At 72.9% G+C, this 43,238-nt stretch carries 31 protein-coding genes, 1 tRNA gene, 1 other RNA gene and 1 pseudogene; 25 read left to right on the top strand and 9 right to left on the bottom strand.

Features of this window, described 5'->3' with window-relative positions; genetic code table 11:
• Positions 1–172: 172 nt before the first annotated feature.
• Positions 173–2,524, bottom strand: coding sequence for a glycosyl hydrolase family 18 protein (locus ABZ714_RS29440; protein WP_358828393.1), 2,352 nt, complete (start codon positions 2,522–2,524; stop codon positions 173–175).
• A gap of 212 nt (positions 2,525–2,736) precedes the next feature.
• Here ABZ714_RS29440 and ABZ714_RS29435 point away from each other — a divergent pair, with 212 nt between their 5' ends.
• The gene (locus tag ABZ714_RS29435) at positions 2,737–3,843 is read left to right on the top strand and encodes a winged helix-turn-helix transcriptional regulator (protein ID WP_358828392.1); all 1,107 of its coding nucleotides are present in this window, start codon (positions 2,737–2,739) and stop codon (positions 3,841–3,843) included.
• A gap of 45 nt (positions 3,844–3,888) precedes the next feature.
• Here ABZ714_RS29435 and ABZ714_RS29430 read toward each other — a convergent pair whose 3' ends face one another.
• Positions 3,889–4,536: a TetR/AcrR family transcriptional regulator gene (locus ABZ714_RS29430; protein WP_358828391.1), complete on the bottom strand. Its 648-nt coding sequence runs from the start codon at positions 4,534–4,536 to the stop codon at positions 3,889–3,891.
• 111 nt (positions 4,537–4,647) lie between these two features.
• On the opposite strand from ABZ714_RS29430, the gene ABZ714_RS29425 reads away from it, so the two are divergent.
• The 6 genes from ABZ714_RS29425 to ABZ714_RS29400 all read left to right on the top strand — a co-directional run bounded on the left by ABZ714_RS29425 (position 4,648) and on the right by ABZ714_RS29400 (position 18,338).
• A complete protein-coding gene (locus ABZ714_RS29425; RefSeq protein WP_358828390.1) occupies positions 4,648–6,159 on the top strand; it encodes an MFS transporter in 1,512 nt (503 codons plus the stop codon).
• 279 nt (positions 6,160–6,438) lie between these two features.
• Positions 6,439–8,697, top strand: coding sequence for a VCBS repeat-containing protein (locus ABZ714_RS29420; RefSeq protein WP_358828389.1), 2,259 nt, complete (start codon positions 6,439–6,441; stop codon positions 8,695–8,697).
• A 120-nt stretch (positions 8,698–8,817) separates the two neighbouring features.
• Positions 8,818–11,169, top strand: coding sequence for a hypothetical protein (locus tag ABZ714_RS29415; RefSeq protein ID WP_358828388.1), 2,352 nt, complete (start codon positions 8,818–8,820; stop codon positions 11,167–11,169).
• Between the two features lie 11 nt (positions 11,170–11,180).
• Positions 11,181–13,481: an FG-GAP-like repeat-containing protein gene (locus tag ABZ714_RS29410; RefSeq protein WP_358828387.1), complete on the top strand. Its 2,301-nt coding sequence runs from the start codon at positions 11,181–11,183 to the stop codon at positions 13,479–13,481.
• Between the two features lie 295 nt (positions 13,482–13,776).
• The gene (locus ABZ714_RS29405) at positions 13,777–16,059 is read left to right on the top strand and encodes a VCBS repeat-containing protein (RefSeq protein WP_358828386.1); all 2,283 of its coding nucleotides are present in this window, start codon (positions 13,777–13,779) and stop codon (positions 16,057–16,059) included.
• Complete coding sequence (locus ABZ714_RS29400; RefSeq protein WP_358828385.1) at positions 16,059–18,338, top strand: VCBS repeat-containing protein; 2,280 nt, start codon at positions 16,059–16,061, stop codon at positions 18,336–18,338. The genes ABZ714_RS29405 and ABZ714_RS29400 overlap by 1 nt, the downstream gene beginning before the upstream one ends.
• Positions 18,339–18,843: 505 nt before the next feature.
• Here the strand turns inward: ABZ714_RS29400 and ABZ714_RS29395 are convergent.
• On the bottom strand, positions 18,844–19,086 hold the full coding sequence (locus ABZ714_RS29395; RefSeq protein ID WP_358828384.1) for a hypothetical protein: 243 nt from the start codon (positions 19,084–19,086) through the stop codon (positions 18,844–18,846).
• Positions 19,087–19,312: 226 nt separating this feature from the next.
• Here ABZ714_RS29395 and ABZ714_RS29390 point away from each other — a divergent pair, with 226 nt between their 5' ends.
• Positions 19,313–20,041: a hypothetical protein gene (locus tag ABZ714_RS29390; RefSeq protein ID WP_358828383.1), complete on the top strand. Its 729-nt coding sequence runs from the start codon at positions 19,313–19,315 to the stop codon at positions 20,039–20,041.
• Positions 20,042–20,106: 65 nt separating this feature from the next.
• Here ABZ714_RS29390 and ABZ714_RS29385 read toward each other — a convergent pair whose 3' ends face one another.
• Positions 20,107–21,279, bottom strand: a complete 1,173-nt coding sequence (locus ABZ714_RS29385) for a DUF418 domain-containing protein (RefSeq protein WP_358828394.1) — start codon at positions 21,277–21,279, stop codon at positions 20,107–20,109.
• A gap of 317 nt (positions 21,280–21,596) precedes the next feature.
• Between ABZ714_RS29385 and ABZ714_RS29380 the strand changes: the two genes are divergently transcribed.
• The 3 genes from ABZ714_RS29380 (at position 21,597) to ABZ714_RS29370 (ending at position 25,059) form a co-directional block, all read left to right on the top strand.
• The gene (locus ABZ714_RS29380; protein WP_358828382.1) at positions 21,597–22,547 is read left to right on the top strand and encodes a class I SAM-dependent methyltransferase; all 951 of its coding nucleotides are present in this window, start codon (positions 21,597–21,599) and stop codon (positions 22,545–22,547) included.
• A gap of 173 nt (positions 22,548–22,720) precedes the next feature.
• Positions 22,721–24,256: an MBL fold metallo-hydrolase gene (locus ABZ714_RS29375; protein WP_358828381.1), complete on the top strand. Its 1,536-nt coding sequence runs from the start codon at positions 22,721–22,723 to the stop codon at positions 24,254–24,256.
• Positions 24,253–25,059, top strand: coding sequence for a sulfite exporter TauE/SafE family protein (locus tag ABZ714_RS29370; RefSeq protein ID WP_358828380.1), 807 nt, complete (start codon positions 24,253–24,255; stop codon positions 25,057–25,059). The genes ABZ714_RS29375 and ABZ714_RS29370 overlap by 4 nt, the downstream gene beginning before the upstream one ends.
• Before the next feature lie 71 nt (positions 25,060–25,130).
• On the opposite strand, the gene ABZ714_RS29365 is transcribed toward ABZ714_RS29370, so the two are convergent.
• On the bottom strand, positions 25,131–25,475 hold the full coding sequence (locus tag ABZ714_RS29365) for a metal-sensitive transcriptional regulator (RefSeq protein ID WP_358828379.1): 345 nt from the start codon (positions 25,473–25,475) through the stop codon (positions 25,131–25,133).
• A gap of 72 nt (positions 25,476–25,547) precedes the next feature.
• Between ABZ714_RS29365 and ABZ714_RS29360 the strand changes: the two genes are divergently transcribed.
• Positions 25,548–26,210, top strand: a complete 663-nt coding sequence (locus ABZ714_RS29360; RefSeq protein WP_358828378.1) for a rhodanese-like domain-containing protein — start codon at positions 25,548–25,550, stop codon at positions 26,208–26,210.
• 105 nt (positions 26,211–26,315) lie between these two features.
• On the opposite strand, the gene ABZ714_RS29355 is transcribed toward ABZ714_RS29360, so the two are convergent.
• Positions 26,316–27,128 (bottom strand): TetR/AcrR family transcriptional regulator C-terminal domain-containing protein, encoded by an 813-nt coding sequence (locus tag ABZ714_RS29355; RefSeq protein ID WP_358828377.1) that lies wholly within the window; start codon positions 27,126–27,128, stop codon positions 26,316–26,318.
• Between the two features lie 198 nt (positions 27,129–27,326).
• On the opposite strand from ABZ714_RS29355, the gene ABZ714_RS29350 reads away from it, so the two are divergent.
• On the top strand, positions 27,327–27,533 hold the full coding sequence (locus ABZ714_RS29350; RefSeq protein WP_358828376.1) for a hypothetical protein: 207 nt from the start codon (positions 27,327–27,329) through the stop codon (positions 27,531–27,533).
• Positions 27,508–28,275 carry an MFS transporter gene (locus ABZ714_RS29345; protein ID WP_358828375.1) on the top strand — a complete coding sequence of 256 codons (768 nt, stop codon included), beginning with the start codon at positions 27,508–27,510 and terminating at the stop codon, positions 28,273–28,275. Before ABZ714_RS29350 ends, ABZ714_RS29345 begins: the two co-directional genes overlap by 26 nt.
• Before the next feature lie 99 nt (positions 28,276–28,374).
• Here ABZ714_RS29345 and ABZ714_RS29340 read toward each other — a convergent pair whose 3' ends face one another.
• Positions 28,375–29,193, bottom strand: coding sequence for a lipase family protein (locus tag ABZ714_RS29340; RefSeq protein ID WP_358828374.1), 819 nt, complete (start codon positions 29,191–29,193; stop codon positions 28,375–28,377).
• A 188-nt stretch (positions 29,194–29,381) separates the two neighbouring features.
• On the opposite strand from ABZ714_RS29340, the gene ABZ714_RS29335 reads away from it, so the two are divergent.
• Positions 29,382–30,884 (top strand): DUF1266 domain-containing protein, encoded by a 1,503-nt coding sequence (locus ABZ714_RS29335; protein ID WP_358828373.1) that lies wholly within the window; start codon positions 29,382–29,384, stop codon positions 30,882–30,884.
• Positions 30,885–30,950: 66 nt separating this feature from the next.
• Here the strand turns inward: ABZ714_RS29335 and ABZ714_RS29330 are convergent, their stop codons facing one another.
• Entirely contained in the window at positions 30,951–32,387 is a 1,437-nt protein-coding gene (locus ABZ714_RS29330; RefSeq protein WP_358828372.1) for a DUF2252 domain-containing protein, read from the bottom strand.
• A 153-nt stretch (positions 32,388–32,540) separates the two neighbouring features.
• Here ABZ714_RS29330 and ABZ714_RS29325 point away from each other — a divergent pair.
• The 7 genes and pseudogenes from ABZ714_RS29325 to ABZ714_RS29295 form a co-directional block, all read left to right on the top strand.
• Positions 32,541–33,317, top strand: a pseudogene (locus ABZ714_RS29325) (DUF817 domain-containing protein); the annotation flags it as partial.
• Between the two features lie 295 nt (positions 33,318–33,612).
• Positions 33,613–33,969: a hypothetical protein gene (locus tag ABZ714_RS29320; protein ID WP_358828371.1), complete on the top strand. Its 357-nt coding sequence runs from the start codon at positions 33,613–33,615 to the stop codon at positions 33,967–33,969.
• Between the two features lie 12 nt (positions 33,970–33,981).
• A complete protein-coding gene (locus ABZ714_RS29315; RefSeq protein ID WP_358828370.1) occupies positions 33,982–35,520 on the top strand; it encodes a hypothetical protein in 1,539 nt (512 codons plus the stop codon).
• The gene (locus ABZ714_RS29310) at positions 35,517–36,179 is read left to right on the top strand and encodes a hypothetical protein (RefSeq protein WP_358828369.1); all 663 of its coding nucleotides are present in this window, start codon (positions 35,517–35,519) and stop codon (positions 36,177–36,179) included. The genes ABZ714_RS29315 and ABZ714_RS29310 overlap by 4 nt, the downstream gene beginning before the upstream one ends.
• Before the next feature lie 305 nt (positions 36,180–36,484).
• Positions 36,485–38,164, top strand: coding sequence for a carboxylesterase family protein (locus ABZ714_RS29305; RefSeq protein WP_358828368.1), 1,680 nt, complete (start codon positions 36,485–36,487; stop codon positions 38,162–38,164).
• Positions 38,165–38,217: 53 nt separating this feature from the next.
• Entirely contained in the window at positions 38,218–38,544 is a 327-nt protein-coding gene (locus tag ABZ714_RS29300; protein WP_358828367.1) for a hypothetical protein, read from the top strand.
• Positions 38,541–39,026: a hypothetical protein gene (locus ABZ714_RS29295; protein ID WP_358828366.1), complete on the top strand. Its 486-nt coding sequence runs from the start codon at positions 38,541–38,543 to the stop codon at positions 39,024–39,026. Before ABZ714_RS29300 ends, ABZ714_RS29295 begins: the two co-directional genes overlap by 4 nt.
• A 95-nt stretch (positions 39,027–39,121) precedes the next feature.
• Here ABZ714_RS29295 and ABZ714_RS29290 read toward each other — a convergent pair.
• Positions 39,122–39,209 (bottom strand) — tRNA-Ser (locus tag ABZ714_RS29290).
• A gap of 72 nt (positions 39,210–39,281) precedes the next feature.
• On the opposite strand from ABZ714_RS29290, the gene ffs reads away from it, so the two are divergent.
• From ffs to purD, 3 genes are all read left to right on the top strand, one after another.
• Positions 39,282–39,380: signal recognition particle sRNA small type (ffs, locus tag ABZ714_RS29285), an RNA gene on the top strand.
• Positions 39,381–39,434: 54 nt separating this feature from the next.
• Entirely contained in the window at positions 39,435–41,654 is a 2,220-nt protein-coding gene (locus ABZ714_RS29280) for a DNA polymerase III subunit gamma and tau (protein ID WP_358828365.1), read from the top strand.
• A gap of 59 nt (positions 41,655–41,713) precedes the next feature.
• Complete coding sequence (gene purD / locus ABZ714_RS29275; protein WP_358828364.1) at positions 41,714–42,967, top strand: phosphoribosylamine--glycine ligase; 1,254 nt, start codon at positions 41,714–41,716, stop codon at positions 42,965–42,967.
• Positions 42,968–43,238 lie beyond the last annotated feature (271 nt).

Raw genomic sequence — 43,238 nt, 5'->3', positions numbered from 1 at the left:
CCGCGTGCCAGCGTGATACTCCGCCCTGGCCGAGCGAGGGCATGAGGAAGCCCACGCCGGTGAGTACGGCCGAGAGGCCGGGCGTGGGCGTCCGGCCGCCGCGGCTCCACCGGTCACCGCCGCCGGGTGCGGATCACGGTGGTCCGGTTCCCGGCCGCTGCCGGGGTTCCGGTCACGGCAGTCCGGTGTGCAGGGCGTTCATCAAGGTGCCGTTCGGGGTGTCGCCGGACATCTCCCAGACCATGCCGCCGAGCAGCCCCTTGGCCTTGATCCAGTCGGTCTTCTTCCCGATGGACCAGGCGTCGTCGAAGCTCCACCAGGTGCCGCCGGGTCCGGTGTAGCCGTAGGTGGAGATCGACTGGGCGTCGTGGTGGACGGTCATATTCGGATAGGCGGCGAGCATATTGGCGTACCCCCGGATCCCGGCCTCCTCCGGGAACTGGCCGGGTGCCGCGCCGTTCGCGGTCTGCCATTCGCCGTTGGTGCCCGCGGGCCCGGCGGCCACGTCCTTCCAGCCGCGGCCGTAGAACGGGAAGCCGACGGTCAGCTTCCGCGGGTTGACCCCGGCGTCGAGATAGGTCTGGACGGCCTTCTCGACACTGAAGTCGAACGGGTACGGGTCCTGGGCGTCCCGGTGCAGATTGGCCTGGTGGCCGGTGCGGAGGGGCTCCCACGAGTTGTCGCTGCCGGAGCCGTGGAAGTCGTACCCCTGGACGTTGGCGAAGTCCAGATAGTCGAAGATCTTCGTCAGGTCCCAGCCCGCCGCGATCTTCGCCGGGTCGGCCGGGGTGAAGGCCGTGAGCAGCCGGTGTTCGCCGCCGAGGGCGTCGAGCTGACGGCGGAACTCGGCCAGCAGGGCGGTCAGATTGTCCTTGTCCTGCGGGCGGAAGATATTACCGGGATGGCCTTCTGAGCCCGGCCACTCCCAGTCGATGTCGATGCCGTCGAAGACCCCGGCGCCGGTGCCGGGGCCGCCGGCGCCGTTGTAGACGGGCAGATTGCCCTTGATCCAGACGTCGACGCAGGAGCGGACGAACTTCTCCCGGGAGGCCGGGGTGGCGGCGGCGTCCGAGAAGAACTTGGAGAAGGTCCAGCCGCCGAGGGAGACCACGAACTTGAGGTGCGGGTGCTTGGCCTTCAGCTTCTTGATCTGGTTGAAGTTGCCGCGCAGTTTGCCCCAGCCGTCGTCGGCGACGCCGTCCACGGACTGGGCGGCGGAGAAGGGCCTGGCGTAGTCGGCGTCCGCGTCCCCGGCGCCGGTCCCTTCGTCGGGGTCCTGGGGGTTGCCGGAGACGCCCTTGGTGACGCCCGCCTGGCAGGTCAGATTGACCGGGTCGATGTTCTCGAAGGCGTAGTTGACGACATCGAGCTTGGCGGCGGCGCCGGAGGTGTCGAGGTTCTTGACGAAGTACTGGCGGCCGTAGAGGCCCCACTGGATGAAGTAGCCGACCTTGAGGTAGTTGCCGGGTCCCGCGACGTCGTCGGTGAGGACGCGCAGGGCGTTGGAGGCGGCGGAGGAGTTGTCGGCGGTGTCGCGGGCCTTCACGGTGAAGGTGTACGCGGTCGCGGGCGAGAGCCCGGTGACGGTGGCCGTGGTGGTGGCCGCGGCGACCGTCTTGACCAGGGCCGTGCCCCGGTAGATGTCGTAGGCGGCGACGGCGACGTTGTCGGTGGAGGCGTTCCAGGCGAGGGCCGCCGTGGTGGCGGTCTTCGCGGTGGAGCGCAGATCACCGGGCGCGCTGGGTGGCACCGGGTCGCTCGCCGGGTCGACGGTCCGGACGTTCGCCGGTGGGCTCAGCGGGCCGGTGTTGCCCCGGGTGTCCTTGGCGCGGACGGTGAAGGTGTACGCGGTCGCCGGGGTCAGCCCGGTGACGGTGGCGTCGGTGGTGGTGGTGTTGGCGACGACGACGCCGTTGCTGAAGACGTCGTACGAGGCGACCTGGTAGTCGCCGGGGGAGGAGGCGGGCCAGGAGAGCGCTGCGGTCCTGGCCGTGACGGAGACGATCCGCGGGGCGCCGGGCGCGGTGGGCGGTACGTCGGGTGTGCCGTCGCACTTGTCGCCGTTGACGGTACATCCGGTGGGGGTGCCGACCGGGCCGTTGCCGATGAACCAGTAGCTCCACGGGTCGCTGGTGCCGCCCGCCGGGATCGTCCCGTTGTAGTGGGCGTTCTTCACCGAGACCCGGTTGCCGGTGACGGTGGCGTCGCCGTGGTAGTGGCCGGTGACGGTGGCCCCGGGCGGCAGGGTGAAGTCCAGGGTCCAGCCGTTGACGGCGGCGGTGCCGCTGTTGCGGATGGTGTAGATGCCGCGCCACCAGGAGCCGTTGTTCTCGGTGGTGAAGGTGGCGGTGAGGGTTCCGGCGGCCTGGGCGGGCGACGCGGTGAGCCCGGTCAGCCCGGCGAGGGGGAGGACGAGGGCGGCGACCAGCGCCGCGATCCGGTTGCGGATCCGGTGGGGGCGCCGGCGGCCCCGGTGGGGGGATGGGCGGGGGGTTCTTGTGTGGGGGGTTCTTTTCTTGAACATGGCTCTCCCTGGGGTAAGGGGTGCGTGGCCGTGCTCAGGACGTTCGGGCGATCAACTGGTCAAGCTACTTGGTCTGGACCAGTCCGGAAGCGGGTCGGACGGGACGGCTTTCCGCCACTGTCGGCTTTCCGTCGCCGCTCTCTAGTGGCGGCGACGAGTGGTCTGTACCTTTCCCTGCACGGTCGGCGGAAGCGGGGCGGGGGCGCTGCGGGATGACGGGGACGGGCGGGGACGACCCGGCGGCCGGGGAGCCGTACGGGCCCGGCGCGCGGTCGCGGGGGCCCGGTGGCGGACCGTACGGCCCCGGTGGTGAGCCGTACGAGCCCGGTGGCGGACCGTACGGCCCCGGTGGTGAGCCGCGCGGGCTCGGCGCGCTCGGGGTCCCGGCCGGTGAGGAGGCCCTTTACCGCGCGGTGCTGGCCCGCCCCGGTACGACCGTCGCCGAACTCGCCGCCGCGACCGGCTGGGACCCCGCCCGGGTCCGGCGCCGGATCCGGGCCCTCGAACTGCGCGGCCTGGTCGCCCGGTGGCCCGGCGGCCGCCCGGCCCGGTTCGGCCCGGCCCCGCCCGATCTGGCGCTGGAGGCCCTGGCCCTGCGGCGGCGGGCCGAGATCGAGCGCGCCCGGCTGGTCGCCGCCGGGCTGGCCGACGGCTTCCGGTCCGGCGCCGGGGCGGCGGGCGCCCGGCGGGCCGTGGAGCCGCTGGTCTGCGGCCGGGAGGCGGCGGACCGGTTCGCGTTACGGCTCCAGGAGACGGCCCGGGTGGAGGTGCTGACCCTCGGCGAACCGCCCGTAACGCCCCGGGAACCGGCCCGCGGCGTCCGCCGCCGGGCGATCTACGACCACGGCTGGCTCGACTCGCCCGAACGGCTGGCCGCGGCCGGGGAGTCGGCGGCCCGGCTGGGCGAGCGGAGCCGGGTCCTGGCGGAGGCGCCGCTGACACTGCTGGCGGTGGACCGGGCGGCGGCGCTGGTACGGGACGGGGAGACGGCGCTCGTACTGCGTTCGTCGGCGCTGCTGGACGGTCTGCTGAGCCTCTGGGAACTCCTCTGGCAGCGGGCCCTGCCGCTCTATCCGGACGGCCCGGCCGAAGGGCGCGGCGGCGGGCTCTCGGCCGACGACGAGCGGCTGCTCGCGCTCTCCGCCTCGGGGCTCACGGACCGGGCGATCGCCCGGCGGCTGGGGGTGGCGCAGCGGACCGTGGAGCGCCGGATGCGGCGGATCATGAACACGCTCGGGGCGCGGACCAGGTTCCAGGCGGGGCTGCGGGTGGCGGAGCTGACCCGGGAGCCGGGGCGGCGGCAGCGGGGCGGGGATTAGGGCCGGGGCGCGCGGGCCCGCCGGGCCGGGGCGCGGGTTCGGGGCTCAGCGGGGCGCGTAATGCCCCAGGAACATGTCGACGCCGCTGACCAGCAGCCGGTCGGTCAGTCCTTCGTCGAGGGTCGCGCCGTAGTGGCCGAAGGCCAGATGCGGATGGACCAGCAGGGCGTGCAGCTGGATGGTGGCGACCTCCAGATCGGGGATCTCCAGCCGCCCCCGTTCCACCAGCGCCGTGAGTACCGCGGCGACCTCGGGGTGGTGGTGGGTCGGGCCGCCCCGCTGCCAGGCGGCGGCCAGTTCGGGGAAGCGGTGCAGTTCGGCCGCGACCAGGGCGCGCAGCGCCGCGACCTCGCCGTCGTCGCGTACCGCCCGTACCCAGTGCCGGGCCGTCTCCAGGAACGCGGCCCGCAGATCGGGCGCGTCGGCCAGCCGGTCGAGCCGGGCGGCGGCGGCGCCGTCGGTGACGGGTTCGTCGAGCGCGCCCGCGACCACGGCGGTGAAGAGGGCTTCCTTGCTGCCGAAGTGGTTGTAGACGGTCACCTTCGAGACGCCCGCCTCGGCGGCGATGGCGTCCATGCCGACCCCGAAGCCGTCGCGGAGGAAGAGCTTCCGGGCGGCCGTGACGATGGCCTGCCGCTTGCGTTCGGCGCGGGGGCCCGTGGGGCGGTGGTGGGGGTCGGGGGTGCGGTCCACGGGGTCGATCGTACCCCCGCATCTGAACTGTACGGTTGAGTTCACATGAACTGAACCGTACAGTTCAATAAGAGGTCCGTCCCGACCGTCCCCAACCCGCAGGAGCCCCCGATGACCGCCACGGAACACCCCCACGACCAGCACCACCCGCCCGGGCCCGCGCACCCGGCCGCCGACCCCCACGGAGACCCGCACCACGAGCCCGGCCACCACGACTCCTCCCACCACGCGCCCGGCCCCGCGCATTCCCGCCGCTGGGCGGCCCTCGCGGTGATCTGTCTGGCCCAGTTCATGCTGGTCCTCGATGTCACCGTGGTGAATGTGGCGCTCCCCGACATGGCCGCCGACCTCGGTCTCGGCCGGGCCACCCTGACCTGGGTCGTCGCCGTCTACACCCTCTGCTTCGGCGGTCTGATGCTGCTCGGCGGCCGGCTCGCCGACGCGTTCGGCGCCCGGCCGGTGATGCTGACCGGGCTCGCCGTCTTCACCGCCGCGTCCCTCGCCACCGGACTCGCCGGGACCGCCGCCTGGCTGATCGCGGGCCGCGCGGCCCAGGGCGTCGGCGCCGCCCTGCTGTCGCCCGCCGCCCTCGCCTTCGTCACCACTTCCTTCCACGGCCCCGAACGCCACAAGGCGCTCGGCGTCTGGGCCGCGATCGGCGGTACGGGCTCCGCCATCGGCGTCCTGGTCGGCGGCGCGCTCACCGACGGACCGGGCTGGGAGTGGGTCTTCTACGTCAACGTCCCCGTCGGGATCGCCGTACTGGCCGCCGTCCCCCTCCTCGTACCGCGCCGCGCCCCCGCGCCCGGCGTCCGGCTCGACGCCCCTGGCGCGCTGCTGGTCACCGCCGCCACCGGCGCCCTGATCTACGGTCTGGTCCGCGCGGGCGACGACGGCTGGGGCGACGAGTTCACCCTGCTCGCGCTGTTCGGCTCCGTCGCGCTCTACGCCGCCTTCGCCCTGGTCGAACGGGCCACCCGGGCACCGCTGATGGACCTGCGGATGTTCACCCGCCGCCCGGTGCTGGCCGGTTCGTTTCTGATGCTGGTCGCGACGGCCCTGCTGATCTCGTTCTTCTTCCTCGGCTCGGTCTATCTCCAGCACGCCCGGGGCTTCGGCGCGCTGGAGACCGGTCTGGTCTTCCTGCCGGTCGCGGTCGGTGTCGCCGCCGGGGCGCATCTCGGCTCCCGGCTCGTCGGCACCCTCGGCAGCCGGGCCTGCGCGGCCGGCGGGATGGCGGTCACCACGATCGGCGCCGTACCGCTCGCCCTGCTCTCCGACGACACATCGGTGTACGGGGTGTTCCTGCCGGGGCTCGTCGTGGCGTCCCTCGGGGTGGGCGCGGTCTTCGTCACCGCCACCACGACGGCGCTGGCGATGGTCGCCCACGAGGAGGCCGGACTCGCCTCCGGGGTGGTCAACACCTTCCACGAGGTGGGCGGTTCGGTCGGGGTCGCCGTGGTCTCCACGGTCGCGGCGGCGGGCATCACCGGAACGGCGTCGGGCGCGTTCACGGACGCGTATCTGCTGCTGGCGATCGTGGCGGGGGTGAGTGCGCTGCTCTCGGTGCTGCTGGTGCCGCGTGGCCGTCCGGACACCACGGGGATGCCGCACGCGCACTGACCGGCCGGCCCGCCCCCCTCCGCCACCCCCGTCCCGTCCGCACCGACGGGCTATCACCGCGCGACGGGTACGGGCCCGTACAACCATCGCCGGCGGTCCGGGGTCGTACCCCGCGTCGTCGTACCGGTCCGACCACCGGTACGCGGCGAACGCGTAGGCCCGCTCCCATCACCCGGTGATCCGGGGCGGACCACCCGAAGGGGAGGGAACCGGCCGGTCCGCGCGACCGGCCGGACGAACCCGCCGGGCCGTCCAGCCCGGCGGAAGAAGGGGGAGGACATGACGACGAACCGACGGAACCACGGGCCCGGCTCGCGGACCGGGATCGGTACCGCGATCATCGTGGCGCTCGCGGTCACCGCGGGACCGCTGGCCCTGGCGGCGCCCGCCGCCGCGGCGGACGCCAAGCCGGCGTCGGCCACGACGGCCGAGGAGCGGCAGCGAAACCAGAACCTGCCGCGGCTCACCAAGGGCTCCGAGGTGGTGGCCGCCGGTCAGAGCGGCTATCTCTCGGAGTCCCCGGTCGCCGCGAACGGCAAGCGGACCCTCAGCTGGGTCCGGACCGCCGACGGTTCGGCGACGCCGCTCAAGGAGTACGAGGGCCGGGGCGTCCAGCATCTGGGCGCGGTCTCCGACATCGTCGTACTGCCGGGCGACGCGGCCGGGCAGACGGTGACACTGACCGATCTGAGCGCCGGGGCGCCGGGCACGAAGACCGTGCTCGAACTCCCGGCCGGGTACCGGTATCTGGGCGCGGTGGGCGCCACCGTCGTCGCCGCCAAGGACCATGAGATCCGGCTGCTCGCCAAGTCCGGCGACACCCTCACCGACCGCGGGGTCATCGGGTCGGTCCCGGGGACCCAGCCGCAGTATGTCGCCGCCGCCGGGCCGGGACATGTCGTCGTCGGTCTGCCGGAGAACCGGCTCCTGCCGGTCGACCTGGCCGCCGCGACCGCCTCCCCGGTCCTCGCGGGCGGCCGGGACCGCCAGGTGAGCGCCGTCGCCGTCTCGGCCACCCACACCGCCGTCGTCTGGGAGGTCCGGACGGCACCCCGCGCGGGGGCCGAACTGGAGGTGGTGAACCGGGCCACCGGAGTGTCCTGGAAGAACCCGATCCCGCACGGGCAGCGGATGTTCGTCGGCCTCACCGGCGACAAGGTCGTCCACGGCCCGGCGTACGACCCGTACGAGCGGCCCACCGTCGGGCGCGCGGCGACCGTCGTCACCCCGGTCAACGGCAACGAGGGCACCCAGGTCCTCGACCGGGGCTTCGCCCTCGCCCCGGCGGCCGACGGCACGCTCCTGGTCTCCGGCGGTTCGGTCCACGCGGGCGACGGGGTCTACCGGATCGCGCCCGACACCCCCTTGTTCCAGGCCGAGAAGATCGCCGACACCGGGGACACCACCCGGATCTCCTTCCTGAAGTCCGACGTCCCGGCCGAGGCCGACCTCGACACCGGCACGCTGAAGGCCCGCTGGGAACTCTCCCGGCACCAGGCCGACTTCACCCTCACCCTGGAGCAGCCCGCCCGGGGCATCAAGCACACCGTCGACCTCGACTTCCGCGCGGGCGGCGGCGATATGTTCACCGCCCCGTTCTTCGACTGGGACGGCACGATCGGCGCGCCCGGCGCCGAACGGTACGCCCCGCCCGGCCAGTACACCTGGACCCTGAAGGCCACCCCCTGGGACGGCATCGGCCCCGCGGCCACCGAGACGGGCACCTTCACCGTCAAGCGGGCCAAGTCCCCGCACGACTGGACCGAGAACGGCTCCCCGGACCTCCTGGTCACCGACGGGGCCGGTCGGCTCTGGCGCGAGGACACCCACAACACCTGGGTCAACGGCGCCGAGGTGTTCGGCGGCGTCCAGCGGGAGCAGGTCGGCACCGGCTGGGACAAGTACGACCGGATCGAGTCCGTCGGCGTCCAGCAGGGACGGACGGCGGTCGTCGCCCGGGACACCACCGGCGGGCTCTGGCTGCACCACGAGAACGGCTTCGGTTCGCCCGACCGCCAGGAGACCCGGATCGGCGGCGGCTGGCAGGTCTACGACCGGATCGCGAGCGGCAGCGACATCGACGCCGACGGGATCACCGACATGGTCGCCGTCCAGCCCAACGGCGACCTCTACTACTACAAGGGGACGGGCCGTCAGAACGTCCCCTTCGCGCCCAAGTTCAAGAACGGCTGGGGCTGGCACATCTACAACGAGATCACCGCCGTCGGGAACATCGCGGGCGGCCCCGCCGGTGATCTGGTGGCCCGGGACAAGGCCGGGGTGCTCTGGCTCTACCAGGGCAAGGGCGACGGCACGTTCGCGGCCCGGGTCCGGATCGGCGGCGGCTGGAACGAGTACACCCAGCTCGTCGGGATCGGCGACGGCAACCGGGACGGCCGGGCGGATCTCTACGCGTACGGCCCGAACGGCCGGACCTTCTTCTACGCCGGTACGGGCCAGGCCGCGACGCCGTTCAAGCCCCGTACGGCCAGCACCGTACTGTCCGTCAACTCAACGGACTACAAGGTCGTGTTCTGACCCGGCCCATTTACCACGTGTCATCTATCACCGTGAAATAGCTCTACAACCTTCCTCTCGCACCACTTGTCACAGAAGTTACGGAAATCGTGATGTTTTCCCGATGTGAGAGGACAGACCTTGTCGCAACCCCCCGTTGCCCAGAACCCGCCGCGACCGGGCGGCGGTCGCGGTCGGCTGACCACGGCCGCCGCCGTGGCGCTCGCCGTCACGGCGGGCCCGCTGGCCCTGATGTCCCCCGCCGTCGCCGCCCCCGTGACGGCGGCGGAGTCCCCACAGACCGCGGTGGTCGCGGCAACCGCGAATGCCGCGGCCACCGCCTCGGGGCAGTCGCGGCGGAACGAGAACCTGCCGAAGATCCCCAAACACTCCCGGGTGCTCAGCGCCGGGAAGACCGGCTATCTCGTCCACTCCGAATACGACAGAACGACCCAGAAGTACACCGCGAGCTGGGTCCGTACCGCCGACGGCTCGGTCACCCAGGTCGCCGCCTACCCGCATACGTCCCAGGGCCTGAGGTACGCCGGCGCCGTCGGCGACGTGCTGGTGCTGCCGGGCGACGCGACCGAGCGGAAGGTGACCCTGACCGACCTGAGCGCCGGAGCCCCCGGGACGAAGACCGTGATCGACCTTCCGGCCGGCTACAAGTACCTCGGCGCCGTGGGCGGCACCGTCGTCGTCAACGCGGGCAACTCGATCAGACTCCTCACCAAGTCCGGGGAGACCGTCACCGACCGCGAGGTCACCGGACTGCCGCCGATGGCCCGGTCGATAGTCGGGGTCGTCGGGTCGGGGCCGGGGACGGTCGTCGTCCGGCTCGAAACCGACCACCTCGCGGTCATCGACACGAACACCGCGAACTCGACCGGTCTGCACGCCATCGGCACCGGCCGCTTCCCCTCGGTGGCCGTCACCGCCACGCCGGAGCACCTGGCCTGGATCGAGTCCCCCGAGAAGGGCCACGGAAGCACCTCGAACCTGATCGTGGTCGACCGGGCGACCGGCGCCGAGATCCGGCGCTCGGTGATCCCGTTCGCCTGGCGGCCGCTCATCGGGGTGACCGGCGGGCAGGTGGTCTACGGCACGGAGTACCTGGACTACGACCTGACCGGCCGCCCCGCCGAACTGGCGATCAACACCACGCCCCTCACCGGCGGTACCCCGGTGAAGCTCCTCGACCGGGCCTTCGCGATGCACCCGGCCGCCGACGGTTCGGTGCTGGTGACCGGTGGCACGCTCGACCGGGACGAGGGCGTCTACCGGGTCACCGCGCCGTCCGGCACCGCGACCGCCGAGAAGATCGCCACCACCGGCGACACCACCCGGATCACGTTCCTGAAGTCGAACGTCCCGGCCGAGGCGAACCTCGACACGAAGAACCTGGTGGCGTCCTGGGAGCTGTCCCGGCACGATGCCGCGTACACCCTCACCCTGGAGCAGCCGGCCACCGGTACGACGTATACGACCCCCGTCCGACGAGGGGACGGGGACGGCTACCCGCCGCGCTTCGACTGGGACGGCCGGATCGGCGACGGGAACACCAAGCGGTACGCCCCCTCGGGGCCGTACACCTGGACCCTGAAGGCCGTACCGAGGGACGGTATCGGCCCGGCCGCCACCGCGACCGGCACGATCGACGTCAAGCGGACCAGGGCCCCGCACGACTGGACCAACAACGGCTCCCCCGACCTGCTGGTCACCGACGGAGCCGGACGGCTGTGGCGCGAGGACAGCTACTACCAGCCGTTCGTCCCCGCCGAGGACGAGCACAGCCGGCCGATCCCGGAGGAACTCGCGGGCTCCGGCCGCAAGCAGGTGGGTTCGGGCTTCGGGAAGTACGACCGGATCGAGTCCGTCGGCGTCCAGCAGGGCCGGACCGCGTTCCTCGCCCGGGACGCGGCCGGTGACGTCTGGCTGCACCACGACAACGGCTCCGGTACACCCCTGGCGCAGGGGGTGAAGGTCGGCTGGGGCTGGCAGACGTACACCCGTATCGCGGGCGGCGGTCAGCACGGCGACGGCAGTTCCCCGGATGTGCTGGCCGTGGACACCAAGGGCGATCTGTACTTCCACGCCGGGACCAACACCCAGCCCACCGCCTTCACACCGCGCAAGAAGGTCGGCTGGGGCTGGGGCATCTACAACGAGGTCACGTCCGTCGGTGATATCGCGGGCAGCGAATACGGCGATCTGGTGGCCCGGGACAAGGACGGCGTCCTCTGGCTCTACCAGGGCCGCTGGGACGGCTCGTTCGAGCTCCGGGTCCGGATCGGCGGCGGCTGGAACGAGTACAACCAGCTCGTCGGCATCGGCGACGCCAACCGCGACGGCAAGGCCGATCTGTACGCGTACGGCCCGGGCGGCCGGGCGTACTTCTACGCCGGTACGGGCCAGGCCGCGACGCCGTTCAAGCCGAGGGTCGCCAGTACGGTCCTCGCCGCCAACTCGTCCGAGTACGAAATCATCTTCTAGGAGTGCCGACAGTGAACCGAATTCCCCTGCCGGGTCCGAACCGTTCCCGCCGGGCCCTGACATCCGTCGCGGTCGCCGTGGCGCTCACCGTCACCGTCGGCCCGCTGGCCCTGGCCTCACCCGCCGGCGCGCAGCCGGCCGGGCCGGCGCCGACAGCGGCGACGCAGGCGGCGGAGGCGAGGGCCGCGGCGCTGAAGGCCGCGAGGGCCACCACCGCCGTCGCGGAGCGGCCGGGTCGGAACGAGAACCTGCCGAAGATCCCCAAACACTCCCGGGTGCTCAGCGCCGGGCAGACCGGCTATCTCGTCCAGTCCGGCTACGACCCGGCGACCCAGAAGTACACGGCGAGCTGGGTCCGTACCGCCGACGGCTCGGTCACCCCGGTCAAGCAGTACTCCGCCCAGCAACTGGACGACGTCGGCTCGGCGTCGGACGTCCTGGTCCTGCCCGGCGACGCCACTCGGCAGCAGGTGACGCTGACGGACTTGAGCGGCGGCGCGCCCGGCGCGAAGACGGTGATCGACCTCCCCACCGGATTCACCTACCGGGGCCTCGCCGACTCCGCCGTCGTCGCCTCCGACGGCACCAGAATCCTGCTGATCGGCAAAGTCGGCGGGGTCCAGACCGAACGCGAGGTCACCGGCCTTCCCGCCGGGCGGAACGTGGTCCGGGTCGACGCGGCCGGCTTCGGCGGCCTCGTGGTCCGGATCACCGGCGAACAGATCGCGTTCGTCGATCTCGAACTCGGCTCCGTGACGGGCCTGCACACCGTCTCCTCGTCGAAGTACTACGCGCCCCTGAGCGTCGCCCTCTCCGCCTCCCATCTGGCCTGGCTGGAAACCCCAGAGGCGCCCGGAGCCCAGTCGGCGCTGGTGGTCGTCGAGCGGGCCTCCGGTAACGAGATCCGGCGGACGGCGGTGCCCCCGGCCGGCGCACCGCTGGTGGCCCTCGCGGGCGACCAGGTGCTCTACGGCACGGCGTACGACCGCTACGACTCGCCGAACCCGGCGAAGGTGGCGATCAACGCGGTCCCGGTCGGCGGTGGCACCCCGGTGAAGGTCTTCGACCGGGCCCACGCGATCCACCCGGCCGCCGACGGTTCGGCGCTGGTCACCGGTGGCACGCTCGACCGTGACGAGGGCGTCTACCGGGTCACCGACACGGCCGCCGCGCCGGCCGTCGAGAAGATCGCCACGACCGGGGAGACCACCCGGATCTCCTTCGAGAAGTCGAAGGTCCCGGCCGAAGTGAACCTCGACACCGGTGAGACGGCGCTGAGCTGGGAACTGTCCCGCCACGCGGCCGACTACCTCCTGACCCTGGAACAGCCCTCCACCGGTACGAAGTACCTGGTGGCCGTCGGCCAGGGCGGCGGCGACCTCGATTCGCCGCCGCACTTCCTGTGGGACGGCCTCATCGGCGACGGCGACGACCGGCGGTACGCCCCTTCGGGTGCGTACAAGTGGACCCTGACCGCCAAGCCCTGGGACGGCATCGGCCCGGCCGCGACCGCGACCGGCACCATCGACGTCAAGCGGACCAGGGCCCCGCACGACTGGACCAACAACGGCTCCCCCGACCTGCTCGCCACCGACGGAGCCGGACGGCTCTGGCGCGAGGACACCTACCCCTGGTGGGTCGGCGAGGCCCAGACCCTGAAGGGGACCGCCCGTCAGCAGGTGGGCACGGGCTGGGAGAAGTACGACCGGATCGAGTCCATCGGCGTCCAGCAGGGCCGGACCGCCCTCCTCGCCCGGGACGCGGCCGGTGACGTCTGGCTGCACCACGACAACGGCTTCGGCACACCCCTGGCGCAGGGGGTGAAGGTCGGCTGGGGCTGGCAGACGTACACCCGGTTCACCGGCGGCCCGAGCGTCTACGGCGTGGACACCAAGGGCGATCTCTACTTCCACCCGGCGACCAACACCCAGCCCACCGCCTTCGGTCCCCGCAAGAAGGCCGGCTGGGGCTGGGGCATCTACAACGAGGTCACGTCCGTCGGTGATATCGCGGGCAATGGCTATGCCGACCTGGTGGCCAGGGACACGGCCGGGGTCCTCTGGCTCTACCAGGGCCGGTGGGACGGCTCGTTCGATGCCCGGGTGCGGATCGGCGGCGGCTGGAACGAGTACACCCGGCTCGTCGGCATCGGCGACGCCAACCGGGACGGCCGCGCGGATCTGTACGCGTACGGTCCCAACGGCCGGACGTACTTCTACGCCGGTACGGGCCAGGCGGCGGCGCCCTTCAAACCGCGTACGGCCGCGACGGTCCTGAACACCAACTCGTCCGACTACAAGATCGTGTTCTAGCGGCGGGTATCGGGACCGTCTCCCGGGGACCGCCTCCCCGCCGTCGTCCGTCGGCGGGGAGGCACTCCACCCACAACACCCGGATGCCATAAGCCAGTTGTCGCGTCAGGCGATGTTTTCCGTACAACCATCCCCCCGGTTCGGCTGTCGTGGAATGCAAGGAAATCATCGGGATTTCCCCCTGCCGCCCGTCGGCAGGAAACCGCTCCGGGCGGTGCTGGTACGACGCCCGGGCGCCATACGCCGCAGCCCCGCCCGTGCCGGGGCCGGGGCGGGCAGTTGGGGGAGGACCGCCGTGTCTCTACCGCTCCGTCCGTACCACCGGCACCACTTCTCGAACCGGCGGGCGCGGCTGACCACCGCGATTGCCGCCGCACTCGCCGTCACGGCGGGCCCGCTGGCCCTGGCGGCACCGGCCGGCGCGGAGGCGATCACTTCCCCCGCCTCCGCCCCGGTCGTCGCCGAAGATTCCGCGCGGCAGCAGAACCCCCTGAATCCGCAGGACGAGAATCTGCCGAGACTCGTCAAACACGCCGAGACCCTCGGCGGCGGAAGATCCGGCTATCTGGTCAGGAACGGCTACGACGCCGCCACCAAGAAGCACACCGCGAGCTGGGTCCGGACGAGCGACGGCTCGGTCACCCCCGTCGCGACCTACCACGACCGCGACGCCGGGCACCGGATCAGCTCGGTCTCCGACGTCAAGGTCCTGCCGGGCGGGGTCGCCGGGCGGAAGGTGACCTTCACCGATCTGAGCGCCGGGGCGCCCGGCACCACATCCGTACGCGAACTCCCCGAAGGGCTGCGGTACGTGGGCGCCGTCGGGCCCACGGTGATCGCGGACGGTGCCGGGGGCGTACGGCTCGTCACCGCCACCGGCGACCGCGCGGTGACCGGGCTCCCCGCGGGCGCGGTCGCCGTCGAGGTGGTCGGTGAGTCGCCGGACGCGGCCGTCGTCCGGCTGGCGGATCACCGGCTGGCGGTCGTGGAGTTGGCCACCGCCGCCGTCACCGGACTCCACCAGGTCCATCCCGACAACCGGGTGAAGGTGGTCGCCGCCGTCTCGGCCACCCATCTGGCCTGGGTGGAGACCTCGTGGAGCTACTTCGGGAAGGCGACGCTCGTCGTCGCCGACCGGTCGACGTCCGCCGAGATCCGGCGGACCACCATGCCGTACGGGACGAGTGTGCCGCTGGTCGGGCTCACCGGCGACCGGCTGATCCACGGCATCCGCTACGACGTGAACGACGACCCCAAGCCGCATACGGCGGCGATCGTCTCGGCCCCGGTCACCGCGTCCGGCGGCGGCCCGGCCGCCGGTGAGGTGAAGATCCTCGACCGGGGCTTCGCCCTCGTACCCGCCGACGACGGCTCGGTCCTGGTGACCGGTGGCACGCTCGACCGCGACGAGGGCGTCTACCGGGTCACCGCGCCGTCCGGGGCCGCGACCGCCGAGAAGATCGCGACCACCGGCGACACCACCCGGCTGACCCTCCTGGAGTCGAACTTCCCCGAGCGGGCCGACCTCACGGTGGCCGCACTGATAGCCAGTTGGAAGGCGTCGCGTACCTACGCCCGGTACCGGCTGACCATCGAGCATCCGCTGACCGGGCATACCGAGACCTTCGACTCCGGGCCCAACTTCACCTGGGACGGCACCGTCGACCACACCGGGCCGGACCCGCGGTACGCGCCCTCGGGGGCGTACCGCTGGTCGATGACGGCCACCCCGAAGGACGAGATCGGCCCGCCCGTCACCGTCTCCGGCGCCTTCGTCCTCGACCGGACCCCGGCCCCGCACGACTGGACGTTCAACGGCTCGCCCGATCTGCTCGCCGTCGACGGCGCCGGGCGGCTCTGGCGCGAGGACACCCACCACCGGTGGAGCGGCGGCGGACGGCTCTTCGCCGGGAACGAACGCGTCTATCTGGGCTACCGATGGGACAAGTACGACCTGATCGAGTCCATCGGCAACCACAGTGTGCACACCTACTTCGTCGCCCGCGACAAGCAGGGGGTGCTCTGGCGCCACGACGCCCGGGACGCCGGAACCATCACCACCCGGCCCGAACGGCTCGGCGGCGGCTGGGGGAGCTACGACCGGATCACGGGCGGCGACTTCGACGGCGACGGCCGGCCCGACCTGGTGGCCGTCGACCGCAAGGGCGACCAGTGGCTCCACCCGACCCCGGCGAACGGTGTGGGCCTGCTGCCCCGGAAGAAGACCGGCTGGGGCTGGGGGATCTACAACCGGATCACCGCCGTCGGCGATGTCGCGGGCACCCCGGCGGCCGATCTGGTCGCCCGGGACAAGGCCGGGGTCCTCTGGCTCCACCAGGGCGACGGCAAGGGGTCGTTCACCAAGCGGGTCCGGATCGGCGGGGGCTGGAACCAGTACACGGAGCTGGTCGGCATCGGCGACGGCGACCGGGACGGCCGGGCGGATCTGTACGCGTACGCCCCGAACGGCCGGACGTACTTCTACCCCGGTACGGGGAACACCGCCCGGCCCTTCGAGCAGCGGTCCCCCAGCTCGGTCCTGATGAAGAACTCCGCCGACTACAAGATCGTCTTCTAGTGAGAATCGAGAACGCCATGCACCGGTTCCACCGCAGCACCCATCGCTCCCGTCCCGCCCGCAGGACCACGGTCGCGATCGCCGTGGCCGTCGCCGTCACGGCGGGACCGCTGGCCCTGACGGCCCCGGTCTCGGCCTCCTCCACGCCCGACCGCCCCGCCGCCACCACGCCTGCCGCGACCCCGCCGAAGGCCAGAAACGAGAACCTGCCGCCGCTGACGCACACCCGGGTCGTCTCCGCCGGGGAGACCGGCTATCTCGCCAGGACCGGCGGCGACGCCCTCGGCTGGGTGCGGTACGCCGACGGTTCCGTCACCCCCGTCGGCACCGCCCACGACTACGCCACGCAGTTCGGCGCGGCCTCCGACGTCGTCGCGCTGCCCGAGACCCCGGGCGCGGGCAAGGTGACCCTGGTCGACCTGTCGGGCGGCGGCAGCGGCACCCGTACGGAGATCGACCTCGCCGCGGCCGTCCCGGGATACACCTACCTCGGCGCCGTGGGCTCGACCGTGATCGCCCGCGACGGGCAGCGGATCAAGCTCGTCACCAGCACCGGAGGCGTCGTCACCAGCCGGGACGTGACCGGGCTGCCGGACGGGCTCCTCATCGAGCCGTCCGTGGCCGCGGCGACGAAGGACACCGTGCTGCTCCGCTATATGGACCGGCGGATCGTCGCCGTCGACCTGGCCACCGCGAGCGCCGCCGCCCACGGCGACCACACCACGGAAGAGGGGACCGACGGGCTCTCCACGGCCGTATCGGCGGACCACATCGCCTGGGTGGAGCGGGTCCCGTCCGCGAAGAAGTCGACCCTTGTCGTCGCCGACCGGGCCACCGGCGCGGTCCGCCGTACCGCCGTCCCGTACGCGAACTACCACCACATCGGCCTGACCGGCGGCTGGGTGGTGTACGGCATCGACGCCGACGGATACGTGAGCCCGGCGAACCTCCAGCTCTCCGCCGTACCCGCGACCGGCGGCACTCCGGTGAGACTCCTCGACCGCACCGACGGCCTGGGGCAGGCACCCGACGGCTCCCTCGTGGTCCCCGGCGGAATCGTCGGCCGGGGCGACGGCCTCTACCGGATCACCGGCGCGGCGGGCGGCCCCACGGTGGTGAAGACCGCCACGACGGGGCGCCCCACGGAGATCACCTTCGTCAAGTCCGACGTCCCGGAGTCGGCCGATCTCACCCGGGGCACGGTACCGCTCCGCTGGCAGCTCAGCCGCTACCGGGCGGACTACAAGCTGACCCTGCGTCATATCTACACCGGCGTCCGGACCGAGATCGACCTGATGCCCTGGATCGCGGGCGGCGACCAGGACGATCCGCCGTACCTCCACTGGGACGGCACCATGACCGCGAACGGCGAGCGCTTCTACGGCCCGAACGGCCCCTACGAATGGTCGTTGACCGCCACTCCGTGGAACCGCGTCGGCCCGCCCGCCACGGCGTCCGGTCGCATCAACGTCTACCGGGCCTATGCCCCGCACGACTGGACGAACAACGGCTCCCCGGACCTCCTGGTCACCGACGGCGGAGGCCGGCTCTGGCGCGAGGACACCCACCTCACCTGGACCAACGGCGTCCGGCTGCTCGCCGGAACGGGACGGCAGTTCCTGGGCGACGGCTGGGGCGGCTACGACCTCATCGAGGCGTCGGGCCTCCGGACCTCCAGCGCGACCTTCGTCGCCCGGGACAAGAAGGGCGACTTCTGGGAGTACCCGCACGGCCCCGACGGCTCCCCCGCCGACGGGCGCCTGAAGATCGGCCACGGCTGGGGGATCTACGACCGCGTCGCGGCGGGCAGCGACCTGAACGGCGACGGCCAGCCCGACCTGGTCGCCGTCGACCGCAAGGGCGACCTGTGGTTCTACCCGCGAACCGGCCCGGAGGAGGGCCCCGGCTACGGGCTGCGGAAGAAGGCCGGCCACGGCTGGGGCGGCTATACCGAGATCACCGCCGTCGGCGACATCGCGGGCGCCCGGGCCGGTGACCTGGTGGCCCGCGACAAGGCCGGAGTCCTCTGGCTCCACCTCGGCGACGGCAAGGGCGGCTTCGCCCCCCGCACCCGGATCGGCGGCGGCTGGAACGAGTACAACCAGTTCGTCGGCGTCGGCGACGCGAACCGCGACGGCCGTCCGGACCTGTACGCGTACGGCCCGGGCGGCCGGACGTTCTACTACCGGGCCACGGGCGACTGGAAGCGGCCGTTCGAGACCCGCATCAGCAGTACGGCCCTGATGAAGAACTCCGCCGACTACAAGATCGTCTTCTAGCCGGTGCCGGGGGCACCCCCGGGCCCGTCCCGCCTCGTGCGGCGCGGGCCCGGGTGCCCGTTCGTACACGTCCTCCGGACAGGCGTAGAGGGGTATGCCCGGCGGGACGTGCCCTGTCTCGACGGGTGCGGCGGTGTCCCGGCCGCAGACGCGACAGGGCGCGCGCAGGGCGGTCGGCGGGTCGTCGGCGAGCAGGCTCTCGTGGGTCATGGGGCGATCCGGCGGTGAAGGCCGGGGCGGTCGAGGCAGAGGCCGTGGGCGATCACGTACAACCGTCTACGGCTCCTCCGCCGCTCCATCGCCTCCAGCCGGAACCGGGCCAGGGCCTCTTCCTTGGTGGGACTGGCCCAAGGCCGCTTCCAGGGGTCGGCGGGTGGTGGCGCCGCCGGGGACGGTGGCGGTGCGGGGCGGAGGAGTCGGATGAGGCGCATGGGGGCTCCTGGGTGGCCCCGGCCCGTGTGCGGGGGTGGGGATGTCTACGGGCCGGGGCCGGTCGAGGCGGGTGTCAGCGCCGGGGCCGGTCGCCGATCCCGCAGTCGGGGTGCGCGTAGAGGGCGGGGCGGGCACCGGAGGCGGAGAAGCCGTCGAAGACCTCGTTCTCCTCGGTCGCCGCGACGGGCTTCTCGCAGAAGACACAGGGTTCGGTGCGGGGCCGGTCCGGGCAGACCGCCGCCCCACAGGAGCAGGGCGGCCAGCGGAGGGGTGAGCGGACGGCAGCCTCTTCTCGGGCGACCCCTTCGCCCTTCACGGATACCAATGGCGAGGTAGACCGGCTCTCATGAGCCGGGCGTCGGTAGTTCGGCATGGTTCAAGGAAACCCTCGTACTCCTTTTGTGCCGGGAGCCTGCGCGGGGGCCGGAGAGGGGGCCAACATGGGGGCCAGAACCCGAGGCCGGGAGTCAACGTGATGGATTCCGGTATCGGAGTCCTGCTGGCGCAGATGCGTCAGGAACTGGGGGAAGTCCCAGCAGGGCGTGGCGGACCGTTACAACGACGTCGAGGGTCGCGGAGCCATGACGGGAAAGGAGATCGGCCGCTACGAACGCGAAGCCCGCATTCCCTCCAGTCACACCCGTGCTTACCTCGCGATGGTCTTCGGGGTGGATCAGTCGCTCCTGGACCGGGCTGCGGCCATCAGCCGGGGGCGTCGACGTGAGCCCAGTGCCCCAATAATGAACGGAGTCGGCCCCGATCCCTGTCTCACGACACGAGCCCGTCTCGCGAGCCTCGAAGCCAGGGCGCTGGCCGCTCTGGGGGACAGGCACGGCGCCGTCGCCGAACTCGACCGGGTCGTCGTGGACGGCGGTCCGGTGATCGTGTCGACCAACGGCGAGCGGGACAAGCACGAACTCGACGCCCTCTGGGCACGCGCGGCAGGCGATGTTCCCGGGGTCGCGGAGGGGCCGTCGCGGATATCGCTCAGTGCGCGTTTCTCCCTGGAGCGCGCCCCCGGCTTCCTCCGGCCCGTGTTCCCGGAAAGCGAGACCATCGGCTTGCCGGGCACCACCGGCGTCACCGATCCCGCCCCCGTCGTCGCACATCTGCGGTCCTATCGGGCCTGGGCCGATCGGCACGACGTACCCTTCGATGCCGCAGTCAACCGGGCGCGGGAGTTGGCCGCCGAACGGATCGGCCGTGACGGCGCGTTCACCGTCACCACCCACAGCGGGATCCTGGTCTGCCGACGTCGGCAGGGGAGCTGAAGAGGCCAAAGAGGAGGGGGCCCGGTCCTGGGGTCAGGACCGGGCCCCCGGGGCATACCCGCCCGTCAGCGGCGCAGTGCCCACCGCTGGACCGACTCCAGCGGGCCCGTGTTGAAGCGGCGGAGCCAGAGCGTGGCGCCGGTCATCAGGAAGGCGCAGACCACCGCCCACAGGCCGATCACCCACCACGGGGACCAGTCGGGTCCGAGGGATTCGGCGAGGCCGAGGCCGATGCCGTACGCGGCCAGCATGCAGATCACGTTCTGGAGGACGTAGCCGGTCAATGCCGTACGGCCGACGGAGATCAGTCCGGTCATCAGGATGCCGGGGCGGCGGACGCGGTCCACGATCAGGCCGATCAGGCCGATGTAGCCGAGGGCCGTGAGGGGGCCGCCGATGTAGCGGTCGACCAGGACGAGTTCGGGGCCGACGGCGGTCGAGACGATGCTGATCGGCAGGCCGAGGCCGAGGCCCCAGCCGAACAGCCGGGTCCGGATGCGGCGGGCCGTGTCGTCGGTGCCGAAGGCTCCCGCGCGGAACAGGCGGACGCCGAGGAGGAAGAGGAAGACCAGCAGGGGGAAGGTGACGATCGGTTCCATCCGCATGGCGAGCGCGTTCTCCAGGCGGAAGAGGATCTGCTCCCCGTAGCTTCCGGAGGCGTACAGCTCGCGGACGTCTTCGTCGAGTTCGGTCTCCCCGGCTCCCTCGCCCGCGAGTACGGCCGTGGCGAGCAGTATCAGGATCACATGGGCGCCGCCGAGCCACCACATCACCCGGTTCTGCGCCTTGAGGGAGCGGGTCAGCAGCCAGGCGACGAGCAGGGCCGTGACCGCGTACCCCATCAGGACGTCCCAGGCGAAGATCAGGACGAAGTGGACGGTGCCCTCGAAGAAGAGGAAGTAGGCGCGGGGCCGGTAGGAGCCGGGCCAGGGTTTGCCGCGCCGTTCGGCGGAGGCGTACTGGATGGCCAGGCCCACACCGAACAGGATCGTCAGCAGGGACAGGAACTTTCCGTTCGCCAGCAGCCGGAAGACGGCCTCCACCGCGTGCGGTACGGAGTCGAAGGCGGGTGTGCCGGTCGCCCCGGTGAGGACGCCCCACTCCGCGCCCGGCGCCGTGAACACCCAGACGTTGGTCATCAGGGTGCCGAGGATCGCCGCGCCGCGCAGGACGTCGAGGAGGGGGAGCCGGGCCGGGGATCCGGGGCCGGAGCCGACCGCCGTACCCGAGGACGGGATCTGGGACTTGGTCTGGATGGTCACGTCTTCATCGTCCCGGCGGTACGGCGCCGGATCCTCGTGACCGGTGACGAAAGACGGCTACATCGAAGGATGTACGGGGGGCACCCCGGCGGGTCCTCCGCCGGGTAGAGAGCCCGGCCGGGGCGGGGCTCCCGGGGCTCCGGAGGCGGTTGCGCCTTCAACCGATCCCGGCGCGGGGGTTCCGGCGCGGGGGCGGTGGGCCCGGAACCTCGGCGGCGGCGACGGGCTCGGGGCGTAGCCGTGGCTTCGTACGTCGAGATGCGACGCCCGCCCGCCGTATCTATCGTCGGAGTATGGGCCAGACGGGCGGTGGGCGCGCGGACGCGGGCCGTGACGGCGGGTGGAGCGACGCGCGGTACGCCCCCGGCCGGGCGGCCCCGGCCCCGGTGGGCGCCGGGGACGCCGGCGCCGGTTTCCGGCTCACCGACCGCGCCCCCGAGCAGTACGAACGGTACGCCGCCCCGATCATGACCCCCTTCGTCGGGGCGCTGCTCGGTACCGCCCCGCTGTCGCCCGGTACCGCCCTCCTCGACCTCGCCTGCGGTACGGGCTTCGTCGCCCGCTCCGCCGCGGCCCGGCTGGCCGGGACCGGGAGCCGGGTCGTCGGTGTCGACCCGGCGCCGGGGATGCTGCTGGTCGCCGCCGAGCACGCCGTCGCCGACGGCATCGTGGTGGAGTGGCAGGAGGCGTCGGCGGGCGATCTGCCGTACGCCAACGGCTCGTTCGACTCCGTCCTCTGCCAACAGGGCGTGCAGTTCTTCCCCGACCGGGACGCCGGTGTCGCCGAGGCCGCCCGGGTCACCCGCCCCGGCGGTCTGCTGGGGTTCACCGCCTGGGCCCCGATGGGCCGTTCGCCGTTCTTCGCCGCCACGGGGCAGGCGATGGAGGAGAACGGCGCGGGCCCGATCATGGACTGGTACGCGACCGCCTTCGAGTGCGGCGCCGACCAGCTCTCCGGGCTGCTGACGGGGGCGGGCCTGACCGGGGTGACCGTACGCGAGGTGGTGGCGGAGGTCGCGCTGCCGCCGCTCGCCGACTACGTCCCGGGCTTCATGTCGGCGACCCCGTGGGGCCGGGCCTTCACGGACGCCCGGCCGGACGGCGTCCCCCGGAGTTTCGCCCGGATCCGCGAACTGCTCGCGCCGTGGGAGACGGGCGACGGTTCGGCGCAGGTGGAGTTTGTCTCGTACCTGGTCACGGGGGTACGGCCGCCGGAATCCGGCGCCGAGCCGACGGCTGTCTGACCCGTCTCGTACCCTTCCCGCACGGTCCCTTTCCATACGAATCCCGTACGAACCCTTACCGAGCGTGCACCCCGCCATGAGGTCCTTCACACCCGCTTGAATACCCCCGGGGGTAATTTGGTACGGTCCCCGTATACCCCGGGGGGTACACAGAGCGCGAAAGGATCACCGCAGTGTTCTTCATCGACACCTTGGAGATACCCGGGCTCGGCAATCGCGGCTATCTCGCGGGCGGAGCCCGTACGGCCGTCGTGGTCGATCCGCCCCGGGACATCGACCGCGTCCTGGAGGCCGCCGCCCGGCGCGGGGTCCGGATCGCGGTGGTCGCCGAGACCCATGTCCACAACGACTACGTCACCGGCGGCCTGGAGCTGGCCCGGCTGACGGGTGCCGCGTATCTCGTCCCGGCCGGGGCCCGGGTGTCGTACACCCGCGTCCCCGTCGCCGACGGCGACCGTACGGAGATCGACACCGATCTCGTACTGCGCGCCGTCGCCACCCCCGGGCACACCCCGCACCACACCGCCTACGTACTGGAGGAGGCGGGCGACCCCGCCGCCGCGTTCACCGGCGGATCGCTGCTGATCGGTACGGTCGGCCGCCCCGACCTGGTCGAACCCCGGCTCACCGAGGGGCTGGCCCGGGCCCAGCACGCGTCCGCGCACCGGCTCGTGGACGGGCTTCCCGACACCACGGCCGTACTGCCCACCCACGGCTTCGGCAGCCTCTGCTCGGCGGGCGCCCCCGGTGCGGGCGTGCCGGGCGCGGTCGGCGGCGGCAGTACCGTCGGCGCGGAGCGGCGCGGCAACGAGGCGCTGCTCAAGGATGTCGACACCTTCGTCGCCGAACTCCTCGCCTCCCTCGACGACATTCCCGCGTACTACGCCCATATGGGACCCCTGAACTCCCGCGGCCCCGCGCCCGTCGATCTGACCACCCCGGCCGCCGTCGCGGACGCCGACGAGATCGCGGCCCGGCTGGCGGAAGGGGAGTGGGTGATCGATCTGCGCGGCCGGGTCGCCTTCGCGGCGGGCCATGTGGCGGGCACCGTCAATATCGAGTCGGGCGGCCAGCTCGCCGTACAGCTCGCCTGGCTCGTGCCCTGGGGCAGGCCGGTGACCCTGCTCGCGGCCTCGCCCGAGCAGCTCGCGGAGGCCCGGCGCGAGCTGGCGCGGGTCGGGATCGACCGCCCGGCGGCGGGCGTGCCCGGCGGGGTGGGGAACTGGCTCCGCGACGGCGAGTCCGCCCGGTCCTTCCGGCGCGGCACCTTCGCCGATCTGGCGGCGGCCGTCGGCGCCGATCGGGCCGGTACGGGTGGGCCCGTGGTGATCGTGGACGTCCGGCGCGCCTCGGAGCGGGCGGGCTCCGGCCGGATCGAGGGCGCCCTCACGATCCCCCTGCACCAACTGCGGTCCCGGCTGGGAGAGATACCGGCGGGCACCGTCTGGGCGCACTGCGCGGGCGGCTTCCGGGCCGCGATCGCCGCGTCCCTGCTGGACGCGGCGGGCCGCGAGGTCGTGGCCGTGGACGACGCCTTCACGGCGGCGGAGGCGGCGGGGCTCCGGGTCGTGACGACCGAAGCGCCCGGCGGTCCCGGCGGTCCCGGTGGCGACGCGGGCGAGGGCGAGCGTACGGGGGCGGACGCGTCCGCCCCCGCCGATGGCGGCGGCTCCCCCGGCGGGCTTTCCCGGGCGCGTACCGCGTCGTGATACTCGCCCTGCTCGCGGGCGCCGTGGTCGGGATCGCCCTGGGGGCGCTCGGCGGTGGCGGCAGTGTCCTCGCCGTCCCCGCCCTGATCTACCTCCTCGGCCTCAGCCCGGTCACGGCGACCACCGCGAGCCTGGTCGTCGTGGCGCTCACCTCGGTCACCGCCCTCTACGCGCACGCCCGCGACGGCCGGGTCCGCTGGCGTACCGGAGCCCTCTTCGCGGCGGCCGGGCTGGTCCCCGCCGCGCTCGGGGGCGTACTGGCGGCCCGGCTGCCGGACGCCGTACTGACCGGCGCCTTCGCGGTGATCGCGGTCGTGGTCGCGATCGGCATGCTGCGCTCCGGTGACGGCCGTGAGGAACGCGACGACAAGGCGCCCGATTCCGGTTCCGATTCCGGATCCGGGCCGGTCGGCGAGGGCGTCGAGCGTGCCGGTGGGACCGGTCCCGCCGTACGGGCCGGGGCCGGAGTCGGGGCGCTGACCGGGGTACTGGGAGTGGGTGGCGGGTTCCTCGTCGTACCGGCCCTGATGAGGACCCTCGGCCTCGGGATGCGTACCGCCGTCGGGACCGGGCTGCTGGTGATCACGGTCAACGCGATCGCCGCCCTGGCGACCCGCTCCGGTACCGCGCAGGGACTCGAATGGGGAGTGATCGCGCCGTTCGCCGCCGCGGCCGTCCTCGGCGCGTGGGACGGGAAGCGGCTCGCGGACCGGCTCCCGGCCGCGACCCTGCGGCGGATCCTCGCCTGGGTACTGATCGCGGTGGCCGTGGCCATGGCGACGGACGCGACGGGGGTGGTGTGACATGGCCCCCGCGCCCGCCGTCCCCGCCCCTGCTCCCGCCCCCGCTCCCGGGACGGGTCCGCCGTCCCGGCTCAGGCCAGTGACAGGAAGAGCTTCTCCAGCCGGGCCCGCATCTTCTCCGGGTCCTCGATCCGCCTGCGGCGGGTCCCGCCGGAGCCCTCCGGCGCGGCCTCGCCTTCGGCGCCCTCCGCCCCGTCCTCCGGGCCGATATCGGTCAGGCACTGCTGGAGGCCGGTCGCGATGATGGCGAATCCGGCCCGGTCGAGGGCGCGGGACGCGGCGGCGAGCTGGGTCACGACCTCCTCGCAGTCCCGGCCCTCCTCGATCATCCGGATCACTCCGGAGATCTGACCCTGCGCCCGGCGCAGCCGGTTCAGCACGGCCTTCAGCTCGGCGGCGGCGAGATCGAGTTCCACGTCGTCCACTCCTTCCCGTACATACCCCTGGGGGTAATTTACCCCCTTCCTTCCCCCGAGGAGGCATCACCGATGTCACAGTCCCCCCGAACCCACCAGGACCCGGACCGGACCCGGGACCGGAGCCCCGAGTACGACGCCGACCGCGCCCGTGCCCGGCTGGCCGTACTGACCGTGATCGACGTCCGTACGCCCGGCGAGTACGCCTCCGGCCATCTCCCGGGCGCCGTCAACGTCCCCCTCGACCAGGTGCGCCGCGCGGTCCCGGAGATCGGGGCCGCCGCCGGGCGCGGTGATGTGCTGATCGTCTGCGCCTCCGGGGCGCGGTCGGCGAAGGCACGCGATCTGCTGGCCGGGCGGGGGGTGCGGACGGCGAGCCTGAGCGGCGGTACGTCGGGCTGGGCGGCCCGCGGCTATCCGCTGGAGCGCCCCGCCGCCACCGACCCGGACCCGGGCACCGGCGCCGGTGCCGTCTGCGCGGTCCCGCGAGCGGGCTGGGCGATGGAGCGCCAGGTCAGGCTGGCGGCGGGCGCGCTGATACTGACCGGGGCCGGCCTCGGGTTCTTTCTCCACCCGGCCTGGCTGCTACTGGCCGCGGGGGTCTCGGGCGGGCTGGTCTTCTCGGCCCTCACCGACACCTGCGGCATGGCGGCCGTGCTGGCGAAGCTGCCGTACAACCGCCCCGCCCGGCCGGATCTCGAAGCGGCGCTGGAGCGGCTGCGCGGGACGGCCTGACACCCGCCGGCCCCTGCCGGGCCGCCGGTTCGGAGGGGGTGGCGCCGCCCGCGCGGTGCCACTCCCTCCGGTAACCCGGACACGTATCCGTACGTCTTCTTGCCGTCAGGCCGCCCGCAGCCGTACCCCGACCCCGTCGAGCACACACGCCAGCCCCTGGTCGAAGGACGACCCCCGGGTCTCCGTCGGGTCCATCTCGTCCAGCGCCGCGTACCGCTTCCGCAGCCGGGGGTACGGCTGCGCCGCCGCCACCGCCGTCGGCCAGACGCTCTCCAGCCACTCCTGCTCGGTCCGGCCGCTCCGGGCCAGCGACGTCAGATACGCGGCCTCGGTGAGCGCCGTACCGATCACAAAGGCGATCACCGTACTCATCAGGACGTCCGCGGTCTCGGCGTCGTCGCATCCGGCGGTCTCGAAGATGCCGAGCCCCCGGTCGGAGAGGCGCATCATGTTCGGCCCCAGATAGGCCATGCCGACCTCGCCCAGGACCGACGCCATCCACGGGTGGCGCAGGATCGTCGCCCGCAGGCTGCGCGCGAACTCCTCCAGGGCCCGCCGCCAGTCGTCCGGGCCGGTGGGCTCCGGGACGTCGATCTCGCCGTAGACCTCGTCCACGACCAGCTCGATCAGCTCCTCCTTGTTCGCGACGTGCGAGTACATGGAGGTCGCCCCGGCCTTCAGCCGGGCGCCGAGCTTGCGCATGCTCAGCGCCTCGACACCGTCGCTGTCCAGCAGGGCGAGGGCCTCGGCGACGATCTGCTCCCGGCTCAGCGCCGGCTGTTCCCGCTTACGGCGCCGGGGCCGGGCCCAGACTGAGGGGAACCCCTCGTCCGCCTTCGAACCGGCCGCTCCCGTCGCTCCCGTCGCCCCTGCCGTCCCCGCGTCCGCCGTGCCCGGCGCCTGCTCCTCGACCGCCATGTCCAGGGCTCCTCTCGCGTCCCGCGCGCCGTCCCGAACCGGGCCGGTGCCTCTTCGTCGCGTCCAACCCTAACGCAGTTACGAACGCCGTACGTTCTTGCGCACACTGTTCGGTGTCCGTACAGTGTGCGGCAGAGCGCACGTCGTGCGGCGGTCGCTCCGGATATCGCCGTACGACTACTCGGAGGGGAAGCGGCCATGAAGCGGGAGCGGGCACACCGGGACGAGAAGGGCCACCGGAACGACCCGGCGGCGGGCGCGCGGAAGGCGGAAGGGGGGACCGCGGACCGTCACCCGCGCCGTTGGCTGATCCTCGTGGTGCTCTGCCTGAGCACCCTCGTCCTGGTCGTCGACAACATGGGCCCGTACCGAGTCGCCGATGGTCCCCGTCTCCCTCTTCCGTGACAAGGTCTTCACCGGTGCCGGCTTCTCGCTCGTCCTGCTGACCTTCGCCAACGGCGGTCTGATGCTGGTCCTGACCCAGTACCTCCAGTTCGTGCTCGGCTACAGCGCCACCGAGACCGGTCTCGCCTTCGCCCCGATGGCGGTCGCCGTGATCGCCTTCAACGGCATCGGCGCCGCCCTGCTCCCGAAGACCGGCAACCGGATCGTGGCCGTACTCGGCCTGCTGGTGATCGCCGCCGGGTTCGGCACCCTCGCCACCCTCTCCGAGGGCGACGGCTGGGGCCTGATCACCACGGCCATGCTGCTGATGGGCGCCGGTGGCGGACTGGCGATGCCCGCCGCGATCGCCGCCCTGACGGGCGCGGTGCCGGAGGAGCACGCGGGGGTCGGCTCGGCGCTCAACGACACCATCCAGCAGGCGGGCGCCGCCCTCGGCGTGGCGATCCTCGGCGCGGTGCTCTCCACCACCTACCGGAACGAACTGCCGGACAGCGCACCCGAGGCGGCCGAGGAGTCGTTGGCGGCGGCCCTGAGGATCCCGGCGCTGGCGGACGCCGCGCGGGACGCCTTCACCCAGGCGATGGCGAACAGCTTCGTCGCGGGCGGTATCGGGGTCGTGGTCGCCGCGGCGCTGGCGGCGGTCCTCCTCCGGGGCCGGGACAAGAACGCCGCGAACGGTACGAGTACGGAGACGGGGCCGGGGCGGGCCGGGGACGACAAGACGCTGACGCCGACCGCCTGACCGGGCCCTCCGGACCACCGGACACGGGTGCGGGGCCGCTCACCACGAGCGGCCCCGCACCCGTACCTGTATCCGTATCCCCGTAATCCCGTACCTCTGTTAAAGGCTCCGCTCCAGTACCGCCACATAGGCGTCGATGAAGTGGTCCCGCACCCCGTCCGAGGGCAGGACGACCGGACCGGCCACCGCACCCCGCAGCCGGTCGGCCGCCCCCGCGATCCGGGGCATCGAGGTGTGCAACGTGCCCTTCGCGTCGAACCAGCGCAGCGCGTCCGTATGCGCGTACGCGGGCTCCGGCGGCAGCAGCGGTACGACGTCGTCGTTGTTGACGAACCGGAACAGCCGGCCCTTGAACCCCTTGTTCACGGCGGCGGCCAGCACCCGGTCGCAGGCGCGCGGCTGGCCGTACGTGTAGACGCCGTCGGCCCGCAGCCGGGGCTCCTCCAGATACATCCGGCACCCGGCCAGCATCGCCAGCGCGCCGCCCAGGCTGTGCCCGGTGAACCACACGGTCTGACCGCCGTCGCGGAACCCGGCGACCGTCTCCCGTACCCCCGGATAGACCGAGTCCAGCGCCTCCGCGAAGCCGTAGTGCATGTATCCGGTCCTGGCCGGGCCCGGCCACGGCGGGGTGGCGGCGTCCGAGAGCCAGTCCCGGATCAGCGCCGGTTCGGTCCCCCGGAACGCGGTCACGATCATCCGGTCGCTCGCCATCGTGTACGCCTGCGTGTCCTCCAGGGCGAACGGCGGCTCGAACAGGGACTCGTGATGCCGTACCCGGTCGAACCCCCAGGCCCGGGCCTGCCGCTCGACCTCGGCCGGATTCTCGTACGCGAGCCGGGCGGCGCGCGCCATCCAGTACGCGTGCGCCAGGCTGTAGCCGGTGACCTGGTGGTCGAGTGCCGACGGTACGGACACGGCCGTCCTCCTCCGGTGCGTCGTCGGGGCCACCCGTGACCCGTGCCCCCGGCCACTCAACCCGCCCCGGCCCCGGCCGCCCCTCCCGCCACGCGACGCCCCGCGCCTTCCGCCCGGACCGTCCCCCGCGCGGAGTACCCGGACCGGTGATGACGCCGTTCCGACACCGGTCTCGATAGAGTTTTCGTATGGGGATGGGGAACGGGCAGGGCACCCCGGGCGGAGGCGCACCGGACGGGAACAGCGACGTCCCGGGCTTCGGCCCGCCGCTGTACGGCGGCGGCACGCCCCCCGGCGGCCCGGGGAATCCCGGCACCCCCGGCCCGTACTCGTACCAACCGCCCCCCGGCCCCGCCTACGGCCCCGGACACGGCTCCGGCCCCGGACACGGCTCCGGCCCCGGGTACGCCTACGGCCCCGCGCCCACCGTCCACGACCCGTTCGCCGCCGCGCCCCCGCCCCCCGGCCCGGCCGCCCCCGCCTGGCAGGCTCCCAGCCGGATCGAGCGACTGCTGTACGAGGCGAAGACGCGCGGCGACTGGCCCGCCTACTTCGAGGTCCTGGGCCGCAACTGGCTCTACACCGCCCAGCACCGGTCGTTCCTCGACTCCCACCCCGCCGAGGTCCAGATCCTGCCGTTCTTCGCGCCCCAGGTCGGCGGCGCCTGCGTGGCCCTCTACACCGAGGGCGTACTGCCCGCGCCCGTCGAGGACCCGGTCTTCCACTCGGCGTCCCTCGCCTGGTTCGCCGGCTCCTGGGACCACACCGACCCGGCCTGGATGGTGATCAACCCCGGCACACCCTGCGAGGCGTTCTTCCCCACCTCACCCGCCCACCGCGCCCAGTGGCAGCGGCACGCCGCGCCCTCCGACGCCATCCGCCCCGGCCGGCGGCTGCGCGCCCTGCACGTCGGCGGCCCCCTGCGCGGCTCGGTCGCGCACGGACTGGCCTGCGGGGCGCTGCTCTCCGTCAACAACGGCGAACTGTGGAACGCCATCGGCTACCACGGCCGCGGCTACCGCCGGGAACGCGAACGGCTCCGCGAATGGTGGGACATCAACAGCCGGGACGAATGGCGCGACACCCTGGAGCGGCTGATCCGGGCCGATATGGTCAGCCCCGTCTGGGAATTCGCCCTCCGGATCCGCCAGAACCTGGCCCGCGACTACGGCGGCGCCGTCGAACTCGACCACTGGCGGTCCGTCGCCGAACGCGTCATCCGGGCCAATGTGGCCCGCGCCGCCGAACCGACGATCACCGCCGACGGCGTCACGCCCGGCGCCGAGGCCGACGAGTCCGAGGTCGCGGCCCAGGTCTCCGGCGTCGGCCGGCTGATCGGCCGGATCGCCCGCTACGAGGCGCGGTTCCGGGCCGACGGACTGCTCGGCGACACCCAGTACACCCGCACCCTGGAAGCCTGGGACTACGGCCGCGCGTCCGGGATGGCCCGCTGGGGCCTCGGCGCCCGGTTCGGCACGCTCGCCGAGACGGAGGACGCGATCCTGCGCGCGGGCGGCGCGGCCCGGGCGAACTACCGCTCGTGGGAGGAGTTCTCGGCCGCGTACGTCCTGGGCCGCTGCCTCCACTTCGACGACGAGGAGTTCGGCGACTGGTACGAGGGCGCGCTGGCCTGCCACCGGATCCTGACCACGGACGAGGCCAGCCCGTGGCGGAACATCCCCTGGAAATAGCGGCTCCCCGCCCCGGAACACCGGCTCCCCGCCCGGAGACGGCAGCCCGCCACCCCCGGCGGCGCGCTACGCCACCTCCTCCGCGGTGACGCGCCCCTCCCGCACGGCGGCCACCAGGGCGGCGTGATCGCGCTCGTTCTGATCGGCGTACGACTCCGCGAACCGGGCGATCGCCCCGTCGAGGACGTCCCCGCCTCCTACATAGGCGGCGATCGCGATCCGGTCCCCCGACCTGGCGTGCGCCCGGGCCAGGGTCGCCCCGCACAACTCGGCGAAGAGCCGCATCCCCTTCGGCACCATCGCCTGCGGCACCACGATCCCCTTCCAGTCGTGCAACTGCCGTACATAGAAGTCGCGGTACGGCACATCGACGTCGGTGACCCGGTCCCACCCCAGGAACACATCGCCGACCGCCTGCATCAGCCGCTGCCCGGCCACCACCCGCTGCCCCTGGTTCTCGTACGCGCTGCGCTCCGTGAACGCCTCCAGTACGGACCGGTCCGCCTCCTTCGCCTGGAGGATCAGCGGATCCGTGTCGTCCCGGCCCAGCAACAGCAGCACCCAGCAGCGGGTACCGACACTGCCGACCCCCACCACCTTGCGGGCGATGTCGACCACCCGGTACTGCGAGAGCAGATGCCGCCGCTCCATGGAGAGGCTGCTGCCGTAGTGGTCGACCAGGCTGTGCAGCTCCCGGACGAGCCGGTCGAGTTCGGGCCCGGCGAGCAGGTCCGCCACCGGCACGATCAACGGAGGGTCGGCCGCGAACCGCCGCCCGCCGTCCCGGATCTCCGTCAGCTTCTCGAACGCCTTCAGACTGTCCCGGGTCCTGGCCTTCGCCATCATCTCCGCCAGCCGCTCCCGGCCGCGCCGGTCGAGCCGCTCGTCGGCCAGCGCCTGGACCTGCTCCATGTCGCCGCGGTCGTACCAGACATCGAGATTGCCCATCCCCGCGTAGGCCCGGATCCGCCGCCGGTAGGTCCGTACCGCCGCTTGGACGATCGCCGTCCGCTCCGCCTCCGGCCAGCCGTTCTCCCGGCCCGCGACGACCAGACTGGTGGCGAGCCGTTTGACGTCCCACTCCCAGGGCCCGGGATGGGTCTCGTCGAAGTCGTTGATATCGAAGACCAGCCGCCGCTCGGGCGAGCCCAGCAGCCGGAAGTTCAGCATGTGCGCGTCGCCGCAGAGCTGCGCGGTCAGCCCGCTGGCGGGCGTCGCCGCCGCCAGATCGGATGCCATCACGGCGGCGGCCCCCCGGAAGAACCGGAACGGTGACTCGATCATCCGGCCGTACCGGACCGGCACCAGCTCGGGCACCCGGGTCGCGGACTGCGCCTCGACGATCTCGACGGGATCGAGCCGGTCGGCGGGCGGCTCGTACCCGGCCTGCGCCGACCTCGGCGTCGTCCGCCGCGCGGCCCGCCCGGTCCCGGCCCGCTCCCGCGGCGTCGGCGGGGGAGCGGCACCGTACGGTACGCCTCCGATGCCGTGCTGCTGGCCCATGACGGCCTCCCGGGGTTCGGTCCCCCTTCATTCTTCTCCGCGCCGGGATCATCCGCATGTCATGTGATCTGTCCGACAAACCCCGCTTCAGTGCAACGCCCGGGCGCCCGGGTGCGTGTCCGGGAGTTCACCCGATCCCTTCAGAAGGCGCCCATGACCTCTTCCGCGACCGCCGTCCATTCCGCCGCCTCCGCCCTGCGGACCTTCGCCCACCGACTCCTGGTGTTCGGTTGGATCCAGATCCGGGCGTGCGTCTTCGCCGCCGCGCTCTTCCTCGGCATGGCGGCGTCGGAGGCCCTCCCCGACGACCTCCCCGTGGCCCGCTACGACCTGCTCCTGATCTACGGGGTCGCCCTCACGGCCGTCGGGTGGGCGATGCGCTGGGAGACCGGCCGGGAGGTCGCGGTGATCGCGGTCTGCCATCTGCTCGGCTTCCTCTTCGAGGCGGTGAAGGTGCAGGTCGGCTCGTGGTCGTACCCCGAGGACGCCCTGACGAAGGTCGCCGGGGTGCCGCTGTACGGCGGCTTCATGTACGCGGCTGTCGGCAGTTACGTCTGCCGCTCCTGGCGCCTCTTCGAACTGGGCTTCACCGGCTACCGCCCCCGTACGACGGCCGTCCTCGCCGCCCTCGTCTACCTCAACTTCCTCACCCATCACTGGCTCCCCGACGCCCGCTGGCCGCTCGCCGCCGCCCTCCTCCTGGCGACCCTGGGCACCCGTGTCTCGTACACGGTCGGCCCCGCCCGCCCCCGGATGCCGCTCGCGCTCGCCTTCGTCCTGATCGGCTTCTTCCTCTGGGTGGCCGAGAACCTGGCGACGTACCTCGGGGCCTGGTCGTACCCCCACCAGCTGGAGACGTGGTCCCCGGTCCCGGTCACGAAATGGGCGTCCTGGGCCCTGCTGATCAGCTTCACCTTCGTGATCGTGAAAGCGGCCCGAGGCACCGGCGCCGGGACCGGCACCGGTATTGCCGACGGCACCGGCGTGTCCGGCCCGGTATCCACAAGCCATTACAGGATCAAGGAAGTTGGTGGATATTGGTGGACGAGGAGCAGGATCCTCCGGACCGCCCGCTACGGGACGGCGGAGGGCGAAGCGGCGGGGGGCGAGCACACCGATGTCATGGAGCGAGTGGGAACGGGCCAAGGCCGGGGCGGCGGAACGGCGGGAGGCCGGGACGCGGCTGAACCAGGCCGCGCCGGGCGGCCCGTCCGGCGGCGACCTGGTGGTCCGGCAGGACGATCTGGGCGCCGTCGGCCATGAGGCTTTCGTCCTCCACGGCGAGCTGAAGAAGAAGGCCGATATCGCGGGCACGGGCCTGGACGCCGGGGGCTCCGGCTCCACGATGCGGGCGGCGGCCGGCCTCAAGAGCCGCAATCTCGGACTCGGCGCCGAGCTGGAGGCGACCGTCGGGATCTGGACCTCGCAGGTCAAACATGTCCTCCAGGCATGTGCGCATATCTCCAACCACCTCGACTTCAGCAAGAAGCTGCACGCCCGGGACGATACGAAGATCGCCACCGAGATCGGCGGCCGTACGGGCCCGGTCTCCGTATCGGCGCTGAACGAGTACTTCCGGTAGGGCGGCGGAGCGATGTCGTTCTCGTACTCGGATCTGATGGCCCTGGACCTCACCGGGCTCGGCACGGCCGCGGCGGACTGGCGGACGATGGCGGGGGAGCTGGCCAAACTGGCCGGGGGTACCCGCGATGGCCTGGTGAAACACTCCGACGGAGCCCGGTGGGAAGGCGCCAACGCCACCGTGACCAGGGACTTCGTCCACAAAACGGCCAAGGAGATCGCGGACCTCCAACGGGAGGCCGACAGCGTCGCCGCCGTCCTCACCGACGCCCATGCCGAACTGGTCGCCATCCAGAAGAAGGCCCGGGCCCTCACGGAGGCCGCGGGCACGGGCGACCAGAGCCGGAATCCGCCGGACCCGGCGCTGATCGTCTCCGACGGCCCGTGCGGCACGGTCAAGGTCATCGAGGCGGTCTGTACGCCCCAGGGCCCCGACCAGCGGGTCAAGGACCGGATGCGGTGGTACGCGGACGCCCTCACCCGGACCGTCCAGCACGCCGCCGAAATCGACGCGACGGCCGTCCGCGCGCTCCGCGCCTCCCACGGCAACGACCCGTACAACGCGGGCCACGCGAAATACACCTCCCTCGACGAGGACCAGCTGCCGCGCGCGACGGAGCTGGCGAAACGCGGCGGCGGCCTGAGCGAGATCGAGCGGGACAGACTGCGGATGCTCTGGGAGTCCCTCAGCCCCGGGGCGCGCGCCCAGCTCTGGTCGGCACACCGGAACGACCTGCTGGCGGCGGGCGTCCTCAGCCCGACGATGCCGCAGATCTCCCCGGACCCGGGGGCGGGGGAGCACGACTCCCGGGGAGTCGGCGTCGGGGACCGGTGGACCGAGGCGAAGATGTACCTCCTGACGGAGGGCGCGGACGCCAAGGGCATGACGGACGCCGCCCGCCATATGGACCACTACCTGGGCAACAGCGGCAAACCCATGAATCTGCCCGTCGACCGGATGATGGCCGACGTCCCCGCCTTCAAGACGTATGTCGACGACATCGTCCGGCTCAACCAGGACAGCTGGCGCGAGCAGGCGGCCGAGGAGTTCCGGAAGAACGGCGGCAAGCCGGTCGTCATCCCGGTCGAGGCCAGACACCCCGACGACTTCTACTTCACCGACAAGCTGGACGCGAACTGGTACTACGCGGTCGGAGGGGCCAACACCAACGTCACGGGAGTCGTGACGGCCGTCCCCGACGCGAACGGGAACCCGAAGATCAGCATCGACTACCAGGCCAACGTCTGGGACCGCTACAACTGGGACGAGGGAAAGGGAGTGAAGGTCGGCCCGCTGGACATCCCCGACGGGGACATGGCCAAACTGCACCGGGTGGGCCTCGCCCAGGAGTTCGACATGGCGGGCAGCAGCGACGTCCGCAGCTACGACCTCGGCACCGCGCAGCCGAACAACGAGCCGATGCCGGGCCCCGAGGAGAGCCGCGACGGGCGGCTGAACCCCGGCCGGGAACAGCAGCAGGACCGTACGACCGGCGGACCCGGAGGAAGGCCGGAGACCGATGCGGCCCGCCCGGGAGGAGGAGTCCGTTGAACGGCCTCGACACCCGACGGGCGGAAGCGGCGGGCGGGGGCGGCGGTCCGGGGCGCGGCCCTCGGCTCGTCGTCTTCGCGGTCCTGGGAGCCCTGGCCCTGCTGGGCGTCGTGGCGGCGGCTGTCTGGCTCCTCGCCGACGCGGACGGCGACGGCGGCGGGGACCGCGGACCGGGACCGGCGGCGGACGCGCGCTGGGCCGAGGGCGTCACACCGCAGTGGCTCAGCGGCCGGATGGACATCGGCATCCCCGTCGGGGCGGAATCCCCCCGGGCCGCGTACGAGACCACTTCCCGCGTCGACACCGGCTTCCTCACCTTCACCCTGCCGAAGGCAGCCGCCGAGACCTATCTGAAGGAAAACCCCCCGGAAGGCACCTGGCTCGAACCGACCGCCGCCCAGCCCGACACCCCCGCCCACGGCTTCGCCCGCCTCGGCCTCCCCGAACCGGAGACGCTGAAGGACGGCACGCGCTACGGCTACGTCTGCCCCGGGAACGCCTCCCCCAACCCGTACGACATATCGGACCGGCGGTGCGTCCGGCTCCACGCCCACGCGTACGCGCCGGACCGGACCCGGATCTATCTGCACGCCTACTTCCCCTCCGGCACCGGCCCCGGATCCCTCCCCGGGCCGCCGTCGCTCCAGGGACCCACCTAGAGGGCGGGTCTTGTGGATCTTGCTGGGCTCGCGTGCCCTGGCATCGCGCCTCGCCGCGTTGTCGTCAATCACCCATGGCCCCCTGCGCCTGGCGGCGCGGGAGGTGCCCCCACCGCAGTGGCTCATTCCTCCGCCTTGCGATCCACGGCACCAGATCCCGCTCGCTGATCCAGCCTGATCCACAAGACACGCCCTCGCCGGAGTGAGCCACCCGTGATGCGGGACACGTCCGTCGTACCGAGACTGACCGGGAGTGCCGCCGCGCCGCGACGGCCGAGCCCACCGGCGGACGAAAGGCGCCTCCCATGGCGATACCGAGAGGCGTACGCGCCGCGGCGACCGGAGCCGTACTGACAGCCGTCCTGGCGGCCTGCGCCACGACCCCCGGCGGCCCCCGCGCCGGGCACCCGGCCGAGCGCGCGGCCGGAGCCGGGGGCGGCACCGGACCGGCGGCCCGCCCGGTGATCCGTACCGACGCCGGGACGGTACGCGGCCTCGCCGACGGCGCGGTCCTCCGCTACCGGGGCATCCCCTACGCCAGGCCCCCGGTCGGGGACCGGCGCTGGGCACCACCGGAGCGGCCCGTGCCCTGGACGGGCGTACGGGAGGCGGCGAAGTCCGGCGCGGCCTGCGCCCAGGACCCGGCGGGCTTCTTCGCGGTCGCCGACAGCTCCGAGGACTGCCTCTACCTCGACATCACCGCACCCCGTGCCGCCGCCCCGGCCGGGCGGAAGCCGGTGATGGTCTGGATCCACGGGGGCGGACTGCAATCCGGATCGGGCTCCCAATACGATCTCGCCCCCCTGGTGACCAGGGGCGATGTCATCGGCATCACGATCAACTACCGGCTCGGCGCCCTCGGCTTCCTCAACGACCCGGCCCTCGGCCCCGGCGCGGACAATCTGGGCCTGCGGGACCAGACGGCCGCCCTGAGCTGGGTCCGGCGCAACGCGGCGGCCTTCGGCGGCGACCCGGAGAACGTCACCGTCTTCGGCGAGTCCGCCGGTGCCTACAGCACCTGCGCACTGGTCGCCTCCCCCGCCACCGAGGGCCTGATCGACCGGGCGATCGTCCAGAGCGGCCCCTGCTCCGGCTACTTCCCCGCCGGAACGTCCGCGCCCGGCGTCGAACGCCACGGCCTCTACGTGTCCCAGGAGGAGGCCCGCCCCGCCGACCGGGCCGCGATCGAGGCGGCGGGCTGCGGCACGGCCGGCGACGTACTGAGCTGTCTGCGCGCCACGGACGTGAAGACCTGGCTCACCGGCCCCCACGCCACCGCCCTCGCCCGCCCCGTCTACGGCGGCACCGCCGCGTTCCTCCCCGAGGACCCGGCGAAGGCCGCCCGGGAGGGCCGGACCGCCGACATCCCCATGATCCTCGGCACCACCCGCGACGAATGGACCATGTTCTCCGCCATGCGGGCGGCCGAGGCCCCCTTCGACCGGACGTACTTCCACGCCCTCCTCGACACCGCCTACGGCCGGGACCGCAACAGGATCACCGCCGTCTACCCGGTCGGTACGGGCCCCTACGCCCGGGCCGTCCTCTGGGGCCGGATCACCGCCGACCAGGGCTTCACCTGCCCCTCCCTCGCCGACGCCCGGGCCATGGACACCCACGGCCGGTCCCGCGCCTACGCCTATCTCTTCGACGACCCGAACCAGCCCGGCGCCGACGGCACGGCCTTCGGCGCCCCCGAGGGCTTCCCGTCCACCGCGACCCACGGCTCCGACCTGATCGCCCTCTTCGGCGACCCGGCCCACACCCCCGCCCAGCGCCGCCTCTCGGAACGGATGATCACCTACTGGACCACCTTCGCCCGCACCGGCGACCCCAACACCCCCACCCTCCCCACCTGGCCCCCCGCCACCACCAACGGCACCACCCTCCTCACCCTGGCCCCCGACGGCATCGCCCCCGTAGGCCCCGCGGATGTGGAGAACACCCACCACTGCGCCCTCTTCGCCTCCCTCGACGGGGGGTGACCGGGCCGGGGGTTTCCGGCCCGGGATCGTAATACGCGTCATACACTCGGGGTGTGGCCAAGACAAGAATCAGCATCAGCCTGGACAGTGCCCATGCCGAACGCATTCGCGCCCATGCGGAACGGGCGGGTATGGATGTCTCCGCCTATCTCGTCAACGCGGCGACCCGGCAGATGGCCGAGGTGGAAGCGGCCGAGGCGCAGTTCGCCCGGGTCGACGCCATGATCGCGGCAGCCGAGTCGGAGGCCGCCGCGCTGTCGCCGTCGACGGAGGTGGCCGACGCGGACCTCACGGAACAGGAGCGAAGGGAAGTACGGGAGGCTCTGGAACTCGTCTACGGCCCCACCACTCCTGCCACCCGCACCGGTGACGCCGCGTGACCATCCGGGTGCCGGTCTACGACACCGGCATGCTGATCGCCCTCGCCGACCGCAAGGCCAAGGCCGTACGTCTGCACGACGGCCTCCGGGGCACCCCGCATCGCGCGCTCGTCCTGGGACCGGTCCTGGCCCAGGTCTGGCGTCCCAGCCCCGCCGTGATCCACGCCTTGGCCCGGGTCATGAAGGACTGCACGGTTCCCCAGGCCCGCGCCTCGGCCCCGGCCATGCGCCCCACGGCGGCGGGCCAGACGGCATGCGTCATCTGCGCGGCTGCCCCCGACCTCCACGAATGGCGGCGCGTCGGCAGCGCCCTCGGCACCGCCGAACTCCCCCTGAGGAAGCGCCCCGACGCGGTGGACGCCCTGGTCGCCCTGACCGCGGCCCGCCACGGCAGCGCAGTGGTCTTCACCAGCGACCCGACCGACCTCACCGCCTATCTGACGGCGCTGGACGCCCAGGACGTGCACGTGGTGCAGATCTGAGAGAGCCCGCCCGTCACTCGGTCCGGGGCGGGACACAACGTCGAAGGCCCCACCGCGAACGGTGGGGCCTTCGACGTTAGTGCCCGGTGAGGCACTGGCGGAGGATACGAGATTCGAACTCGTGAGGGGTTGCCCCCAACACGCTTTCCAAGCGTGCGCCCTAGGCCACTAGGCGAATCCTCCGGGGCAAACAATACAAGACGCCGGGGAGTGCTCGCGAACTCGTTCCCGCCCCCGCCGATCGGGTACTGTGTGCGGAGCCCCTCACGTGGCGCTATCTGACTGAACTCCCCCAGGGCCGGAAGGCAGCAAGGGTAGGTCGGCTCTGGCGGGTGCGTGGGGGGCGCTTGCGTTGGTGGGGGAGTGCGTGGGGGACGGTTGTCGGTGGGGACCGATAGCCTCGTAGGTGTGTCGTCGCTTGCGTTGTACCGCCGCTATCGCCCGGAGTCCTTCGCCGAGGTCATCGGGCAGGAGCATGTCACCGACCCGTTGCAGCAGGCTCTGCGGAACAACCGGGTCAATCACGCATACCTGTTCAGCGGGCCGCGCGGATGCGGGAAGACGACCAGTGCGCGGATTCTGGCGCGCTGTCTGAACTGCGAGCAGGGGCCGACGCCGACGCCGTGCGGGGAGTGCCGGTCCTGCCGGGACCTGGCGCGGAACGGGCCGGGGTCGATCGATGTGATCGAGATCGACGCGGCGTCGCACGGCGGTGTGGACGACGCCCGTGACCTGCGGGAGAAGGCGTTCTTCGGGCCGGCCGGCAGCCGGTACAAGATCTACATCATCGACGAGGCCCATATGGTCACCCCGCAGGGCTTCAATGCCCTGCTGAAGGTGGTCGAGGAGCCTCCGGAGCATCTGAAGTTCATCTTCGCGACCACGGAGCCCGAGAAGGTCATCGGGACCATCCGGTCGCGGACGCATCACTACCCGTTCCGGCTGGTGCCGCCGGGGACGCTCCGGGACTATCTGGGCGAGGTCTGCGGGCAGGAGAAGATCCCGGTCGCGGACGGGGTGCTGCCGCTGGTGGTGCGGGCCGGGGCCGGGTCCGTGCGGGATTCGATGTCCGTGATGGACCAGCTGCTGGCGGGTGCCACCGAGGAGGGTGTGACCTATGCCATGGCCACCGGTCTCCTCGGGTACACCGACGGGTCGCTGCTGGACGCCGTGGTGGACGCCTTCGCCGCCGGGGACGGGGCCGCGGCCTTCGAGGTGGTGGACCGGGTCATCGAGGGGGGGAACGACCCCCGGCGGTTCGTCGCCGATCTGCTGGAGCGGCTCCGTGATCTGGTGATCCTGGCCGCCGTGCCGGACGCCGCCGAGAAGGGGCTGATCGACGCCCCCGCCGATGTCGTGGAGCGGATGGCCGCCCAGGCGTCCGTCTTCGGCGCCGCCGAGCTGAGCCGGGCCGCCGACCTGGTCAACACCGGGCTGACCGAGATGCGCGGGGCCACCTCGCCCCGGCTGCAGCTGGAGCTGATCTGCGCCCGGGTGCTGCTGCCCGCCGCCTTCGACGACGAGCGGTCGACGCAGGCCCGGCTCGACCGGCTGGAGCGCGGCGCCGCCGCGGGTGCTGTGTTCTCGGCGGGCTCGGCGGGCTCGGTGGGGCCGGTGGCGGGTGGCGCCGGTGGACCGGCGATGGGGTACGTCCCCGGGCCCGAGGCCGCCGCGCATACGCCTCCGCAGGCCGTCCCGGCGCCGGTCGCCCCCGAACCCGTAGCCGCGCCCGTAGCCGCGCCCGTGGCCCCGCCCGCCCCCGAGCCGCAGCAGCCCCGGCAACAGCAGCCCGAGCAGGCCCAGCCGCGGCCCGGTGCCTGGCCCGGTGCCGCCGCGCCCGGGGACGGCGGGGGCGCGCGGCGGCCCGGTGGCTGGCCGACCGCCGCCGCGCCCGGAGAGGGTGCCAGGCCCCCGGCCGCGCCCGCCGCGGCTCCCGCCGCCCAGGCGCCCGCCCCGCAGGGGCAGCCCGCCGCGCAGGCGCCCTCGGCCGGAATGGCGCAGGGCGCGGCCCAGGTGCGGAACATGTGGCCGTCGATCCTGGAGGCCGTGAAGAACCGGCGGCGCTTCACCTGGATCCTGCTCAGCCAGAACGCCCAGGTCGCCGGGTTCGACGGGACGACCCTCCAGATCGGCTTCCTCAACCCCGGGGCCCGGGACAACTTCGCGGGCAGCGGCAGTGAGGACGTGCTCCGCCAGGCGCTCTCCGAGCAGTTCAACGTCCACTGGAAGATCGAGGCCATCGTCGATCCCACCGGCGGCGCCGGTGGCCCCGGCAGTGCCGGATACGGCGGCGGAGGCGGCGGTACCGGTGGTGGTGGCTACGGCGGCGGCCGCCCGCCCCAGGCACCCCCGGCCGCGCCCCGGAGCGCCCCTCAGGCCGCGCCGAGCGCCCCCGCCCCCGTAGCGCAGCGGCCCCCGGCCCCGCAGCCCGGCGAGGGACCGCCGCCGCCCGCGCCGGCCCCCGATTCCGCCGCTTCGCGGCAGCCTTCCGGGCCCCCGCCGGTCGCTCCGGAGGACGACGTTCCGGAGGACGACGACCCCGATCTGGTGGACTCCGCGCTCTCCGGGCACGACCTGATCGTGCGCGAGCTGGGCGCCACCGTCCTGGAGGAATATACGAATGAGTAGACCCCGGTCTTAGGAGGGCCGTACAGGCTCAGGCGCCCGCGGCGGTTAGGCTGGCGCCCGTGAAGGTCCTCGTCATCGGCGGCGGCGCCCGCGAACACGCCCTGTGCCGCTCTCTCTCCCTCGACCCCGACGTCACCGCTGTGCACTGCGCGCCCGGCAATGCGGGCATCGGCGAGGTCGCCGAGCTGCACTCCGTCGACGTGCTGGACGGCGCCGCCGTCGCCCGGCTCGCCCGCGAACTGGACGCCGGTCTCGTCGTCGTGGGCCCGGAGGCACCGCTCGTCGCCGGGGTCGCCGACGCCGTGCGCGCCGCCGGGATCCCCTGCTTCGGCCCCTCCCGGGAGGCGGCCGTGCTGGAGGGCTCCAAGGCGTTCGCGAAGGACGTGATGGCGGCGGCCGGGGTACCGACCGCCCGCAGTTACGTCTGTACGAACGCGGCCGAGATCGACGAGGCCCTCGACGCCTTCGGCGCCCCGTACGTCGTCAAGGACGACGGCCTCGCGGCCGGGAAGGGCGTCGTCGTCACCGACGACGTCGCCGCCGCCCGTGAGCACGCCCTCGCCTGCGAGCGGGTCGTCATCGAGGAGTATCTCGACGGCCCCGAGGTCTCCCTCTTCGCCGTCACCGACGGCGAGACCGTCGTCCCGCTCACCCCCGCCCAGGACTTCAAGCGCGCCCTCGACGGCGACGCGGGCCCCAACACCGGCGGCATGGGCGCCTACTCGCCGCTGCCGTGGGCCGACCCCAAGCTCGTGGACGACGTACTGAACACCGTCCTCCAGCCCACGGTGGACGAGCTGCGCCGCCGGGGCACGCCGTTCTCCGGGCTGCTCTACGCGGGCCTCGCGATCACCTCGCGCGGCGTTCGTGTCATCGAGTTCAACGCCCGCTTCGGCGACCCTGAGACCCAGGTCGTCCTGGCCCGGCTGCGGACCCCCCTCGCGGGGCTGCTGCTGCACGCCGCCAAGGGCACCCTCGCCGACGCGCCGCCGCTGCGCTGGCACGAGGACGCCGCCGTCACCGTGGTCGTGGCCTCCCACAACTACCCGGACACGCCGCGTACCGGCGACCCGATCGGTGGTCTCGCGGAGATCGCCGACCAGGACGCCCCGTATGCGTACGTCCTGCACGCCGGGACCCGCCGCGACGGCGACGACGTCGTCAGCGCGGGCGGCCGGGTGCTCTCCGTCACGGCGACGGGGAAGGATCTGCGCGAGGCGCGGGAGCGGGCGTACGCGGCCGTGGGCCGGATTCGGCTCGACGGCTCCCACCACCGTACGGATATCGCCGGGGCGGCCGCCGAGGCGTCGTAGACGCGTGGCGGTGCGGACGGACGTACCGGTACGTCCACGGGCGTACCGGTGGACGGATCCGTCCGTGAGCGCGTCGGCGGACGCGCGTATGCGGCGGTACGCGGCGGCGCACGGACGTGGCCCCGGGGCCGGGCGCGTCCGATGCGGCCGGTGTGTTCGGTGCCGCTGGTGTGCCGTTTGCCGGGGGGCGATGCGGGCGTTGCCCGTGCACATTCATGAGACCGCGGTGACGGCCGGAGCCGGGGCGGGAAGGGGTACGCGTACCCCTTCC

The organism is Streptomyces sp. NPDC006798 (assembly GCF_040635975.1).
Classification (GTDB): Bacteria; Actinomycetota; Actinomycetes; order Streptomycetales; family Streptomycetaceae; genus Streptomyces.
Note: the sequence above shows the minus strand (reverse complement) of the source record. Positions and strands in the feature narration are given on the sequence as shown.

Bases quoted from the DNA above. Each gene is read 5' to 3' on its own strand.
- ABZ714_RS29440 (WP_358828393.1), bottom strand. From the start codon at position 2,524: ATGTTCAAGAAAAGAACCCCCCACACAAGAACCCCCCGCCCATCCCCC.
- ABZ714_RS29435 (WP_358828392.1), top strand. From the start codon at position 2,737: ATGACGGGGACGGGCGGGGACGACCCGGCGGCCGGGGAGCCGTACGGG.
- ABZ714_RS29425 (WP_358828390.1), top strand. From the start codon at position 4,648: ATGACCGCCACGGAACACCCCCACGACCAGCACCACCCGCCCGGGCCC.
- ABZ714_RS29420 (WP_358828389.1), top strand. From the start codon at position 6,439: ATGACGACGAACCGACGGAACCACGGGCCCGGCTCGCGGACCGGGATC.
- ABZ714_RS29380 (WP_358828382.1), top strand. From the start codon at position 21,597: ATGGGCCAGACGGGCGGTGGGCGCGCGGACGCGGGCCGTGACGGCGGG.
- ABZ714_RS29360 (WP_358828378.1), top strand. From the start codon at position 25,548: ATGTCACAGTCCCCCCGAACCCACCAGGACCCGGACCGGACCCGGGAC.
- ABZ714_RS29355 (WP_358828377.1), bottom strand. From the start codon at position 27,128: ATGGCGGTCGAGGAGCAGGCGCCGGGCACGGCGGACGCGGGGACGGCA.
- ABZ714_RS29350 (WP_358828376.1), top strand. From the start codon at position 27,327: ATGAAGCGGGAGCGGGCACACCGGGACGAGAAGGGCCACCGGAACGAC.
- ABZ714_RS29345 (WP_358828375.1), top strand. From the start codon at position 27,508: ATGGTCCCCGTCTCCCTCTTCCGTGACAAGGTCTTCACCGGTGCCGGC.
- ABZ714_RS29335 (WP_358828373.1), top strand. From the start codon at position 29,382: ATGGGGATGGGGAACGGGCAGGGCACCCCGGGCGGAGGCGCACCGGAC.
- ABZ714_RS29330 (WP_358828372.1), bottom strand. From the start codon at position 32,387: ATGGGCCAGCAGCACGGCATCGGAGGCGTACCGTACGGTGCCGCTCCC.
- ABZ714_RS29315 (WP_358828370.1), top strand. From the start codon at position 33,982: ATGTCGTTCTCGTACTCGGATCTGATGGCCCTGGACCTCACCGGGCTC.
- ABZ714_RS29305 (WP_358828368.1), top strand. From the start codon at position 36,485: ATGGCGATACCGAGAGGCGTACGCGCCGCGGCGACCGGAGCCGTACTG.